Here is a 56474-nt window from a genome sequence, read left to right as displayed (position 1 = left end):
CTGCTGATCCAGGCGCCCTCGCTGCGCGGGATCACCATCCCCTTGCCACCGCCGAGCTTCGCCGACGAGGTCATCGTCAGCATCGACTTCGAGGGCAGCGTGCCCTCGGGCTTCGACGTGCCGGGGACCAAGGCCTACCTCTACGAGAAGTCCACGGGGCGCGGCTACTTCACCCTGACCGAGGGGGCCTCCTTCGTGATCTACGACGTGCTCGTGGATATCGACGACAACTGCCTCGAGACTTGGTTCGTCGATGGCTTCGAGGGGGAGGAGTCGAGCGTCAGCGACTACAAGGTCGCGCTTCAGGAGGGGGAGGAGGCTTGCTCGGCTTCGGGGTGTTCGGAGATGGATGAGGTGGGGGCTTGTGTTTGTTTGGAGAAGTGGAGTTTGGGGTGCTGAGGCTTTTGTGTGGGGAGGGGCTTGGGTGACGGTGGGGAGGGGCTTGGGTGACGGTGGGGAGGGGCTTGGGTGACGGTGGGGAGGGGCTTGGGTGACGGTGGGGAGGGGCTTGGTGTTTTGTGTGGGGGGGGGTGACGGTGGGGAGGGGCTTGATCAGCGTCAATTATTTTTTCCGATTGGCGACGATTATTCCTGCCGGTGCGAGACTTGCGCGTTCCCGTGCACGGCGACCTCGCGCGCGGGGTAGTTGTCGTTCGGGCAGTTGTCGCAGCCCGGTGTAGTTGTCGTCGGGCGTCAGCCCTTCTTGCGCCCCTTGGCCTTCTCGGTCCGGTAGCTGGGCACGTTGAATTCCAGGATCACCGAGTGGTGCACGAGCCGGTCGATCGCGGCCGAGGTCGCCATCTTGTTGTTGAAGATCCGGTCCCACTCGCTGAAGACCAGGTTGCTCGTCAGCGCCGTCGAGCGTCGCTCGTAGCGCTCGGCCAGCAGGGTGAAGAGGACCTCGGCCTCCTCGGCCGACTGCTTGACGTAGCCGATGTCGTCGAGGATCACGAGCTCGAAGTTGTCGAGCCGACGCAGCTTCCGGGGCAGCTCCAGCTCTCGCTTGGCCGCGAGCAGCTCCTGGATCAGCGAGTAGGTCGGCGTCCACAGCACCGAGCGGCCCTGCTCGACGAGGGCGTGGCCGAGGGCCGCGAGGGCGTGGCTCTTGCCGACGCCGGGCAGGCCGAAGGCCAGCACGTTGATCGCCTCGTCGAGGAAGTCGCCGGCTTGCAGCTCGCGGAGCTTGCGGACCACCGGTCGCGGCAGCCGCTTGTCGTCGAGGGTCTCGAAGGTCTTGCCGACGCTGAGCTTCGAGGCCCGGCGCAGGCGAGCGACTCGGCGAGCGTGGCGGGCCTCGGCCTCGAGGTCCAGGACCTCGGCGATCGTCGCCAGCGCTGGCTCGTGGCCGTCGGTGACCAGGCGCGGGACCAGCTCCTCGGCCGCGGTCGTCAGCTTGAAGCTGCGCAGCAGCGTGGTGATCTGCTCGGCGTGGGCGGGGGGTCGAGGGTTCACGCCGCACCTCCGAGCAGCTCGTCGTAGACGCCCAGATCGGGCTCGCCGACCTCGAGCTGCGGGACCTCGGACTCCGTGGGCTGGACCCGCTGCTTGACCGTCGCGTAGTCGAAGGGCGCGCCGGCCTCGAGCAGCTGCGCGAGTTCGGCCTCGACCGTCGACTCCATCGTCATCGCCGCGAGGTGCAAGATCCTCACGTAGTCGACGTGGCCGCGCCCGGGTCGAGCGCGCTCGAGCGCGTCGTAGGCCCGGCGGAAGATCAGCGAGGGGTACAGCTCCTCGCGGAAGCAGTAGTTGGGGAAGGCCCCGGGCTTGCGCACCAAGGAGGCGATCGCGTGGCGGTAGTCGATGCGGTGCGCGCCTTCGCCTCGCAGCCGCGGGAAGGTCTCGACCACCTCACCGCCGTAGCGCAGCTCGACCTCGTTGGCGTGCAGCCGGACCTCGACCTGGTGGCCGATCAGCTGCGAAGGCACCGAGTAGATCCGCCCCCGCACCTTGATCGTGCTCCAGCGCCGGACCTTCGGCGTCTCGGTCGTGTAGGTCGGCACCGGCTTGATCGGCAGCGGCCTCAGCAAGGGGCTCTCGAGCTCGAGCTTCGCCGTGACGTGCTGGTTGTGCTCGCGCTCGAGGGTCTGCTGGACGAAGCGCTCGTAATCCTCGACGCTGGCGAAGTCCCGGCTGCCCCGCAAGATCAGCGCCTGCTTCAGCAGCTTTTTGGTTCGCCGATGCCGGACCTCGACCGCGCCGTTTTCGTGCGACTTGCCCACGTTGATGCGCCGGACCGTCTCGATGCCCAGATGCGTGCACGCGTCCGCGAAGCGCTTGTTGAGGCTCCGGCCCCGCGCCTTCTTCAGCTCGTGCGTCGCCGCCGACATGTTGTCGAGGGTCAGCTTCCGCGGCACCCCGCCCAGGGCCCACAGTGCCCGCTGGAGCCCCTCGACCAGCGCCTCGTAGCTCTCCGACAGCGCCACGCAGGCCCAGGTCCACGCGCTCGCGACCAGGACCAGCTCGAAGAGCAGGTGGCGGAAGGGCTCGCCCGCGATCGTCACCTGCAGCTCGTTGCAGTTGGTGAAGTCCAGCGCCGCTTCCTCGCCGGGCGGGTGCTCTTGCTGGAAGTAGACCTCCTTGTCTGGTCCGTGCAGCGCTCGCCAGTCCCGGACCCGCCGCTGCATCGTCCGCAGCTGGCCCTGGTTGAAGCGCTCGGGCTTCTCCTCGATCAGCTGCTTCAGCAGCGTCTTGGCTTCGAGCTCGCCCTCCTTGTCCCGCTCGAGCAGCGGGACGATCTTCTCCTCCCACACCCCCTCGAAGGGATCCTTGCGCGTCCGCCAGTGCCGCGGCTCCTTGGTCTGCGAGGGCAGTGGCCCGCTCTGCCACTTCCGCGCCGACCTCACGCTCATTCCCGCCGCCGCTGCTGCGGCCTGCTGTGTCTTGCCTTGGTTCATCTTGCTCCGTAGCAGCCGTACTTGCTCGTCCGTGACCACGTGGGGGCTCCTGCTCCCCAGCGTCCCACGCGCGTTCTGGCTGGCTCGGACCGGCAGGTTTAGTTGTCGTCGACCGGCAAAAGTTATTGTCGTCGATCAGGGGCTTGGTGTTTTGGGGGGGGTGTTGGTGACGGTGGGGAGGGGCTTGGTGTTTTGTGAGGGTGTGGGTGACGGTGGGGAGGGGCTTGGGTGACGGTGGGGAGGGGCTTGGTGTTTTGTGAGGGTGTGGGTGACGGTGGGGAGGGGCTTGGTGTTTTGGGGGGGGTGTTGGTGACGGTGGGGAGGGGCTTGGTGTTTTGTGAGGGTGTGGGTGACGGTGGGGAGGGGCTTGGGTGACGGTGGGGAGGGGCTTGGGTGACGGTGGGGAGGGGCTTGGTGTTTTGTGTGGGGGTGGGTGACGGTGGGGAGGGGCTTGGTGTTTTGCGTGGGTGTGGGTGACGGCGGGGAGAGGCTGGGTTTTTTGCGTGGGTGTGGGTGACGGCGGACAGGCGCACGGGTCAGCAGGGGACCCTTCGCACTCGGACAAACTTGCTGACTTCGGCCTGTGGCGAGGTTGCGGTCGGTGGCCTGGTTGGAGAGAGGCGCTTCGACGGGGTGCTTCGTACGCAAAACTCGCGCGAAGGGTCCCCTGCTGCCCCTTTTGTGCGCCTCTTTGGCGGGAGAAGTCTCCGCCTCGGGCGTTGGAGGGTGGTCTCCGCCTCGGGCGTTGGAGGGTGGTCTCCGCCTCGAGCGTTGGAGGGCGTCTCCGCCTCGGGCGTTGGAGGGTGGACTCCGCCTCGAGGGTTGGAGGGCGTCTCCGCCTCGGGCGTTGGAGGGCGTCTCCGCCTCGGGCGTTGGAGGTGGTCTCCGCCTCGGGCGTTGGAGGGTGGACTCCGCCTCGGGCGTTGGAGGTGGTCTCCGCCTCGAGCGTTGGAGGGTGGTCTCCGCCTCGGGCGTTGGAGGTGGTCTCCGCCTCGAGCGTTGGAGGGCGTCTCCGCCTCGGGCGTTGGAGGGTGGACTCCGCCTCGAGGGTTGGAGGTGGTCTCCGCCTCGGGCGTTGGAGGTGGTCTCCGCCTCGGGCGTTGGAGGTTGGGGGGCGAGCGCTGCCTGGCTTCTTTGGTCAGGCCGCACGGTGGGGGAAAGGGCGAAATGCAAAGAGCCCGCGCTGGAGGGCGCGGGCTCTTTGGCTAGGCGGAGAAGAAGGGTTACTTCTTCTTGCGCAGCTTCTGCTCGAGGCGGCTGCGCTTGGCCTTGGGCGGGACGTAGAAGGTCAGGCCCAGGTTGAAGGTGACGTTGTGGCGGGCCACTCGGTCGCCGCTGGCGGTGTTGCTGACCACGGGCGGGACGTCGTCGATGGTGGCGTTGAGGCCGGCGTCGTTGTGACCCACGACGATGTCGTGAATCTCGGGGTTGAGGCTCAGCCAGTCGGTGATGAAGAGGTGGACACCTGCACCGAAGCTGCCGCCGATGCGGAAGCCGTCGTCGGCGTCGACCGGGTGGAGCAGACACTCCGAGTTGGTCGCGCCGCCGTTGTTGGGATCCAGGCAGTAGTCTTCCGCGCTCGCGTCGGTCGAGTTCGGGATGGCGAGCATCTCCGAGGTCGACTGGACGTTCTCGTAGTGGCGCGCCCAGTTGGTGAAGCCGACACCACCGAAGATGTAGATGTCGTACTCGGTGAAGATCGCCGAGAACAGGCCGAGCTTGCCCGAGAAGGGCGTGAACGCGAGGTCGAGGCTCGCGGTGAACTGCAGCTTGGTCAGGCCGGCCTGGAAGTCATGGAGCAGCGGGGCCGGGTTGTCGAGCTGGTCGATGGTCCGGTAGGGGCCAGGGCCGGCGACGGAGGCCGGTTGCTCGGCGCTCGAGTCAGCGGTGCCCAGGGGAAGGCCACCGTTGTTGATGGCCTTGAGCAGGCTGCTGTCGACGTCGAGGACGCCGTACATGAACGAGGCGCGGACGCCGATCCAGTCGGTGAAGTCGAAGCGCAGCTTGAGGCCCGCGAAGCCCTTGTGCACGAAGGGCTGCGAGAGGCTCATGCCGATCTGCGGCGTGATCTGGAAGCGGAGCTTCCGGAGCTCGAGGCGATCGACGACGACGGGCTTGCCCTCGAGGACGCCAGGCTTCTTGGCCTGAGCCTCGCCGGGCGCCATGAACAACCCCGCGCAGACGCCAGCCGCAGCGAGGGAGAGCTTGATCGTGTTCTTTTGCATCACGGTCATCCTTCACTCACCGGCGGTAGGAGTACTCAAAGGTGGGGGGGAGGTGGAACGAGACGCCGAGGAAGAACATCACGTTGAAGGCCAGGCGGTCGCCCAGGGGCGCCTCCTTTGCCTGCGCGTAGGCTGCGCTCGGGTCGTCGCCCAGGCTGATCGCCGGGTCGTCGATGCTCTCGCCGCCGGAACCGGCGTCGGTGCTCACACCACGGTTGAGGGGCTCGTAGGCGTCGAAGTAGCCGAAGGTCCGCACACCCAGGTTGACCGAGAAGAAGTCCAGGTTCTGGATGTAGTAGCGGATGCCGAAGCCCAAGTTGAGCTGGCCCGTGATGTGGTTGAAGGGCGTGGGGTGGACCGACTGAAAGCGGGGGATGTTCTGCGTATGAATCGCCCCACCACCGATCTGTGCGTAGAACTCCCAGTGCAAGAGCAGCTGGTTGAACAGCGCGATCTTGCCGTAGAAGGGCTCGTACAGATAGTCGACGCTCGCCTGCCACAAGGTGCGGTTGGCGGTGAGCAGTAGACCTTCCTGGAATCGGATTCGGTCGTACTGCGGCGTCTTGCGGCCGAAGAAAGCCGTGCCGTTGATGCCGATCGCCATGCGGTTGGTCAGCCAGTAGTTGACCTCCGCACCCACTGCCCAGTGACGGACATAGGGGTCGTTGATCGTCAGACCGACTTGCGGCATCAGCTCGACGCGGCGCTTCTTCTTGTTGGTCGCCGAATCTACGTAGACGTTCAGGAAAGCCTGGGGCTGGATGACGGTGATCTCTTTTTCGTCGATCTTCCGTTGATCATCCTCAGAGAGCGAAGGTGCGCCTTCGCTCGTTTCACCAACCGTGCCACCTACCTCGGCTGAGGCGTCGGCGTCTCCGCCGCCCTCATCGAGGAAGCTCGTGTCGTTTGGTGTCCCGTCGGCAGGCTCGTCTGGGACGGCCTCCATGTCATCTTCGTCGAGGATTAGTTCTTCCTCGTCATCTTCGATGACTTCGTCTTCCGGGGCGGCTAGAGCCGTCAATGGGGAGGCGCATACCGCGAACGCGGTGAGGCCAGTCAGGAATCGTCGCATGCTCACCTCTGGAGAGGACTCGCTTGAGAGGGGGGTGCGGGGGGAGGTAGGGGGAGAGAGCCTGTGCGGAATTCGCAGGGCGGGGATGGCTGACTGGGAGTCGATCGATTGCGGATTGGCGCTTCGAGCCCGCGCCGTAGCGCGGTGCCGCCCGTGGGCGGTAGACCCCGGATTTGATTTTCGGCGCGGACGGTAACATAGGGTAAGCCCTCTCACAACCGTCGTTAGCATCCTCTTGGATAGGCCCTCTCGTGGTGTAATGTCTCGAAATTACAGGCTAAATTTAGATTATTGGGCTGCGCGTGACGCCGTGAGACGTTAGCCACCTCGCGCACGCACATGGAATCAGAGGGAGGTCGATCTCGCCCAAAGGGGGCTCGAGCGGGGGTGACAAACGCGCATTGGCCAATTTGGGTGCGTGAATTGCACGCAATCCGCGGTGGCAGGTGGAGAGGTGTTCAGTCACTCTCCTGCGCGTCCTCCGGCTCACCCTCGCCCGGTTCGAAGAGCACGTCGCAGTAGGCCTCGGGGTCGAAGCGGCGCAGATCGTCGACGCCCTCGCCGATGCCGATGTAGCGGATGGGGATCGAGAGCTCGTCGACGACACCGAGGACCACGCCACCCTTGGCCGTGCCGTCGAGCTTGGTCAGCACGAGGCCCGTGAAGCGCATGGTCTCCTTGAACATCTGGGCCTGGGCGAGGGCGTTTTGGCCGATCGTCGCGTCGAGGACGAGGAAGGTGTCGTGGGGCTCGACCTCGTCTCGCCCCTTGGACAGAGCCTTGGACGCGGCGCGACCCATCTTGCCCAGCTCGTCCATCAGCTCCTTGCGGGTGTGCAGTCGCCCGGCGGTGTCGCAGAGGACGACGTCGTAGCCCTCCTCGCGGCCGCGCGTGATGCCGTCGAAGATGACGGCGCTGGGGTCGGCGTTCTCCTTGCCCAGGTGGATGTCGCAGCCCACTCGGCGGGCCCAGATCTCGAGCTGCTCGCCAGCGGCCGCGCGGAAGGTGTCGCCCGCGACGAGCAGGGTCTTGCGCCCGGCCTCGACGTGGCGGGCCGCGATCTTGCCCAGCGTGGTGGTCTTGCCGACGCCATTGACGCCGATCATCAGCAGCGTGTAGGGGCCCTGGGCCGGGGCGTAATCGGGCGCTGGGGCCTCGAGATCGAGGATCTCGAGGGCCTTTTGGCGGATCACCTCCCACACGGCGTCGGCGTCGGCGATTTCCTTCTTGTCGAGCTCGGCGGTCACCGACTCGAGCAGGGCCTCGGCCGTCTTGGCGCCGATATCCGCCGTGAACAGGACCTCCTCGATGTCGTCCTTGAGGTCGTCGCTGACCTTGGGTTTGCCCTTGAACAGCCGCGCGAGCTTGGAGATGAAGCCCTTGCGGGTCTTCTTGAGGCCGGTGCGGTAGCGATCTCGCTCGCTCCGCTTGGCGTCGAGGGCCGCGGCCTCCCGCTCCTCGCGGGTGGGGACCTTGGGCTTCTCGACCGGCATGGGGACCGGGTCCTTGGGCTCTTCGGGCGCTTCGGCAGCCTCGGGCTCGGGCGCCTCGGTCTTGGGTTCTTCGGGTGTCTCGGTCTTGGGCGCTTCGGCCTCGGCCTCGGCCTTGGGCTCTTCGGGCGCCTCGGTCTCGGTCTCGGGCGCTTCGGCCTCGGTCTCGGGCGCTTCGGCCTCGGCCTCGGCCTTGGGCTCTTCGGGCGCCTCGGTCTCGGTCTTGGGCGCTTCGGCCTCGGTCTCGGGCGCTTCGGCCTCGGTCTCGGGCTCCTCTTGAGCCTCGGGCTCGGCCTTCTTGGGCCCGAAGTTCAGTTTCTGAAGGCTGGGAGACGGCTTGAAAGTCGGGGGAGGGGCGAAGACCGGGAATTTTGGGGCCTTCTCGGCCGCCGCCGGAGATTCGGTCCCCGCGCTGGACTCGGCGGCTTCGCTCGCATCCGCGGCGTCCTCGGGGGCACTTTCGCCCTCGGCGACCACGGGGGCCTTCGCGGCAGACTCGGCCGCGCTCTCGGTGCTCTCGGCTGCATCCGCAGCGCTCTCGTCCGCATCCGCGGCGCCCTCGTCCGCTTCGAGAGCGGCTCCGGAGGACGAAGAGGCGGCCTCCTCTGGAGCCGCGGCCTCCTCTGGAGCCGCGGCCTCCTCTGGAGCCGCGGCCGCTTCGGGCTCATCGGTCTGCTCGGGTTTCTGTTCGGGCGCCTCCTTCGCTGGCGGGATCGCCTCGCGAGGGGCCTCGGTCGGGAGCGCCTTCTTGGAGCGCCGGGACAGGATCAGCACACCTCCGGCAACGACGGCGGCGATGATGACGAGGATGACGATCTCTGCGGGTCCCATCGGGTCTTCCGGCGCGCAGTAGGCCACCCGAGCAGCGGCTCGTCAACGGCGCCACGCAATGAGCGCTCTGGCCGAGGATGACCCGAGAGATCGCGTCTAACGAGATCTCCCCACGCGGGTTCTCTTTGGCCGATCGCTGTGGAAATCTCGGCCGCTGGTCGGCGAGATCGGCCGAGATCGCTTCTTTCTCCGGGCAGATCTCCCTCCACGCGTCCACGGGCCAAAACCTGGCTCGACCCTTTCGCGGGTCGAGGGAGATCTGCTAATCGAGACCGCCCCCAGGGGCTGCTCGTCATGCGAATCAGGAAGATCGAGGTCGTCGGCTTCAAGTCCTTCGCCGACCGCGAGGTGGTGGTCCTCGACGATCGGGTGACCGCTGTGATCGGCCCCAACGGCTGCGGCAAGTCGAACATCGTCGACGCGATCCGCTGGTGCCTGGGCGAGCAGCGTGCCAAGCACCTGCGCGGCAGCGGCATGGCCGACGTGATCTTTGCCGGGTCGAGCACCCGCGGTCCGGCGGGCATGGCCGAGGTCACGATCACCTTCGAGACCGAGGGCGACGGTCCCTCCGTCTACCTCGAGTTCCCCGAGATCGCGGTGACCCGCCGGCTCTATCGCGACGGGACCAGCGAGTACCTGATCAACAAGGTCCCCTGCCGCCTGCGCGACATCAACGACATGTTGATGGGCACCGGCGTCTCGGCCAAGAGCGGCTACTCGATCATCGAGCAGGGTCGCGTCGGCCAGATCGTGACCAGCAAGCCGGAGACCCGCCGCCAGGTCATCGACGAGGCCGCGGGGATCACCAAGTTCAAGCAGCAGAAGGTCCAGGCCACCCGGCGCATCGATCAGACCCGCCAGAACTTGCTGCGTGTCACCGACGTCATCGGCGAACTCGAGGGGCGGCTGGGGACGCTCAAGCGTCAAGCCCAGAAGGCCGAGCGTTACAAGCGCTACCGCACGGAGCTCCGCGATCTCGAGCTGTGGCACGCCAGCCACAAGCTGCTCGAGCAGCGGGCCACGGAGCAGGTGCTCGAGGCTCGCCGCCGCGAGCTCGACGAGCAGGTCGAAGATCTGCGCAACGAGGCCGCGGCTCGCGAGACGCGCTACGAGGCCGAGCGGGTGGCCCTGCGCGAGGCCGAGGGCAAGCTCCAGACCGGGCAGCAGCGGCTCTACGACCTCGAGAACCGGATCCAGCTGATCGAGCAGGACCGCCGCTTCAAGATCCAGGAGCAGGAGGGCCTGCGGCGCTCGAGCGAGCAGAGCCGGGCCGAGCGCGACTCCGTCGATCGTGGCCTGGGCGGGCTCGAGACCGAGCTCGAGGAGGTCGAGCGCCAGCGCGCCGAGCTCGGGGCGCTCAACCAAGAAGGGGAGGGCGAGGGGCTCGAGGTCCGCTGCGAGGCCCTCGAGGCCGAGCTCAACGAGATCGCCCTGCGCCTGCGGCAGGAGCGGGAGACCCTCGAGCGCACCCGCGGCAAGAGCAACCAAAACGCCCAGCGGGCGGCCTCGCTCGAGGCCACGCTGCTGTCTCGGGCCGAGAGCGTGGCCGAGCTGCGCGAGCGCATCGAGGCCATGAACCACGAGGTCGCGGAGCTCGAGCGCAGCGAGGAGTTCGACGAGGGCAGCCTCGACGAGGCCCGCGGCGAGGTCGAGGTTCGCGAGCAGGCCCTCGTGGCGCTGCGCGAGGGTCGGCAGCAGCTGGATCGTGAGCGCAGCGAGCTGCGCGAGCAGCTGCGGGCCGTCGAGGTCGAGGTCGAGGTCGCGCGCAAGGAGCTGCTGCGCGCGCGCTCGCGGCTCCAGTCCCTCGAGGAGATCCAGTCGCGCTACCAGGCCTGCCACGGCGGCGTGCAGGTGGTGATGGAGCAGCGCGAGAAGCTCGCGGAGATCGGCGCGGGCCTGTCGGCCTCCGCCGGCCTGTCCGCGGCCGGCGGCAGCTGGGGTGGCGAGGCCAAGGTCCTGGGGATCATGGCCGACTACATCAGCGCCCCCGCCAAGCTCGAGCCGGCCGTGTCCGCGGTGCTCGGCGATCGCCTCCAGGGCGTGGTCGTCGACGGCCCGCTGACCGGGGCCAGCGGCGTCGAGCTGCTCAAGCAGCTCGACGAGGGCCGGACCACCTTCTTGCCCATGCGCGCGAGGCCGCCGCAGGCCAAGGACCGCGCCGGCAGCTGGTCCGTCCCGACCCCGGCCGTGACCGCGGGCCCGATCGAGGTCGTCGATCTCTCGGGTGAGGGGAGCGGACAGGACGGCTCGCCCGCGCCTACGCCCGCAGCCAATACGGCGCAGCAGCCCTCCAGCGAGGACGGCCTCCAAACCTCGATGTTCGACGCGCTGGTCGCCGACGGCCGCGGCCCCAGCCGCGGCAGCGAGGACGAGGCCAAGGACGCCGCGACCTCCCTGGCGAAGGCCGAGGACTTCGCCCTCGCGGGGGTCGAGGGCGTGGTCGGTCGCCTCGTCGATCTCGTCGACGTCGAGGGTGAGCTGCGCGAGCTCGTCGACGTGCTCCTCGGCGACACGGTGATCGTCGAGGGCCTCGCCCGCGCCCTCGAGATCTGGCACCGGATGCGCGCCGAGCTGCCCGCCGAGCGCCGCGTCCCGCACACCTTCGTCACCCTCGAGGGCGACCGCATCGAGCCCAGCGGCGTCGTCGTCGGCGGGGCCAGCGACGCCATCGACTCGGCGCTGCTCCAGCAAAAGCGCGAGATCGGCGAGCTCCAGACCATCGTCGCCGAGCTCGAGGAGAACCTCGAGAAGATCCAGCGTCGCCGCCAGGGTCTGGCCGAGCGCCTCGACGAGGTCGAGCGCGGTCGCGAGGCCAGCGAGGGCGAGGTCATCGAGGCCGAGAAGGCCCTGCTCGGCGCGCGCAACGAGCTCAACGCGCGCAGCCAGGCCCGCGACCGCGTGGCCCGCTCGCTCGAGCAGCTCGTGCGCAGCCGCGGCGAGCTCCTGGCGACCGCCGATCAGCGCGAGCGCGAGCGCGGCGATCTCGAGGGCGAGCTCGCCGACCTGCGCGAGGAGGCCCCCGATCTCGAGGACGAGGCCGAGGCCCTGCAAGACCGCGTCGAGGCCCTCGGCGAGGAGCGCGAGCAGGTCAGCGCGACCTTGACCGAGCTCAAGGTTCAGCTCGCCAGCTGGCAGGAGCAGCGCAACGCCCTGGCCACCGCCAGCGAGCGCCTGCGCAAGCAGATCCACAGCGAGCGCGAGCGTTCGCGTCGCCTGGGCGAGGCCGCCGAGGACGCCGAGCGCCGGGTCGAGGCGCTCGTCGAGGCCATCACCAACATGGTCGAGGAGCACTCCGCCCTGCTCGAGGAGCACAAGCTCGCCCTGGCGGCCAAGCTCGAGGCCGTCGAGACCCACGAGGGCGTCGCTCGCCGGGTCGAGGAGCTCGAGCTCACGCTCCGCAACCTGCGGACCACCCTCGAAGAGGACCGCGAGCGCCTCCAAGAGGTCGAGCTCGGCCTGCGCGAGCTCGTGCTCGAGCGTCAGCACCTCGAGGCCGACATCCGCGACCGCTTCGACGCCGACCTGCGCACCTTGTTGATCGACTTCCACGATCGCGGCCTGGTCAGCCCCGACCAGATCGCCCGGGTCAAGGAGCTCAAGCGCGTGCTCTCGCGCATGGGCGAGGTCAACCTCACCGCGATCGCCGAGTACGAAGAAGTCTCCGGCCGCTACGAGTACCTCGCCGGCCAGCGCCGCGACCTCGAGGACGCCATCAACCAGCTCCAAGAGGCCATCGATCGCATCAACGAGACCACCAAGGTCCGCTTTGCCGAGACCTTCGAGGCCGTCAACGAGATGTTCCAGCGCCTCTTCCCCCGGCTCTTCGCCGGCGGTCAGGCCAAGCTCGTGCTCACCGACCCCAACGACCTGCTGACCACCGGCGTCGAGATCCTCGCCCAGCCCCCGGGCAAGAAGGTCGCCAGCCTCGAGCTGCTGTCCGGCGGCGAGAAGGCCCTGACCGCGGTCAGCCTCGTGTTCGGCATCTTCCTGATCAAGAGCAGCCCCTTTTGTCTCCTCGACGAGGTCGACGCGCCCCTCGACGAGGCCAACGTCGGTCGCTTCAGCGACATGGTCAGCGAGCTCTCCGAGGGCACGCAGTTCATCATCATCACCCACAACAAGCGCACCATGGAGATCGCCGACCGCCTCTACGGCGTGACCATGCAGCAGCGCGGCGTGTCCAAGCTCGTCTCGGTCAACATGCGCCGCGCCGTCGCCGAGGCGATGGTCAGCTGAGCTCGACGCGCTCCCTCGAAGGCGCCGGCTCGCCACTGCTGCTGCGGTGAGCCGGCGTTTTTCTTTGCCTCGCGCTGCTGGCCCGTGCGCCTGCACCGTCGTCAGCGCAGACCTCCGCAAAAGACCCCGAGCTACCCCTCATCCTCCCGCAAAGCCGCCACCTGCTCCGGAAAGCGCCGCTCCAACACATAAACCGCCAAATAAAACAAAGGCGTATCCAACGCAGCAAACGTCCACTTGAAGATCAGCCCATCCAAGAACAACCGCGGCACCACCTCCCAAGTGATCCCCGCCGCCCCAAAACTAGCCAGCAACGCCAACACCACGAAGGTATCGACGAGCTGCGAAGCGATCGTCGACCCGTTGTTGCGCAGCCACAGGTGCTTGCCATGGGTCAGCTTGCGCCAGAAGTGAAACAGCCGGATATCGATGAACTGCGCCGTCAGATACGCCGCCATCGACGCGAACACGGCGACCTTCGACAGCCCGAACACCTGGTGAAAGGTCTCGTCCCCGATCCCGAAGGGCGCGCTCGGGGCGATGTCCGCGAGCTCGACCAGCACCGTCGTGAACACGCTGGCGACCAGCCCCGCGACCACGACCTGGTTGGCCCGCTTGGCCCCATAGATCTCCGAGAGGATGTCCGTGACCAGGAAGGTCAGCGGGTAGGCGATGATCCCCACGGACTGGCTGAGCGTGCGGCTGCCGCCCCAGGGCAGCGGGATCTCGACCGTGAAGAACTTCTGGAAGATCAGGTTGCAGGCGACCAGCGCGGCGATGAACAGGCCGGCGAGGATCAGGTAGGTCTGCTCGTAGCTGCCGCCTCGCAGCCAGGGCGTGGGTTGTGGTTGTGGATCGGACGCTTCCTCGCTCATGTCTGCGCTCCCTCCGGGGCCTGTGCGTCGCCGCGCGCGACCCCAGCCCGCGGCGCGAACGGCCAGCTCAGCGCGCTGAGCAGCCCAAAGAAGGCGATCACGCCCACGCGCTGGGCGAGGACGAAGAGGCTGATGTCGACGGGGTCGAGGCCGACCCAGCCGAGGCCGCCGGCCCAGCCTGCCTCGAGGATGCCGAGGCCGCCGGGGGTCAGGCCGAGCATGCCGGCGAGCTGGGCGATGGGGGTGGCCGCGCTCATCTCGAGCCAGCCGAGCTCGACCCCGCCGCCGGCGTGGAGCCCCGCGAGGCCGACGGCGCCGGCGATCCCCCAAAACTGGATGACCACGGTGGCGAAGCGAGCGAGGCTGAACAGGGCGATCGCGGCCGAGAGGCGGGCGTCGACCTTGGGCGCGCCCGGGCCGTCGAGCTCGGCCTCGGCTTCGGCCTCGACCTGGCGCCGGCGCAGCTTGTCGAGGCGCAGGCGCAGGGCCAGGTAGACGCGCAGGGCCAGGCGCACGCCGGGGCCGAGCAGGGGGACGGCGAGGGCGAAGAAGAGCGCGCACACGGCCAGCAAGCTGGCGCCGGGGCCGATGCCCAGGTGCGCGGCGATCCAGCCCTCGCGCTCGGCCACGGCCCAGGCCAGCAAGAGCACGGGGAGGACCATGTCGAGCAGGCGCTCGAGCACGACCTGGGTGGCGGCGTGGCCGAGGCTGCGCTCGCTGCCCGCCGAGCGCAGGGCGAGGCCGCGGCCGACGAGGTCCATGGCCAGGGTCGAGGTGAACTGGCCGATGAAGCGGGTGACGACCAGGCCGTAGAAGTAGGCGATGTAGGGCAGGCGCGTGCCGCCCATGGCCTCGGCGAGCAGCCGCCAGCGGGCCGCGGTCACGACGCTGGCGACGGTCGTGCCGGCGAGGCCGACGAAGATCCAGCCCACGCGCAGCTCGACCCGGGTCGCGAGCTCGCCCCAGTCAGGGGCCAGCCACCACAGCACGGCGGCGAAGAGGGCGAGGCCGAGGAGGGCGCGCAGCAGGCCCTTGGCGCGGCGGCGGCCGGGGCTCTGGCTGACCTCGATGGGGTCGCTGTCGCTCATGCGCCGTGATCCTCGGGTTCGGGCTTTGGCTCGGTGGGGGTCGGGGCGCGCAGGCCCATCAGGGCCCGCCAGTCGAGGTCGAGGCTGCGCTGGGCGATCACGCCGAGGAGCACGCCCATGGACAGCTGGGTCACGAACATCCAGAAGATGAACACGCTGCCGCGGGCGTGGATGGTGGCTTGGGAGACGAACATGCTCAGCCCGAGGAGCAGCCCGGTGTGGAAGATGCCCAGCTGCCCCGGGCCGCCAGGCAGGAGCAGGGACATGCCGAGCACCGACATGATCGCCATGGCCTCGGGGAAGCCGAGGTCGAGGCCGCAGCCGCGGGCGAGCAGCCAGGTGCCGAGGGCGTTGAAGCCCCAGTAGGCCGCCGTCCCGGCCAAGAAGCGCAGCAGCGGGCCCAAGGAGGGCAGGGCGGCCAGGCCCTCGGCGACGCCGCGGGCGAAGCCCTCGAGCTTCTCGGCCAGGGAGGGGAGGAGCTTGCCCAAGGTGAGCGCGACCAGGCGCCCGACCACGCGCGGGGCCAGGGCCATGCCGAGGAGCACGAGCAGCGCCGCGAACAGCCCCGAGCTGGCGATCAGCCCGACCGAGCGCAGGCGCTCGACGGCCACGGCCTGCTCGCCGTGGACCTCGGGGAGCAGGGGTAAGGACGCGTAGAACAGCCCGCAGACCACGAGGCCGTCGACGATGCGCTCGATCGCCACGGTGCCCAGGCCCTGGCCGAAGCTGACCTCGCTGCGCTCGGCGAGGAAGAGCGGACGGGCGAACTCTCCCAGGCGCAGGGGCAAAACCATGATCCACATCGTCCCGGCCATGGACACGGCGAGGGTGGTTCGCAGCGGGACGTCGGCCAGCGGCCTGACGAGGGCGTGCCAGCGCCCGGCCCGGAACACGAAGTAGCCGACCAAGGTGAGCAGGTAGGTCGGCAGCACCCAGGCCGGCGGCCAGGGGTCGTCGGGGATGAACTGGATGCGCCGGATCAGCGCGAACACGAAGCCGCCGCCGATGATCACGGACAGAGCGAGGCGGAACAGCCACTGTCGTCGCGCAGCGCTGGTCGACTCGGTCATCGCGTGCATCATAGACGGCCGCGGCCGTCGAGGCCCGGGGTGGGAGCCTTCGACGGCCGCGGTTCCCTCGCTAGGAGCCCGTGGTGAAACCCAACACGAGGAGCCGCGCTGGGTTCCACCACGGGCTCCTAGAGGGGCGTTGAACTCGTGGGGTGAGGGGAGAGACTTCGCTGAGCGAGGCGAGCGAGGCGCCCCGAGCTCACTTCTTGAAGCGGCTGGGGAAGTCGTCGCCGAAGTCTTTGTCGGGGTGGATCACCTTGGCACGGGCGATGAGGGCGGGCTCTTCCTCGCGGCGCTCGGGATCGGGGAGGCAGCACTCGACGGGACACACGGCCTGGCAGGCCTCGTAATCGTGGAAGCCCACGCACTCGGTGCAGAGCTTGGGGTCGATCACGTAGATCTCCTCGCCCTCCGAGATGGCCTCGTTCGGACACTCGGGCTCGCAAGCTCCACAGTTAATGCACTCGTCGGTGATGTGGGTGGCCATCGTCTGGAACTCCTGTTCTTCTGGTGCTCCTCGCGCTCTAGAGCACGAGCACTGGCAGTGTACTCAGTCCAGGCTGGCAATCAACCACAGCGAGCCTCAGCCCGCGAGCTGGCGGGAGCTCGGGCAGTCCAGGGGGCGCCCGTTCACTTTCCCAAAATTGCCCTCGAGCTCAGCGGAGCAGCGCCAGGAGTTGGTCTGCCGTCTCGTCGAAGTTCCGCATGACGCGCGCGAGGTTGACCTGCGTCGTGGTCACCGCTGTGAACAAATACTGCTCCCAGAGCACTTTTGAGAGCAGGATTTGATCTTCACTTTCAATGACGACCTGGGCGCGCCCAAAGCCGAAGATGATGGTGTCGATGGTCAGCCGCGACATGGCTTGACCGATCTGCGCGCCGGCGATGCACAGATCGAGGGCGGAGATGGCCTGCGGTCGGTGGGCGGTATCGATCGTGTCGTCGACGCCGTCGGAGAGTACGGCGCCGAGGATGTGCGGGGTCGCGGCCACGAACTGAGCGAGCAGCTCGCCGAATTCGCTGACGCCCGGATCGATGGGGGCGTCTTGCGTCGCTGGGCTGGTGCTGTGCTCGGCCATCGAGGTCAGGGGGGAGGGCAGAAGGGTAGGGAGACGCGGAGGTGGCGGAGGGGGACTCCGGGGCTCAGGGCCCCTGCTCGAGCTCGGGCGCGAGCCGGATCACTCGGCGCTCGCGGATCTCTTCGAGGGTGAGCTGGAGCTGCTCGGCCCGCCAGGACATCTCGAGCTCCTCGCGGAGGCGTTGCTCGCGGGCCGTCCGCAGCGCGTCGGGGGCCATCGAGCCGTCTTCGAGGGAGGCCGGGAGGACCTCGTTGAGCAGGACCAGGTGAATACCAAACTCGGTCTCGAACGGCCCGATCAGGCCCGGCTCCTCCTGGGCGGTGACGCGCTCGACCCAGCTCTGATCGAAGTTGTCGGACAAGGCGGGCGCGAAGGCGAAGCGCTCGGAGCGGATCCGCATGTCGCCGAGCTCGGTCGAGAACTCGTGATCGCTCGCGCCGATCAGCCGCAGGAACAGCCCGCAGCCACGCTGCTCTTCGATGAGTTCGTCGCCCGCGCGCTGGATCCGCTCGACCATGGGCGCGAAGGTCTGCCCGGCGGTCGCGTACCAGCGCTCGGCGAGGGCGGGATCGATGTCGCCGCCAGCGAGCTCGGTCCCCGGCACGCCGGTGGGCTCGTCGGCCGCTTTGTGGGGGTCGACCGGGACGATCAGGACCTGACAGATCGAGAACAGCTCGGGGTGGAAGAGGCGCTGAAAGATGCGTGGATCTTCCATGTTCGCGTTGACCACCCGCTGGGGGATGTCGGCCTCGCGGTGCGTGGGCTCGAAGCGCTCGTCGAGCCACAGGCGGACCATGGCGGCGCGCTCGAGGTGCTCGCGGCGGAGCGGGTCGAGGTCGTCGGGGTCGTCGGGGCCCCCGCCGCGCTCGGCGATCTCGGCGCGGCGATCGGCGACCAGGATCAAGGTCTCGAGGGCGCGGGCGCGGGCGGTCTCGGCGTCTACGCCGTCGCGCTCGGCGATCCGCTCGACCACCCTGGCGTCGAGCTCGAGCTCGCCCGTGGGCGCGTCGACGATCGCCACGCGCTGGCGCTCGACCCTGTCGTGCCGATCTCCCGGCGTGCAGGCGAGGGGGGCGGCGAGCATCAGGGCCGCGCAGGCCAGCCAGGGCCGCGCCGCCCAGCAGTCAAAACGCCAGCGAGAACGCGAGGTTGCCGATGCGGTTGTCGCCGTAGCGAGTGCTGCGGACGGTGCCGTACCCAAAGTCCTGGTCGAGGCAGACCGCGGACAGATCGGTGCAGCGCACGAAGACGTGGTTGTAGGTGGCTTCGATCCAGGCACCGGCGAGCCATCCTAACCCCTTGAATTTCGAGATTCCATCCAGACCCCAGATCAGCCGCGCACCCACGGTATGCGAGTGAAAATCGTCCATTTTGGGATCGTCGCTCCGCCACGGGTAGTCGGCGGCCCAGACACCGTCGTCTCGCCAAAAGAAGGCCTCTGTCTGGGTGTAGAAGCGGTAGCGCAGGCGTAGGCGCAGGTTCCGGTGGGGTCGAAAATGAACCCTGGCCTCGACGGCGTGGGCCTGGACCTGCCAGTCGTCGGCGTAGTAGCGGTAGCGCGGCTCGACGGCCATCTTGGCCTTGGGCACCGACCAGCGCAGCCAGACGGAGGGTGCCAGGCGCTTGCGGAGCCAGGGGTGGATCTCGACGTCACCGTTGCGAGCGCGGCGATAGGGGTTGTCCTGGGGCCCGGCGGCGTAGATGCCCTCGAGGTTGAGGCCAGCGATCACGTTGCGGTGGAGGATGTGGCCATACCCCAAGGACAGGTAGTGGACCTGCAAGAGGTTGGTGTCGCGGCTCGAGGTCCAACGGGAGAGCGCGCCGATGTTGTTGGTGATCCGAAAGGCGTGGTTGATGCTCGCCGAGTAGTTGACCGAGATCGTGGCGGTGCGCTGGAGGAGCTGGCGGCTGAGGCCGACGCCGAAGTTGTGCGAGGTGTAGTCGGTCTCCGTGGAGTAGCGGTAGAAGCCCGAGGCCGCCCAATCCTCGGCGAACTCGCCGCTGGCGCGGAAGCTGGTCTCGTGGCGCATCTCCGTGAACACCTCGTCGCCGCCGAGCGCGAGGGCGCCGGAGGCGATCGAGGCCGAGGAGATCACGTCGAGCAGGTACTCGGCCTCGAGGGCCACGCCCTGCTTGGGGAGCTCCTTGCGGAAGGTGACCATGGGCTGGAGCACCCGCGTGGAGGTCTCGCGGTAGTAGTTGCCGCGCACGGTCAGGCGGTCCTCGGCCTGGCTGCGCCACGGGGCGAGGGTGGCCGCGAGCACCAAGGTGAGCAGCAAGGCTCGAGACAGCGCGCGCTGCACTGGGTCCTCCCTCTTCTTCTGGCCTCAGCCGCAGCCGCAGCCGCCGCCAGCGGCTCCGTGCCCGCCAAAGCCAGCCTCGCGGGCCGACTCGATGTGGCTGTGGAAGGACTCCTCGAGGGCGTCGCTGCTCGGATCCATCTCGGGCTCCGAGAGCTGCGCGCGCTCGTGGGGCGCGACGGTGACGCAGCCCGTGGCGAGCGTCGAGGTCAGCGCAAAGACCGTCGCCAGCGCGGTAGCGAGCCGGGGTCGCATCCACGCGAGCGTGCCCGAGCGCGGGGGCTTGGGCAAGCGCAAGCAAAGCGCTCGCGGGGCTTTGGCGCGAGGGGATCAGGGCTTATGCTCCCGCCGATGTCCGGCCCGTTGATCGTCATCGACGGCCCCGCCGGGGCAGGCAAGAGCACGGTCGCCACGGCGGTCGCGCAGCGCATCGGCGCGGCGCTCCTCGACACGGGCGCCATCTATCGAGCGCTGGCTTGGCTGGCCCGAGAGCGCGGCGTCAGCTGGGACGAGGAGGTGAGCCTCGCGGGCTTGGCGAGCGAGATCGCCATCGAGTTTCGCCCGGTCAGCGAGGTCGGGGCGCGGCAGCAGGTGCTGCTGGTCGCGCCCGTGGCAGCGGAGCTCACCGACGTGATCCGCACCCCCGCGATCTCCGAGGGGGCCTCGCGGGTCTCTCGCCACCCCGCGGTCCGCGGGGCGCTGCTGGGGATCCAGCGCGCAATCGCCGCTCGCGCGATCGCGGCGTCGGGCTGCGTGGCGGAGGGCCGCGACATGGGCACGGTGGTCTTCCCGGACGCGGCCCACAAGTTCTTCCTCACGGCGTCACGGGCGACCCGCGCCGATCGCCGCTTCCGCGAGCTGGCCGCCAAGGGCCTCCAGGGATCGGTCGCCGAGGTCGAAGCTGACATCGCGCGCCGAGACGAGCGGGATTCCTCACGCGATGTCGCCCCCCTCGCCCGGGCGGAGGACGCGGTGCTCATCGACTCGAGCGGCCTGGATATCGAGCAGGTCGTCGCGCGCATCCTCGACGGGGTGAACCCGCCAGCTTGACCTCGGCTGGGGAGTTCTCCTAGCTTCGCCCCGCTCTCGGCCGTGGGGTCGGCGCGTGCAGTCCAAGGGCTGCGGCGGCGGCTGTGCTCTTCAAAGAAGAGCCCCGACGAGGGACGCCAAGAGAGGAATCACAACAACCACATGACACAACCCATCAGCAATGAGGTCGGTAGCGAGAGCTTCGCGGACCTCCTCGAGCAGTCCTTTCAGGACACGTCCGAGGTCAAAGAAGGCGGCATCGTCAAGGGCATCGTGGTCGACATCATCGGCGACTACGCCGTGGTCGACGTCGGCCTGAAGGCCGAAGGTCAGGTCCCGCTGCGCGAGTTCGCCGACGAAGACGGCAACATCGACGTCAAGATCGGCGACGAAGCGGAGGTCCTGCTCGAGCACGTCGAGGACCAAAACGGGCTCGTGGTCCTGTCCAAGGACAAGGCCCGCAAGCGCAAGGTCTGGGACGAGATCCAGTCGGCCATGGAGGAAGACGGGATCGTCAAGGGCCAGATCCAGGCCCGGGTCAAGGGCGGCTTGTCCGTGACCCTTCAGGGCGGGGTGAAGGCCTTCCTGCCGGGCAGCCAGGTCGACCTGCGTCCGGTCCGCAACCTCGACGCATTCCTCAACGAGGAATTCGACTTCAAGATCATCAAGTTCAACAAGCGCCGGGGCAACATCGTGCTCTCGCGCCGCGTGCTGCTCGAGGCCGAGCGCGCCGAGCTCAAGAGCGACACGCTCAACAAGCTCGCCGAAGGCCAGATCGTCGAAGGCGTGGTCAAGAACCTGACCGACTACGGCGCCTTCATCGATCTCGGCGGCATCGATGGCCTGCTGCACATCACCGACATGAGCTGGGGTCGCATCAACCACCCCTCCGAGCTCTTCCAGGTCGGCGATAAGGTCAAGGTCAAGGTCCTCAAGTTCAACAGCGAGTCCGAGCGCGTCAGCCTCGGCCTCAAGCAGATCACCCCCGACCCCTGGATCAACGCCGAGGAGAAGTACATCCCCGGCACCGTCGTTCAGGGCAAGGTGGTCAGCATCAAGGACTATGGCGCCTTCATCGAGCTCGAGGAGGGCATCGAGGGTCTGGTGCACGTGTCCGAGATGTCCTGGACCCGCCAGGTCAAGAACCCCAAGCAGCTCATCAACCTCGGCGACGAGGTCAAGGCTGTCGTCCTCGACATCGACGTCTCGCAAAACCGCATCTCCCTGGGCATGAAGCAGCTCGAGGAGAACCCCTACGAGAAGGTGCTCGAGAAGTACCCGCCGGGGACCGTGGTCGCGGGCGTCATCCGCAACATCGCCGACTTCGGCGTGTTCGTGGAGCTCGAGCCGGGCATCGACGGCCTGGTCCACATCACGGACCTGAGCTGGACCCAGCGCGTCCGTCACCCCTCCGACCTCTACAAGAAGGGCGACGAGGTTCAGGCGGTGGTGTTGAACATCGACAACACCGGCGACAAGCCCAAGATCAGCCTGGGCATCAAGCAGCTGTCGAGCGACCCGTGGGACCGCGTGCCCTACGAGTTCCCGATCGGCAAGGTCACCGAGGTCAAGATCCTCAAGCTCACCGACTTCGGCGCCTTCGCCGAGATCATCCCGGGCGTCGAGGGTCTGATCCACATCTCGGAGATCAGCGAGGAGCGCGTGGAGGATCCGCGCGCCGTGCTCGAGCCCGGCCAGGTGTGCCGCGCCGAGGTCATCCAGCTCGACGCCAACGAGCGCAAGATCGGCTTGTCGATCAAGAGCGCGCGGCGCCAGGACGACCTCGCCGACGCGCAGGGCTTCGCCAACGTCAGCGAGGCTGGCGCGACTCTGGGCGACCTGCTCTCGAAGAAGCTCAAGAAGTAGCTTCTCGCGCCCTCGGGCGAAAGCGGGCGTCGGCCAGTGGCCGGCGCCCGCTTTTTGTTGCGGCCCTTGCCACCCCAGGCCGCAGGCGCTATTTCGGGCCGTCATGGATCGCCCAGCCTCAGCCGTTCGCGTCCACGAGGGTTCCCTCGATGCCAAGGGCCTGCGCTTCGCCGTGCTCGTGGCTCGCTTCAACGCGATCGTCACCGAGCCGCTGCTCGACGGGGCCGTCGACACCTTGTTGCGCTCCGGGGCCGCGGCCGAGGACGTGGCCGTGTTCCGCACCCCGGGCAGCTACGAGCTGCCGATGCTCGCCGACAAGGTCCTGACCACGGGCCGCTTCGACGCGCTCATCGCCCTCGGCTGCCTGATCCGCGGCGACACGATCCACTTCGATCTGATCGCCTCCGAGGCCGCCAAGGGCCTGTCCGCCGTCGGCCAACGCCACGCGCGGCCGGTGGCCTTTGGCGTGCTGACCACCGACACCCTCGAGCAGGCGATCAACCGCGCCGGGGCCAAGGCCGGCAACAAGGGCGGCGAGGCTGCGCTGGCGGCCATCGAGCAGGCGCGGCTCTACGCCCTCGTCGACGAGCAGTACGGGTCCTGATGTCGGGCAAGGGACAAGCCCGGGGCAAGGGCAAGGTCGCCGGTGTGGCGATGGGGCGCGCGCGCGGGCGAGAGCTCGCGCTGTGGCTGCTGTGTCACCTCGACGACAGCCGCAACGGGCGGCTCGAGCCGGAAGACGAGCTCCGCCGCCGCCTCGAGCTGTTCTGGCGCGAGCAGCCGGCCTTCCCCGCGGACGATGACTTCCTCGTGGGCGTGGCCGAGGAGCTCGCCGAGATCATCCGAGACAGCGAGGCCCAGCGCTGGGCCAAGCGCCTGGTCGAAGCGTTCCTGAGCGCGGCCGCGAGCTTCGACGCGGCCATCGAGGGCGCCTCGGCCCGCTGGCGGCTCGCTCGCATGGATCGCGTCGACCGCAACGTCTTGCGCCTCGCCGCCGTCGAGCTCGCCAAGCTCAGCACGCCGCGGGGCGTCGTCGTGTCCGAGGCCGTTCGCTTGGCCGCCCGCTATGGCAGCGAGCGCTCGCCGGCCTTCGTCAACGGCCTCGTCGAGGCGCTCGCTCGCTCGCTGCGCGATGTCAACGGTGGAGGCGGCGGCGCGGCGGGTGAGGGCGGTGGCTGAGCAGCGCGCTTCGGACCCCGCGCGGGTGCTCGTCGAGCCGCTCGAGCAGGGGGTCCTCGATGGGGTCCGAGAGCTCGAGGGCGAGCCCCATCGCGTGCGCGTCGACCTCGGGATCTTGCCGGTCTTCCTCGACGAGCGCCCGCTCCTCGGCCTCGCCGGGTTGGTCGACTGGCGCGCCTGCGGGCGGCTCTCGCGGATCTTGCGCGAAGGACTGTTCTCGGGGGCCCTGGGCGAGCTGCTGCTGACCCCTGGTGACCGTCGTCTGCCCGTCGATCGCCTCGTGCTCGTGGGCCTCGGCCCTCGGGCCGAGTTCGATGGCGCGCGCTTGCGCCAGGCCGCGCAGGCCGTGGTCTCGACGGCCGTGGGCCTCCGCGCGGATGGCGTGCTGATCGCGCTCCCCTCCGAGGGGATCGAGCGTCGCGTCGCAGAGGATCTCTTCGCGGCGCTGATCAGCGCCGTCGAGGCAGCGCTCACGCCCCCAGACGAGGGCCCACAGGCCGAGCGCTCGCCGAGCGCGGCTCCGCAGGCCGAGCGCTCGCCGGATCCGGCCTCGACGGCCTCCACCTCGGAGCAGGGCGAGGAGGGCTCCGAGGAGGGCGCGAGCGAGGAGCCTGTCGCCCCCGATCAGGACCCCGAGCTCCCCGAGCTCCCCGAGCTCCCCCCCGGGGGGCCACCGCCCGAGGCTCCATCGGGGCCAGCGCCAGCGGACGCCGCCGAAGAACCCGAGGTGCCCCCAGAGGACCCGCCAGAGCCATCTGCGCGAGAAGGCGCAGACCTAGAAGCGGGCTGCGCGGGGTGGGCCCCTGGTCGGTGGTGGGTCGTCGCGGATGAGCAGGTCGTCGCGCGGCTGCGCCGCGTGCTCAGTGGTCCGCCACGTCCGGCCCGCGGGGGACCAGGGCTGCACACATGAGCCGGTGACCTGCCTGGCCTGGCGTGCAGAAAAATGCCCCAGCGCTACTCCTTCGAGCAAACTCCCACGAAGGTCGCCGCTGGCCCTATACTCTATCCCGATGCCGACCCAAGTGCTTTTGGTCGAGGACTCACGAGCGATGCGCGACTACGTGAGCTCGATCCTCGAGGCCGAGGGCGACTACGAGGTTCACGAGGTCTCAAACGGCTTCGACGCCCTCAGAGCGCTACCTCGCGATTTGTTCGGGCTGATCGTCACCGACATCAACATGCCCGACGTCAGCGGCATCGAGCTGACCCGCTTCGTCCGCCAGACACCACGCCACGCCAGGACACCTTTGATCGTGATCAGCAGCGAGGCATCGGACGTCGACAGGGATCGAGCCATGGCCGCCGGCGCGTCCGCCTTCGTCGCCAAGCCCTTCACCCCAGAGGAGTTCTTGGCGGCCATCCGTGGCGCGGGTGAGCACCCGCGGCCCGATCTCGAGGACGGAGGAAACAACCCGTGAGCGAGTCTCCCGAGTTCGTCTCCGAAGCGCAGGAGATCATCGACACCTTCTCGCGGCAGCTCCTCGAGATCGAGGGGCAGATCCGCGACAGCTCCGAGTACGACCCCGATCTCCTCAACGGTGCCTTTCGCTCGGTGCACACCCTCAAGGGGCTCTCGTCGCTCTCGGGGGTCAACGAGATCGTCGATCTCAGCCACAAGCTCGAGAACACCCTCGACGCCCTGCGCCTGGGCAAGCTGCCCCTCAACCAGGGGGCCCTCGACCTGCTCTTCGAGTCGGTCGAGCTGTTCCAGCGCCTGCTCTCGGGGGTGGTCGATCCCGACGCCGCGCCGGTGGTCGAGGTCGGCTCGTTCTTGCGCCGCCTCGCCGAGCTCGCGGAGGCGCGCGACAAGGAAGAGGATGACCCCCTCGGCTGGCTCGACAACTCGATCCTCGGCGTGCTGACCGAGTACGAGGAGCACCGCCTGCGCGAGAACGTTCGCCTGGGTCGCAAGATCTTCCGGGTCCACGCGAGCTTCGACCTGCTGGCCATCGACGTCGGGATCGAGGCGCTCAAGACCAAGCTCAAGAACTACGGCGAGGTCATCACCTACCTGCCGAGCGCCGACGGCTCGAGCGACGACCGCATCGAGCTCGACATCCTCGTCGGCTCCAAGCAGACCACCAGCGAGCTCGCCGATGGGATCGGCGAGGAGGGGGTCGTCGTCGAGGCGCTCGGGACCCGGGAGCGCATCGTGATCTCGGCCAAGCCCGGGGCGCGAGAGCAGCAGGGGTCGGAGCAGGCGCCCGAGCCGCCGACTCCCGCGGCGCCGCCTCCAACCATGAAGGCCGCCGCGCCGGCCTCCACCCCCGCGCCGCCGGTGCCCACGTCGGCGCCGGCGGGGGGCGGAGCGTCGCCGACCAAGGCCAAGCTCACCGTCGAGGCCATCGACGACGACGACTTCCCGGAGGACCCCGAGGAGCCCAGCTCGCCCGGGGGCCTCGGTCTGCCTGGCGCCGACGTGGCAGACAGCGAGCTAGCGAGCGCTGGCTCCGGCGGCGGCGCGCACGATGGCGGGGGAGGGGACTCTGGCGACGGTGGTGGCGACGGCGACGGCGACGGCGATGGCCCCGAGGGGCCGGAGGGCTCCGACGGCCCCGAGGGCTCTCGCTATGGGGAGGAGGGCGTCGGCGACATGGTCTCCAGCGACGACGTCAGCCTCAAGAGCCTCAGCCAGACGGTGCGCGTCGACCTGCGCCGCCTGGATCACCTCATGAACCTCGTCGGCGAGCTCGGCCTGGTCCACGCCAACCTCAACGGCCTCGCCGATCGCATGCGCCGATCGGAGCCGACGGGCGAGCAGATGCGCGAGCTCCAGGACCAGCTGCGGGTCATGAACCGGCGCCTGGGCCTGCTCCAGCAGGGCATCCTCGAGGTCCGCATGGTCCCGCTCGGGCAGGTCTTCGACAAGCTCGCCCGGGTCGTTCGCAAGCTCGGGCGCGAGTCCGACAAGGACATCCGCCTGGCGATCTCCGGGGCCGAGACCGAGCTCGACAAGCTGATCGTCGAGGAGCTCAGCGACCCGCTGATGCACATGATCCGCAACGCCATCGATCACGGGATCGAGAAGCCCGCCGAGCGCGTCGCTCGGGGCAAGCCGCGGGCTGGACGGATCACGCTCTCGGCCTATCAAAAGGGCAACCGCGTGGTCATCGAGCTGACCGACGACGGCCAGGGCATGGACTGGAAGCGGATCCGCGACAAGGCCGTGGACCGCGGCTTCCTCAGCCGCGAGGAAGCCACGGACATCACCCCGCCCCAGGCCATCAACCTGATCTTCACGCCGGGCTTCTCCACGCGCGAGACGGCCACGGAGCTGTCCGGGCGCGGCGTGGGCATGGACGTGGTCAAGACCAACATCTCGCGGCTCTCGGGGATGATCGACGTCGCCTCGCAGCCGGGCAGGGGCTCGCGCTTTCGGATCACCTTGCCGGTGACCCTGGCGATCATCCAGGCGCTGGTCATCGAGACCGCGGGCCAGACCTTCTGCATCCCGCTCAACTCGGTGCTCGAGTCGATCATGGTCCAGACCGAGGAGATCCAGACCATCGAGGGCCACGAGGTCGTCACGGTCCGCGGTCGGACCTTGCCGCTGGTCCACCTCTCGCGGGTCTTCGACCTCGAGCCCAAGGGCCGCGAGGTCGAGCGGCGGATGTTCTACGACCGGCTCTACGTCGTCGTCGTCGGCCTGGCGCAGCACCGCGTCGGCCTCGTCGTCGACGAGCTGCTCGGCCAGCAAGACGTGGTCATCAAGCCGATCGGCAAGGCGCTGCGCCAGGTCCCGGGCATCGCCGGGGCCACGGAGCTCGGCGACAACCGCACGGTGCTCCTGCTCGACGTCGCGACCTTGGTCGGCGAGGCCGTCGGCGGGGTCGAGGCCGCGGTCGCCGGGATCGGCGGCTCCGGCCGCGAGGGCATCGGCGTGTTCTCTTCTCTCGACGTCGGCCGCGAAAAAGAACATGGAGGCTGGGGCGATGGCTTCTGACGAAGACGATCTCTGGCAAGCCCTGCTCGCGGTCACTGGCGACCAGGTCGCGACCGAGTCGGACTACGAGCACGGCTACAAACGCGAGATGCGTAGCGACCTGCTTCGCTACGTGACCTTCATGATCCGGGGCGAGATCTACGGCCTGCCGATCGAGCAGATCGTCGAGATCTCCACGGTCTTCCCGAGCACCCCCGTGCCGCGGACCAGCGACTTCGTCGTCGGGATCGGCAACATGCGCGGCTCGGTGATGCCGGTCATCGACCTCGGCCGGCGGCTCAACCTCGGCTACGTCGAGCGCTCGCGCGAGACCCGGGTGCTGATCGTCCGCCACCACGACGAGCCCCACGGCATCGTGGTCGAGCGCGTGCTCGAGGTCATCTCGCTGCCGCCGGAGGACATGGAGAACACCCCCGGTGGCATCGGGAGCACCCGCGCGGACTTCATCCTCGGCCTCGGTCGACACCGGCGGCGGCTGATCATCATCCTCGACCTCAACACGGTGCTCGCCGAGCGAGACTTCTTGCTGCCGAAGTTTCGGCGAGAGCGGGCGGTGCAATGAGCAACGAAGGCGCCGGGAGCTCCCGGATCACGTCCACGGCTTGGGGGGACGAGCAGGCCCCCAAGCGTCAAGAGCAGCTCAAGCTGGCCGGCTTCTATGTCGGTGGCGGGCTGTACGGCATCGACATCATGCGGATCAAGGAGGTCATCCAGGCCGCCCCCTATCCGCTGCGCCCCGTGCCGCACGCCCCGGACATCATCGAGGGCGTGATCACCTTGCGCGGGGTCGTGATCCCGGTGATCGACCTGCGCAAGCGCTTTGGGGTCGCTCCCGACGAGGAGTCGATCCCCTTCAACAAGCTGATCATCGTCAGCGTCAAGGGCCGGATCGTCGGGCTCAAGGTCGACCGCGTGCTCGGTGAGCTGCGCGTCGACGCCGACGAGGTCCGCCCCGCGCCCTCGATGCTCAGCAAGTCGGCCGGGGCCGGAGAGGACGAGGACTTCTTCTCCGGGGTCTGCAAGATCGGCGACGACATCGTGTTCGTGGTCCACCTCGAGGGCCTGATCATCACGGGCAAGAAGAGTTGATGAGCGAAGCGTCTCAGCCCCGTGCCGACCGGCCGCGCGCCGAGGGAGCCCCTCGTGTGTTGCTTGGCCATGGCGGCCGGATCATCGCCGCGGCCGCGCAGAGGATCCTCGGGGCCCACGGCTTCGAGGTTGGGGTGGCGAGCAACGCTCGCGCCGTGGAGGAGGCGCTCGCCGCTGGCGGGTGGAACGCCCTGGTCATCGACGTCGCGCTCCCCGGCGGCTTCGAACTCGCCGCGCCCGCGCGCCGGGCAGGGGTCGAGTGTGTGATCCTCGTGGCCTCGGTGTTCCGCAGGACCAGCTACAAGCGCCGCCCGAGGCGGCTCTACGGCGCCGACGACTACGTCGAGATCCACCACCTCGGGGATCACCTGCCCAACCGCCTGCGGGCTCACCTGGGCCTCGGCCCGCCAGACCACCCGGCCGAGACGCTGCGCGAGGTCCTCGTCTCGCTGCGCGATCGCGGCGACGCGCGCCTGCTCGAGCAGAGCCCGCGCGGCCTGGCCGCGCTGATTGTCGCGGATCTGCTGCTCTACAACGGTGACCGCGTCACCGACGCGAGCAGCGTGGACGAAGCTTGGGCGGCCGTGAGCGAAGATCTCGAGGACGCGCGCAAGCTATTCGAACTGCTCCGGCCGGAGGCCACGGGGGCGGGCGAGCTGATCGCCGACGCCTTCCGCGAGTTGGTCGCCAGCCTCGACGGTGCGCGAGATTCGCGTGAGCAAGGGGGAATGACGTGAGCTCCGAGCGAGAGAGTCCGGGCCGTGGAACGACGGTCAGTGGGCGGGGAAGCGCCGGGCTGCCACCTCGGCTGCTCGACTGTATCCGCCGCTTTGGTGATGAAGGGTGGCGCGAGCGCAAGCAGGCGGTCGAGGAGGTGCTCATGGTCCTCGCGACCGAGCAGCCCGACGGCCCGACCTTCGCGGCGCTGATCGACACGCTCATCGATGGGGTCATCGATCCGCTGAAGAGCGCGATCTATGAGGGCCGCGAGCAGGAGGCCAAGGTCGTCGCGGGCGGAGGCGTGAGCGCGCGAGCGGCCTGCCACGACGTGCTCGTCCAGCTCGGGCGGGCGAGCCTGCCCAAGATCCTCGAGCGCATCGATCCCGAGGACAAGCACGGATCGGGCACGCGGATGCTGGTCGACCTCGTCGGTCAGATCGGCGGTGAGGCCGAGATCCCGCTGCTCGCTCGGTTCATGCGTGACAGCGAGGCCGACGAGAACCTGCGGGCCTCGGCCGCGGCGGCGCTCGGTGAGATCGGCGGGCCCAGGGCCGTCGGGGCCCTCGAGGAGCTGCTCGCCGATGACTCGGAGATGCTCCAGCTCTACGCCCTCGACGCCCTGCGGGCCGCGGGCGCGGCGGTCTCGGTCGAACGTCTGGCGCCGCTGCTCGCCCAGGCGGTGACCCGCAAGGGCGCCGCGGCGCTGCTCGGGGTCACCGATGATCCGGCCGCCGTCGCGCTGCTGATCCCGGCCCTCGACGACGACATGCGCGGCGTCCGAGCGGCGGCCGTCGAGAGCATGGCGCGGCTGCGCGTCGCGCTGGGCGAGCGCGATCAGGCCGAGGCCGTCGACGAGGCCGTCGCGGCCATCGACGAGCGCAGCAAGGCGCGGATCCGCGATCTCATCGGTCACCGCGACCGCGAGGTCTCGCTCGCGGCCATCGCCCTCGCAGGGCTCGCACGCGACGCCGCGGCGGTCGCTTCCGTGCTCCCGCGCATGGACGACCCCATGGTCTACGAGCGCGCCTTGGCCCTGGTCGAGCGCCTCGGCCCGGCGGCCAACGACTCGCTGGTCGAGGTCCTCGACGACCTCGAGGTCAGCTCGCGCGAGGCCCTCTATCGGCTGATCGGCGCGCTGCCCGGCGAGGTCGATCAGAAGCTGATCAACCTGCTGCTCGAGGGCCTCGAGGACTCGCTCGAGACCGTCGCCGGTGCGGCCTGCGACGCCCTCAAGAAGGTCGGCGGGCGCTCGGCCATGGCGCCGCTCTACCGCGCGTGCGGGCGCGAGGGGATCGTCGGTGAGCACGCCGCCGAGGCCCTCGCCGAGGTCGCCGTGCGCCTCGCCGAGCAGCGCCCTGGCGGCGGACACGACGAGCTGCTCTTGCTCATGGGCGGAGCCTGGCCGCAGTCGGGGGCGCTGGCGCGCAACCTGTGTCGGGTCGTGGGTCGCCTCGGGCTGGTCGAATTCGTGCCGCCGCTGGTGTCGATGCTCGGCTCGAGCGACCTCGGCGTGCGCGTGGCCGCGGCCTTGGCCCTGGGCAACGTGCCCGGGGATCACGAGGGCGTCGGCGCGCTGTGCTTCGCCCTCGCCGACGAGGACCCGCAGGTCCGGGCCGCGGCCTGCCGCAGCCTCGGCCAGCTCGGGGATCCGCAGTCCGTCCACCCGCTGCTCGCGGCGACCTCGGATCCCGTCGCGCTGGTTCGCGCGGCGGCGGTGCAGGCCCTCGTGGCCATCGACAACCCGATCTCGCTCTCGCGCATGCGCGAGATCATCTTGGACGAGAGCTCGACCAACGTGGTGGTCCACGCCATCGCGGGTCTGGGCCACTCCAACCAAAACCAGGATCTCACCTTGCTCATGAGCCTGTGCTCGTCCAAGGACCACGAGGTCGTCAAGGCCGCTGCCCGCGGCCTGCGGCACTTCACGGCCCATCGGGCGACGGCGGCGCTGCTCGGGCTGCTCTCCCACGAGCGCTGGGACGTGCGCTGGGCGGCGGCCGAGGTGCTCTCCGAGCGCGGTGACGCGACCGCCCTCGGTCCGCTCAACCGCGCACGCAAGTTCGAACACGACGCGCTGGTGCGACAGATCCTGGGTCAGGCGATCGAGCGTCTGAACTCCGTCGAGTCCGAGAACGAGGCCTAGTGGGTAGGACCCCCAAGAGCTCCGACCGCCTGTTCGCCTCGCTAGACAGCGAGCGAATTCGCATCAATGACGAGGAGACCCGACTCCTGGTCGAGGCGATCCAGGAGAATTGCGGCATGACCCTGGCCAACGACTCCGGGCTCTTTCTCGAGCGGCGACTGGGCGCCCGCCTCGAGGCCCTGGGTCTGTCCAGCTACCTCGACTACTACCAGTACCTCCGTTACGACGCGGCCGGAACGCGCGAGATGGAGGAGCTGATCGAGCGGATCACGACGCACGAGACCTACTTTTTCCGCGAGCAGTATCAGCTCGACGCCTTCTCCGAGGAGATCCTCCCGGATCTGGCGCGCCGTTGGAACCGCCAGCACCGTATCGCGGTGTGGAGCGCGGGCTGTTCCACGGGCGAGGAGGTCTACACGATCGCCATGCTCTTGCTCGAGAGCGGGCTGTTCAAGGGCTGGAACATGCGCGTGGCAGGCTCCGACATCAGCCGCAAGGTGCTGGCCACGGCGCGCGCTGCGACCTACGGCGAGAGCAGCTTTCGCACGACCACGCCCGAGCTCAAGCGGAAGTACTTCGTCGAGAACGGCGGTCGCTGGACCGTGCGCGAGGATGTGCGCTCGATGTGTTCCTTCGGCCAGCTCAACTTGGTCTCGACCGAGCGATTCCGCGTGCTCGGTCCCTGCGACGTGATCTTCTGTCGGAACGTCTTGATGTATCTTTCTCAAGCGGCGCGGCACCGCGTCGTCGAGGCTTTCTATGATCGCCTGACCCCGGGGGGCTACCTGCTCCTCGGACACTCCGAGAGCTTGCTGAACGTGACGACCCGATTCGACCTCGCCCACCTGGAGAAGGATCTGGTCTACCGCAAGCCCCTCGACGCCGCCAAGCCCTCGTCACGCTGAACGACGCCATGACAGAGCCCAACGAAACTCGACCCTTGCGTGTGCTGGTCGTCGACGACTCGGCCTACAACCGACAGACGATCACGAGCATGCTCGAGTCGCGGGAAGGCGTCGAGGTGATCGCTCGCGCCACCAACGGCAAGGAGGCGCTCAAGCTCGCCTTCGATCTCGAGCCCGACATCATCACCCTCGATCTCGAGATGCCCGAGATGGACGGGTTCTCCTTCCTGCGCTTGCTGATGAGCCGCCGGCCGATCCCCGTGCTGGTGATCTCGGGCTACGCCCAGCGCGACAACGTGTTTCGTGCCCTGGAGCTCGGGGCCCTCGACTTCATCGCCAAGCCGCGCCGGCACATCAGCCCGGACATCCGCAACATCGAGGACGAGCTGTCCAACAAGATTGCGATGGTCAGGCGGCTGCACGCGGTCCGTCTCAAGCAGCGCGCCGAGTCGCTGGCGGCTCAGGGCGCGCGGCCCAAGGGGAGCAGCGGCAGCGAGGGCGAAGACGAGGTCAGCCTGTCGGGCGAGCCCGCGTCGGTGGTCGTCGGCATCGGCTCCTCCACGGGCGGCCCGCCGGCGATCCAGCAGCTGCTCGCGAGCCTGCCGGCAGATCTGCCCGCGGCGATCTTGATCTCACAGCACATGCCGGCGCGCTTCACCAAGGCCTTTGCCGCGCGCCTCGATCGCGTCGTCGATCTCCACGTGGTCGAGGCCGCCGAGGGCCAGCCGGTCTGCCAGGGCGTGGTCTACATCGTGCCGGGATCCTCCAACCTCGAGGTCGAGTCGAGCAAGGGTGGGGGGAGCGTCATCCACATCGTGGAGCCGCAGCCCACGCGGGCTGGCGCGCTGCCGCTCACGCCCTCGGCCGACCACATGCTCAAGTCGCTGTCGTCCACCTACGGCCGGCGCCTGGTCGCGGTGATCCTGACGGGCATGGGTTCCGACGGCACCAACGGGACAATCGCCGCGCGTCGCCAGGGCGCGACGGTGTTGGTCGAGGACCCGTCCACGGCGGTCATGCCGGGGATGCCGCATTCCGCCATGGAAGCGGGGACAGTCGACCGCGCGGTTCCTCTGGAGAAGCTCGGAGAGGCCATCGTCGAGGCCGTCGAGCGCCACAAACGCAACTAGTACTGGGGCTGGGACTGGGCTGGGGCTTGGCTGGCTCGGTTCGTCTGGCTGGTTCGTCTGGGGCCGCCTCGACTCGGCGCCTGAAGCACGCTCTGCGCAGCCTCGGCCTGGCTCCTCGTCAGGAGCGGGCGCTGACCCGGGCCCTCGCTAGCGCGCCTCCGATCGTCGCGCTCGCGGGCCGCAGCCGGGGCGACGAGCGACGCCGGGAGAGCTCGTTTTACGCGCCCCAGGGGTACCTGCGTGTCGCCTGGGTATTTCTCGCGGGGCGCGGGTGGGCGTGGCTGACGGCAAAGGGCGTGGGTGCTCATACCCCCGGCGCGTCGGCGGGCTTCGCCGGGTAGGGGAGCCGGACCGGGGCGTTGTGCCCCAGGACCTTCACTGAGCGAGGGATCAGGGGAGCGGTCATCGACGGCAGCCGCGACGCGGATTCTGTCGATCGAGGTCGATCATGTCGCGTTCGCCTGTCTCGATCGCGGCCCTCAGTGTGTTACTGTCCGGGCGGTGAGCGCCGACAATCCCAGCAGGGCGAGCTTGCAGAGGCAGACCGATGCCTTCCTGCGCGAGTTCTTCGAGAAGGGCGAGATGCTGGTCAAGGAGTTGATCACGGAGAACGATCGGCTCCGCGCTCAGCTCGACGTCAAGGACGAAGAGGAGCCAAAGACCAGCAGCGCAAAGTCATCCGCAAAGGTGACGCGCGACAACATGGTCGAGCTCCTCATGATGCGTATCTCTGCCCTCGAGCACGAGTGCGACGAGATTCGCAAGATCGCCGGAAACGTCGAGGAAGAGTCGGGCGGGTTCCGTTCTCGCCTCGACGCGTTGGAGGGCGAGCACTACCATCTCGCGTCGATGTTCGTGGCCGGCTCGCAGTTTCACTCGGCGACGAACTTCGACGAGGTGCTGCGGACCATCACCGAGATCTTGTTGAACTTCGTCGGCGCCGGCAGCTTCGTCATCTACCTCGTCGACGAGGAGCGGCAGGTGCTCTTCCCCGCGCTGCGCGAGGGTGGGAGCATCGACGAGATCGCCGAGATTGCGTTGACCGGCGACGCGGCCAGTCAGGCGCAGGTCGCGATGGTCGCCCTCGGTCGCCCGTGGAAGAACGGCGACCCCGACTTCAAGGTCGGCGACGAGCTGGTGAACTTGCCCCTGATCAGTGGGACTCGGCTGGTCGGGATGGCGCGGCTCGAGTCTTTCCTCGAGCAAAAGCACGGCTTCGCGGAGAACGACTACCAGCTGCTCAGCTTGATCTCCGAGCACGCTGGTATCGGGCTCGAGACCGCCTGGGTCCGAGCACACGCGAAAGAAGTCCCCCTACGGCGTCAGGCCATCGAGCAACTGGTTGGAGCATGAGCACTTCGGGAGAACGTCGTTTCAACGCCTTGGTGGTCGAGGACAGTCCGCCAATGCGCAAGATGATCGTCTTCGCGCTCTCGCGCGTGCGGGAGCTCGACGTGATCGAGGCCGATGACGGCGTCGATGCGCTGCGTCGCATCGCGGGCACGAAGTTCGACATCATCATCACCGACATCAACATGCCGATCCTCGACGGCCTCAAGCTCGTCAAGCGCTTGCGTGCCGACGAGAATTACAAGGACGTGCCCATCGTGATCATCACGACCGAGGGCGCGGCCGAGGATCGGCAGCGCGCGTTGACCCTCGGGGCCAACGCTTACATCACCAAGCCGATCCAGGCGCAGCAGGTCATCTCGCTCGTCCGCGAGATCCTCTCGCTGAATTAGCTGGCGGGGCTTTGGCCCCCGACAAGCGATGGAGCCTCACTGAAGGCTCCATCGTCGCGTTCGCTCCGGGCGAGGCGGGTCTTTGGGCTGCGCCTCGTGGCGGATTTTTTCGTGGCTCGTGGCGAGGGTGCTAGCGTCTCGAGATGGCGCGCGCGCTCGATCTCGACGAAGCGGTGGAGGACTACCTCCAGCACCTCAAGGTCGAGCGCAACCTCAGCCGCAACACCCTCGACGCCTACGGCAACGATCTGCGCCAGCTCCTCGAGCACCTGGAGGCGGCGGGGATCGAGGCGACGGACGAGGTCAGCTCGCGGGCGCTGCTCGACTTCTTGACGGCGCTGAGTCGCCGCGGCTTGTCGGCGCGCAGCCAGGCGCGGCGCTGGGTCGCGGTCCGTGGCCTGTTTCGATGGCTGCGCGTCGAGGGGTTGATCGACGTCGATCCGACCCAGGGCGTCCGCATGCCCAAGGCCGCCGCCAAGCTGCCCGAGCTCCTCGGCCGCGAGGAGATCGAGCGGCTGATCGCCGCGCCCGGCGTGGACACGGCCTTGGGCCTGCGCGACACGGCGCTGCTCGAGTTCATGTACGCGACGGGCTGCCGGGTCAGCGAGGCCTGCAACCTCGAGCTCGGCTCGCTGCACCTCGACCAGGGGCTGGTCGTGCTCACGGGCAAGGGCAACAAGCAGCGCATGGTCCCGCTCGGCGACTGCGCGCTCGTGGCGATGCTGGCCTGGCTCGAAGAGGGGCGGCCGCAGCTGCTCGCGCGCGCACGCGGAGCCGCCCGCCAGACGCGGCGGGTGTTCCTCAACCACCGCGGCGGGTCGCTGTCGCGGCAGGGGTGGTTTTTGCGCATCCGCCAGCACGCGACGACCGCCGGGATTACTCGCGATATCTCACCGCACAAGTTGCGGCACAGCTTCGCAACGCACCTCATCGAGGGCGGCGCCGACCTGCGCGCAGTGCAGACCCTCTTGGGTCACGCGGACATCTCGACGACCCAGGTCTACACGCACCTGAGCCAGGCCCACGTCCGGCGCGCCTACGACGAGCACCATCCTCGGGCCTGATGCGCGTACCCCTCATCCGGTCTGCGCGAAGCGCAGGAGCGGGGCGCGCCTCGAGGCGGATTGACTGCGGGCGCCCGCGGCTGCTACCAACGGGCTTCGCCCGCGCGACGTGCGCGATTGGCGTGGATCCGCCGTGCCCGCACTCTTGGCCAGCACTAGCGATCTCATGTCCAGCGAGCTCCTCTCGCGGATCGGGATCTATCTGATCTGCCTGATCATCTCGATCGGGGTGCACGAGTATTGCCACGCCCTGGTCGCGGATCGCCTCGGCGATGACACGCCGGGGCGCAACGGGCGGCTGACCCTCAACCCGATCGTCCACGCCGATCCCGTCGGCACCTTGATCATGCCGATCGTCGCCGCGCTCTCGAGCTTCCCGCTCCTGGGGTGGGGGCGGCCGGTGGAGACCCAGCCCAGGAACTACACCCGCAAGCTGAGCATGCGAAAGGGCATGGCGCTGGTCGCCGCGGCGGGGCCCTTTGGCAACTTCGCGCTCGTGCTGCTCGTGCTCGGCATCGCGGCCGTGCTCGCGCGCACCGTGGGGATCTCGGAGCCCGCGGCGATGCTGCTCCAGACCATGGTGACCCTCAACGTCGTGCTGATGGTCTTCAACTTGCTGCCGCTGCACCCCCTCGACGGCGGCAAGATCCTCGCTGCTTTCCTGCCGGCCCGCTTCGAGGCCGTCGACGAGTTCCTGCTGCGTTACGGGCCGTGGATCCTGCTCGGGCTGGTGGTCTTCGGGGGTCGCTACCTCGGCTACGTGTTCACGCCGATCTACGCCCTCGCCATGCACATGCTCGGCGTCGCAATCTCCGCATGAGCAACCAGGCGTCTCCCCAGCCCTCCGAGCCCACCTCGGAGACCACGGGTGCCGAGGTCGCGCCCGCGGCGTCCACACCCGAGCACGAGGGTGCGGGTCCGCAGGGATCCGACTCGGCCGACTCGGGCACGCCGAGCACGGCGGTGATCGCCGACGGCGTGCGCAGCCGCGAGAGCTACGCGGTGTCCCTCGAGGTCTTCGAGGGCCCCCTCGATCTGCTCTTGCACCTCGTGCGTCGCCACGAGCTCGACATCCTCGACATCCCGATCTCCTTCATCGCGACCAAGTACATCGAGTACATCAGCTTCGCGCGCTCCCTCGACATCGAGATCGCCGGCGAGTACCTGGTCATGGCCGCGACCCTGGCCTTCCTCAAGAGCCGCGAGCTGCTCCCGCCGAGCCCCGAGGAGGAAGAGGAGGGCGAGGAAGACGAGGACGAGGGCATCGACCCGCGCGAGGAGCTGATCCGCCGGCTGATCGAGTACGAGCGCTTCCGCGAGGCGGGCGCGGAGCTCGACGGGCGGCCGCTCTTTGGCCGCGACGTGTTCCCGCGGGGCGCGGCCATCGACGTCGAGACCCTCGAGCCAGGGCTGGCGCCGGTCACCTTGTTCAAGCTCGCCGAGGCCTACAGCCGGATCCTCGACCGCGCCAAGGTCAACCAAGAGCACGAGGTCGTGATCGAGCGGGTCACGATCCGCCAGCGCATGGTCCAGCTCGGCGACATGCTGGCCGTGACGCCGCGGGTGAGCTTCGAGGGGCTGTTCTTGAGCCGGACATGGTCGAACGAGCGCGAGCTACGGCAGATGCTCGTGGTCACGCTGATGTCCGTGCTCGAGATGGTCAAGCTCGGGGTGCTCGGCGTGCACCAGGCCGGCGGCAGCGACGCGCTGGAGCTCGAGCGTGTGGGCGAGGTCGATCACCTGCGCGAGGTCGTCTCGATGTTCCGGGAAGAGGGCGAGGAGGAGCCGCCCCTACCAGAGGGCGCGGCCGCCGAGGGCGCGGCCGCCAGCGCTGGGCTCGAGGTCGTCGAAGGCTCGGCCGCCGAGTCGGCGGAGCTCGTCCCTGCGGGGGCCGACGCTGGCGAGACTGCCGATGCCTCTGCTGACGCGAGCGAGGCCCCCGCGTTGGCGGAGGTCGCTGAGCCTGGGCTGGCCGAGGCAGACGCGGGCGAGGTCTCCGCGCAGGTCGACGGCGCCGGCGCTGCGTTGGACGATGCCGCGGAGGGCAGCGAGAGCTCCGCGCAGGTCGACCGCGATGACGCCGTGTCGGCCACGGAGGGCCGCGAGGCCGAGGCGCCTGCGTTGGTGAGCGTCGATGGCGAGGGGGTCGCGTTGGGTGAGGCCGGGGATGGCAGCGCGAGCGAGACCGAGGTCTCCGCGCAGGTCGAGGGCGAAGACGCAGCGTTGGACGAGGCCGTGGAGGGCGGCGCGAACGAGACCGAGGCCTCCGCGCAGGTCGACGGCGAAGACGCCGAGTCGGTCGTGGAGGGCAGCGAGGCCGATACGCCTGGGTTGGAGGACGCCGAGGCGTCTGGGTCGGGCGAGGCCGATGCGTCTGGGTTGGAGGACGCCTCGGCGTCTGGGTCGGGTGAGGTCGAGAATTCCGCGCTGGCGGATGTCGGCGAGTCTGGGTCGGACGCGGTCGAGGAGTCCGCGCTGCCCGACACCGAGGAGTCGGGCACGCCCGAGGTCGGCGAGGCTGTAACTGTAGACGCGGCCTCGAGCGCGCTGGAGGCCCCCGCCACGGGGGTGTCTTCGGCCGACGAGGGCAGCGACGAGATAGTGAGCGAGGCCCCGGAGGACGCGCAGGAGCGCCTCAGGGTGGCCGATGGCTCGAAGCGCGAGGTCGATACCCCGGCCGACCCGACGCAGGGCGAGGACACGCCCGAGGCGTCACTCGCCGGGGAAGAGATTCAGGCGGGAGATCAGCCCGCCCACGACTCGGAGCCGGCGGACCCGGTGACCGAGGGAGTCGAGAGCAGCGATGGCGAAGAAGGCAGCTCGTAAGCAAGCGCCGCCGAGGATCGGCGAGCAGGCTCCGCGCAAGCGCAACAGGCGCTCCTCGAAGAAGGACAAAGAGGGGGAGGCGGAGGCCAGCATCGAGGACCTCGTCGCCGGGCTCGGGGGCGCCGCCGAGGCCGAGGCCGAGGCCGAGGCGGAGACCGAAGCCGAGGACGCTCAGGGAGGCGAGGCCGCTCGGGAGAGCGAGGCGACGCCGCCGGAGGGCGAGTCGCCCGAGGGGGCCCAGTCCGAGGAGGCCCCGTCCGAGGAGGCCCCGTCCGACGAGGATGGTGAGCAGCCGAAGGACGCCAGCGAGGCGCCGGAGGGTGACGCTGGTGAGGGTGATGGCGAAGCCAAAGAAGGCGAAGCCAAAGAAGGCGAGGGCGAAGAAGACGCGAAGGTCATCCGCCTCGTCGCCGACCTGCCCATCGACGCCGAGGACGACCTCAGCGAAGTCGAGGGCGAGGCGTCTTTGCGCCTGGTCTCGATCGTCGAGAGCCTGCTCTTCGCCTCGCCCAAGCCGATGCGGGTCAAGCAGATCCGCCGGCTGCTCGAGGAGCCCTCGGTGCGGCAGATCCAGCTCGCGCTCAAGCACCTGATCCGCAAGAACGACGAGCGCGGCGTGATCGTGGCGCAGGTCGCAGGCGGCTTCGTGCTTCAGACCAACCCACAAAACGCCCGCTGGGTGCAGAAGCTGCTCCAGGCCAAGCCCGTGCGCTTGAGCCGGCCGCAGCTCGAGAGCCTGGCGGTGATCGCTTATCGCCAGCCGGTGACGCGCCCGGAGATCGATCATATCCGCGGGGTGGACAGCGGGGCGGTCCTCAAGGTCTTGCTCGAGCGCGAGCTCGTGCAGATCGTCGGTAAGAAGGAAGAACCCGGGCGGCCGATGCTCTACGGCACCACCGTCAACTTCCTCGAATTCTTCAACCTGATGAGCCTGCGAGACCTCCCGGATCTACGTGAATTCCGTGAGCTCTCCGATGACACGAAGGCGACGCTGAGGCGCAAGATGGAAATGGCCGACGAAGAGCTGGAAGCCCTCGGGCAAGAGGTCCTCGACTTTGCTCGTGAGCAGGGGACTGCGGGCGAGGAGGGCGAGGGGGACGCGTCCTCGGATGACGAGGCGTCCTCGGATGACCTGGAGGCAGAGTCCGAGGGCGAGGCGTCCTCGGATGGCGAGGCTGAGTCTGAGGGCGAGGCCGAGGTGACGTCTGAGGACGAGGCTGAGTCTGAGGACGAGGCTGAGTCTGAGGACGAGGCTGAGTCTGAGGACGAGGCTGAGTCTGAGGACGAGGCTGAGTCTGAGGACGAGGCTGAGTCTGAGGACGAGGCTGAGTCTGAGGACGGTCCCTCCTCGGATGACGGTCCGGGCGAAGAGGAGGAGGACGAAGAGGAGGAGGACGAAGAGGAGGAGGACGAAGAGGAGGAGGACGAAGAGGAGGAGGAGGAAGAGGAGGAGGACGAAGAGGAGGAGGACGAAGAGGAGGAGGAAGAGGAAGAGGAAGAGGAGGAGGAAGAGGAAGAGGAAGAGGAAGAGGAAGAGGAAGAGGAAGAGGAAGAGGAAGAGGAAGAGGAAGAGGAAGAGGAAGAGGAAGAGGAAGAGGAAGAGGAAGAGGAAGAGGAAGAGGAAGAGGAAGAGGAAGAGGAAGAGGAAGAGGAAGAGGAAGAGGAAGAGGAAGAGGACGAGGAAGAGGAAGAGGACGAGGAAGAGGAAGAGGAAGAGGAAGAGGAAGAGGAAGAGGAAGAGGAAGAGGAAGAGGAAGAGGAAGAGGAAGAGGAAGAGGACGAGGAAGAGGAGGACGAATGATGGCGGGACCTCGAAAACCTTCATCGGGAGGCGGACGCAGCGGAGGCGGACGCGGCAAGAGCGCTCACAGCGGCGCGTCGGGCCGTCGCAAGGCTGGCCAGCAGCGCCAAGCTCCCTCGGACGACGCCCCCCGTGGCGCAGGCCGACCCAAGTCGAAGCGCGGACCCAAGCGCGATCGCGGGACGATGCCCTTCGCCCCCAACGAGCGCGAAGAGCGCGAGGGCGTCCGTCTACAAAAATTCATGGCCGGCGCCGGCGTGGCCTCGCGGCGCAAGGCCGAGGAGCTGATCGTCGAGGGCGCGGTCTCGGTGAACGGGCGGACCGTCACGGAGCTCGGCACGCGGATCTTCCCTGGGCGCGACCGCGTGACGGTGCACGGCCGGCCGATCACCCCGGAGGACAAGGTCTACTACCTGCTCAACAAGCCCGACGCGGTGGTCTGCGCCGCGGCTGGGAGCGTGGACGAGCGCGGCCGGCCCACGGTGCTCTCGCTGATGCACGGCGTGAGCGAGCGCCTCTACCCCGTGGGGCGCCTCGACTATCGCTCGCGCGGGCTGGTGCTGCTGACCAACGACGGCGAGCTCGCCCAGGCCCTGACCCACCCGCGTCACGGGGTCGTGAAGACCTACCACGTGAAGTTTCAGGGCAAGCTCGACAAGGACCAGGAGGAGGCCCTGCGCCAGGGCGTGGTCCTCGACGACGGCGCGCGCACGGCCCCGGTCACCGAGCTCTTCGCCTTCCGCGAGACCGACGTGAACGTCTGGTATCAGATCGGCATCCGCGAGGGCCTCAATCGGCAGATCCGCCGCATGGGGGAGGCGATCGATCGCCCCGTCCTCAAGCTGATCCGGGTGGCGATCGGGGATCTGACCCTCGACGGCATCGAGGAGGGGGAGTTCAGGGCGCTGACCGCGACAGAGGTCGGACAGCTGCTCGCGGCCTCGAAGCTGGGCCCAGAGGGCCGCAGCGGCAAAAGCGGGGGCTCTCGGGGCGGCCCCCACAACTCCAATCAGTGAGCCAGCTCCGGTCGGGTCGCCCCTGGGCCTGGCCTTGCATGCAGGGTCCTCGCAGGGTAGCTTGCCCGCCCTGCTGGCGACGCCGCCGGCCCACAGGAACACGACATGGCCAAGCTTTCCCAAGTTCTGCGCGACAAGAAGCGCGAAAAGATGATCGTCAAGTACGCGGATCGGCGCGCCGACCTGCGGGCGAAGATGAAAGACCCCGATCTCGATCCCGACGAAAAGGTCGAGGTCATGAACCAGCTCAACGCGCTGCCGCGTAACTCCTGCCCGACGCGTCTGACCCGTCGCTGCTTCCTCACCGGTCGCAGCAAGGCCGTCTACCGCAAGTTTGGCCTGAGCCGCATCGCCCTGCGCGACCTCGCCCTGCGTGGCGATCTGCCCGGCGTCACCAAGTCGAGCTGGTGAGGAGCACGATCATGCGCGCGAGCATCCACCCCGACTACCACAAGGTCCTGTTCCACGACGTCTCCACCGGAGACGAGTGGGTCGGCTTCTCGACCATGGGATCCGACGAGCAGAAGCTTGTCGACGGCGCCGAGCTGCCCGTCGTCCGCCTCGACATCTCGGCCAAGTCCCACCCCTTCTGGACTGGCAAGGCGCGCACCCTCGACGCCGAGGGTCGCATCGACCGCTTCAAGCGTCGCTACGGTCGCAAGAAGTAGCGCTCCCTCCGGGCCCGGCGTCCCAGGAAGGCGTTCGACCAGCTGGTCGAACGCCTTTTTCGTGTTTGGCCTCCCGGCGGACTCGCGCGTACGATCGACTAGATGGCAGCACGCGCGAAGCCGACATCCGCCCCGACGCTGCGGCGTCCAGAGGCGCCCTTCATGACCGGCCCCCAGGCCATCTCCCGCCAGCAGGCTGGGACGATCCTCGACGCGGCGCTGTCTCGGGGCGGGGACTTTGCCGACCTCTACTTCGAGTATCGGCGCTCGGCGGCGATCTCCATGGAGGACGGCCGCGTGCGCAGCGTGGGCGGCTCCGTCGACATGGGCGTGGGCATCCGCGTGGTCCAGGGCCAGGCCGTGGGCTTCGCCTACGCGGAGAGCCTCGAGCCCCAGGCGATGCTCGAGGCGGCGCAGACGGCCGCGCGCGTGGCCTCGGCCGCGGGCACGCCGGCCAAGGCCATCCGCAAGCGCAAGCCGGGCGACGCCTACCCGCTCGAGAGCGCGGAGGTCGTCGACGTCGAGGGCAAGCAGCGCGTCGAGCTGCTGCGCCGGGCAGACCGCGCGGCCCGAGCCGCGAGCCCCAAGATCATCCGCGTCGACGCCAGCTTGGTCGCCGTCCACAAGGAGATCCTCGTGGTCTCGAGCCGCGGGGACATGGTCTACGACTTCCAGCCGATGTGTCGGATGTCGGTGATGGCCGTGGCCCGCGACGACCAGCGCGTCGAGCAGGGCAGCAGCTCGGGCGGCGGGCGCATGGGCCTGGAGTACTTCGAGCGCGTGAGCCCCGAGGACCACGGGCAGGAGGCTGCGCGCGTGGCTCTGCTCAACCTCGACAGCCGCGAGGCGCCGGCGGGGACGCTGCCGGTGGTCCTCGCCCCCGGGGACTCGGGGATCTTGCTGCACGAGGCCGTGGGCCACGGTCTGGAGGCGGACTTCAACCGCAAGCGGACCTCGAACTACACCGATCGCATCGGCGCGCCGGTGGCCTCCGAGCTGGTCACCGTCGTCGACGATCCCAGCCTGCTGGCCTCACGGGGCAGCATCAACGTCGATGACGAGGGCGTGCTCCCCCGCGAGCATCGCCTGATCGAAGACGGCATCTTGCGGGCCTACCTCCACGACCGGATCAGCGCCGACTGGTTTCGGACCAAGCCCACGGGCAGCGGCCGCCGCCAGTCCTTCCGCCACGAGCCGATGCCGCGGATGACCAACACCTTCATGGCCGCGGGCGAGGAAGACCCCGAGGACATCATCAAGTCGGTCAAGCGGGGCGTCTACGCCAAGAAGTTCTCCGGCGGGCAGGTCAACATCTCCAACGGTGACTTCGTGTTCTCGCTGACCGAGGGCTACCTGATCGAGGACGGCAAGCTCACCGCCCCGCTCAAGGGGGCCAACCTGATCGGCAACGGGCCGGAGGCGCTGGCCACCGTGAGCATGGTCGGCCACGACTTCGCGCTCTCTGACGGCATGTGGACGTGTGGCAAGGACGGGCAGAGCGTCCCGGTGGGCGTCGGCATGCCGACGGTCAAGCTGGATGCGCTGACCGTGGGTGGATCGAGCGTGGGCTGACGAAGGCGCCAGAGGAGTCGAACGTGAATTCGGGCAAGCGAAACAACCGCAAGATCACCAACAAGCGCCCCTCTCGGGCGAAGGCCAGCAAGCGCAGGCCGACCCGCAAGCGTACCGCTACGCGCACGGTGAAGAGGAAGAAGGCTGGGGTGAAGAAGAAGTCGGCGAAGAAGAAGAGCGTGGTGAAGAAGGCGACGGCTGCGAAGAAGAAGACGGCCGTGAAGAAGAAGACGGCCGTGAAGAAGAAGACGGCCGCGAAGAAGAAGACGGCCGCGAAGAAGAAGACGGCTGCGAAGAAGAAGACCGCCGTGAAGAAGGCGACGGCGGCGAAGAAGAAGACGGCGGCGAAGAAGAAGACGGCCGCGAAGAAGAAGACGGCCGCGAAGAAGAAGACGGCCGTTAAGAAGAAGACGGCCGTGAAGAAGAAGACGGCCGTGAAGAAGAAGACGGCCGTGAAGAAGAAGACGGCCGTGAAGAAGAAGACGGCCGTGAAGAAGAAGACGGCCGCGAAGAAGAAGACGGCCGCGAAGAAGAAGACGGCCGCGAAGAAGAAGACGGCCGTGAAGAAGAAGTCCGCGCCGGCGGTGCTCTCCAAGGGCCTCCCGCGCAGCAGTGAGCGCCTGCTCGACGAGCTCGAGTCCGTCGCGGGCTTCGCCCTCGATCGCCTGCGGGCCCTCGGGGCCGATCATGCCGAGGTCTCCGTCGGCCAGGGCGAGCAGCTCGAGGTCGGGGTCCGCGGTGGTGAGGTCGAGCTCATCAAGGAGGCGAAGTCGAGCGGCCTGAGCGTGCGAGTCATCCACGGGGATCGCGTGGCGACCTCGTCGACGACGGATCTCTCGCGCGAGGGCCTCGAGCGCTTCTTGCCGCGGGTGATCGAGATGGCCGAGCTCTCGGAGCCCGATCCCCTGGCGGCGCCGCCCGATCCGGAGGAGCTGACCTCGCGCTTCCCGGCGCTGGATCTCTGGGACGCCAAGACGGCGCGAATCTCGGCCGACCGCGCCCTGCGTCTGGCGAAGGCGGCCGAGCGGGCGGCCTTCGCCGAGGACCCTCGGATCACCTCCTCGGAGGGCGCGAGCATGTCCCGGGGCGCCGGACACAGCGTGCTCGCGACCTCGGGCGGCTTCGTCGGCCGCAGCGCGGGGACCCACGCGAGCCTGGTCGCGCAGGTGGTCGCCGACGACGAGGGCGGCAAGAAGCGCAACGGCTACCACTGGACCTCGGCGCGGCACTTCGAGGATCTGCTGAGCCCGGCCGAGGTCGGCGCGGAGGCGGCGAGGCGAGCGGTGCGTACGCTGGGTTCGATCAAGGCGGAGACCGGCGTCTACCCGGTGGTCTTCGACCGCGACGCCGCCCGGGCGATCGTCTCGCTGATCGCCTCGTGCATCCTCGGCGACGCGGTCTACCGCGAGCAGAGCTACCTGGCGCGGCGCCTGGGCACGGTCGTGGCCAGCGAGGAGGTCACGATCGTCGATGACCCCTTGCTGCCGCGGGGCATGGGCTCGCGGGCCCACGACGAGGAGGGCAGGGCGGTGCGGGTCAACTCGGTGATCTCCCGGGGCAAGCTCGATCGCTTCTTGCTCGACGGCTACAGCGCTCGCAAGCTCAAGCTCGATCCCACGGGCTCGGCGGGCGGCGGCGGCGGGATCCCCTACTCGACGACCAGCAACTTCTACATGAAGAAGGGCCGCCGCAAGCCGGCCGCGCTGCTCGCGGGCATCGATCGAGGGATCTACGTGACCTCGATGATGGGCTTTGGCTTCGACCCCGTGACCGGCAACTTCAGCCGCGGGGCCCAGGGCTTTTTGATCGAGCAGGGCGAGCTGACCGTCCCGATCAGCGAGATCACGATCTCGCGCAACCTCGACGAGCTGCTCCAGGGGATCGACGCCGTGGCCAACGACCTCGAGTTCCGCAGCGCGATCGCGGCGCCGAGCTTCCGGGTCGACCAGATGACGGTCTCGGGGCGCTAGCCGTACCACTCGCGGGTCAGCGGACGCAGGGCAGCGACCACGGCGTCGTGGTCGACGCCCGGCGCCGTCGCGAGCAGGCCCTGGGTGTGGGCGATGTCCGGACCGGCGTAGGAGATCGGCGCGCCGGTCATGGTCGTCAGCCGACCACCTGCGGCGCGCAGGATCACGTGGGGGGCGCAGCTATCCCAGAGCTTGGTGCCGAGCGTCGGGTGGGCGTAGGCGCGGGCGTCGGCGCGGGCGATCATCGCCAGCTTGACCCCGCAGCTGCCCGTGCGCTGGACCTGATCGTCGCGCAGCCCGAGCGCCGCGATGATCGGATCGATCCGCGGGCTGCGGTGGCTGCGGCTGGCGACGAGGCCCCAGCGAGGTTGGCGACGCTCGCGGATGCCATGGAGCGCCAGGGGCGGCCCGCCGTCGACGCGTGTCCAGGCGAGCTGGGTGTCCTCGTGGTCGATGGCCCAGCTGGTCCGCTCGGCCCTGGGTTCGTGGACGACGCCGAGGGCGGGGACACCCCGGACGCACAGGCCGATGTGGATGGCCCAGCAGGCCGCACCCTGGGCGAAGTCGCGGGTGCCGTCGATGGGGTCGATCATCCACACGCGCTCGGCCGTGGGCCAGGCGCTGTCGACGGCGCTCTCCTCGGCGAGGATGGCGTCGTCTGGGAAGCGCTCGCGCAGCCCTGCGATGATGCGGGCCTCGACCGCCAGGTCGGCTGCGGTCACGGGGCCCTGGTCGTCGGCCTTGTCGCGGGTCTGGAGGCGCTCGGGCCCGCCGGCCTGGAGCGCGAGGGCGATGGCGCCGCACTCGGTGGCGAGATCGATGGCGGTGTGCAGCTCCTGATCGAAGGTCTGCATGGCCAGAGTATGCAGTCCGACTGGCTATTCTCGAAGCCCAACCCCGGTCAGCTGGCGCAGGCGGGCGTCGAGGGCGAGCAGGGCGTCGACGCGCTCGGCCGCCGCGAGCTGGGCAGCGAGCGCCCGCGACTTGTCGACGTAGGCGCGCCACAGATCCGCCGACCAGGGGTGTCCGCGGGGGTGGTCGAGGCCGGCGAAGTCTTCGGCCCTCACCTGGAGGCGATCGAGGGCGGCGAGGTGACGCTGGGTGACCGCGTCGAGGCTCCAGTCCTCGGCGACGAAGCGCGGGTGACTGGCGGGCAGGGGGATGCGCCACAGCAGGCCCTCGGGGACCCGGGGGAAGCTCTCCGCCGGCCGGGAGAACACGTTGGCGAGGTAGATCGGCAGCTGATCGAGGGTCGGGTCGGACCAGATCTCGGCGATCAGGCGCAGCGGCTTGTCGACGTCGGGGAGGGTGGGGACGCGCTCGCGTAGGCGCGCGCGATACCAGGGATGCGCGAGCAGCTGGGCGTCGATGTAGAGCGTGTGCTCGCCGGCGCCGAGGACCTCGCGGGCGTAGAGGGCTGGGAAGCTGCGGTGGTCGTCGGTGCCGATCACGATCGCGCGGATCGGCTGGCCGGCCGAGGGGATCGCGGGGCCGAGGGGATCGGGGCACTCGAGGAGATCGACCGCGGCGCGCTCGACCGCGCGCTCCGTGGCCGGGCGCCCGCGCTCGGTGATCGCCGCGAGCTGAGCGAGGCCGAGGACGAGGGCGAGGAGCCCGAGGCCGCCGCGGATCAGCAGCTGGCTGCGCGCGCTCAGGGCCTCGAGCTCGGCGAGCCCCCGCGAGAGCGCGGCCAGACCCAGGCACAGCCCCGGGACCAGCAGCAGCGTGGGCAGGAGATCGAAGCGCTCGAGGATCCACGCGCCGAAGGGGCCGTTGGGGTCGATGTTCTGGGCGGCGGGGAAGACCAGGCTGGCCGCGAGCACGCTCGCCATCCAGCCGATGCCGATGCCGATGCCGATGCCGAGGCTAGCGCCGGCGCGGTCTTTGGGGGCGCTGCGTCGCCAGGCGATCGTCGCGCCGGCGAGGGCGAGGGCGAGGACGAGGGCGCCAAACCACGGTGAGGCGATCAGCCCCGCGCTGAACACCTCGGCGAGGCTGGCGAGGCAGCGCGCGATCGTGTCGACGGCGGACACGCTGTCTTCGTGCAGGCTCAGGCTGAAGGTGCCGTAGTCGCGGCGCAGGACGTGGTGGAGGAAGCCCTCGACGCTGCGGACATCTCCCCAGCGCCAGCCGCCAGCTGATCCGATTGGCAAGCTGAGCAGGGGTGCGAGGCCGATCGCACTGCCGAGCAGGCCGAGGCCGCCGTTGGCCAGCAGCCGGGCGAAGCGGCGCTCGCCGGGGCGCGGCCACGCGCCTGCGATCGCCATGGGGATCAGCAAGATCGCGGTCAGGTGGTGACTGACCGCGAGACCCAGCCATATACCCAAGCGCAGCGGCGTCGCGTCTTCGCGGATCAGCGCGCGCATGAACAGCGCGGAAAACAGCAGGTGTGGTCCCCAGACCTCGCTGTCGTTGACGTGGATGACCACGAGGGGCGCGCTGGCGACCAGGCCGACGAGGGCGGCGCTCATCCAGCTCGCCCGTGCAGACCCGAGCGCAGCTGCACACAGCCGGCCTGCGATTCGCTGCAAGATCGTCCACGCAGCCACGCCTGCGAGGCTCGGGGGCAAGGCGGCGGCCAGGGCAGGGGGCAGGCCGAGGGCCCACAGCGCCCGCGAGATCAGGCCGAGGGCACGCATCCACGGATAGCCCGATGGATGCGGCACGCCGCCGGTGAGCATGACGGTCGCAAACTCTCCGGCGTCGCCTGCTTGGACCTCGCGGGGCATGGCCCACAGTGCGAGCGCAAGCAGTGCCGTGGCCAACAGCAGCGTCGGCCACCAAAGCAGCTCGCTTCGATCTTCGGCGAGGGTGTTCGCGTCGGCCTGCGCTTTGTGGTCACCCATGGCTTAAATGATGTTATCCTAGGCTCGTGTCGCGTCGTTGCAATGCAGGTTTGAGGGAAGCGATCATTCAAACCAGCCTGGAGCTCGGAAGCCAGCTCGGGGAGGAAGGGTTGACAATGCGCGGGATAGCCTCGCGCCTGGGGGTCAGCGCGACCGCGCTGTATCAGCACTTCGAGAGCAAGGCCTCGATCCTGCGAGAGATCCGTGTCTACGGGATCGAGCTGCTCTACAAGGCCGTCGAGCCGGCCCTGGAGGAGCAAGATCCCGTCGAGCGCCTGCGCGGGGTCGTTCGCCGCTACCTCGATTTCGCACGGGCCAACCCCTGGCTCTACTCGGTGCTGATGGAGCACGACATGCTCGAGTGGGAGCAGCTCGCGGACGAGGACATTCAGCGCTTGTTGCGGCCGCTGTCCGTGGTCCGCGAGACGATCCGCGCTGGCAAGGAGAGCGGCGTGTGGCGGGACAATCTCAAGGTCGAGATGAGCTCGTTCCAGATCTGGGCCACCGTCCACGGCATGTGCTCGCTGCTCAACAACGGCCGCTTCAGCGAGGAGCACCCCGCCTACCCGATCCCCAGCGAGACCTCGCTGATCGATGAGTTCATCGAGGGGATCGTGCGCTCGCTAGCGAAGTAGCAGCTGGTCGAGGGCGATCATCCGCTCCTCGGCGGGGGTGATCACGATCGCCTCGCCGTCGAGGCGCGCGCTGATCTCCGCGCGCAGGGCCGAGTTCGCGGCCTCGCTGACCGCGGCCTCGGGCGCGGCGCTCTGGAGGGCCTCGCGGGCGTTGGGCTCGCTGCTCGGGACGAGCAGCGAGAGGGCCAGAGGATCGAGCTGCTCACGCCACTTCGCCTGGGCCTCGAGCCTGCGGCAGCCCTCGGGCCAGGCGGCCAGCTGGAAGGTCCGGCCGTCGCGGTCGAGGATGTTTTGTAGCCAGGGGTTCCGCGCGGCGCACAGGGCCTCGAGGGCCTCGTCGGACCAGCTCGCGCTGGCCTGCACGGTGATCGCTCGGCCGAGGCGACGGTCCAGCGCGGGCCGTGGGCGGGCGCTGTCCTCGACGCGCTGGCCGGCGACGAGCTGGGCGAGGTCGCTGACGGGGGCCTGCTCGAGGTGGGCGAGGGCCTCGCGGGCGCTGGGCCGCGCGCTGGGGTCGGGGTCGAGCCAGCGCACGAGCTCCTCGCGCTCCTTGTCGGGGAGCTCGGCGAGGCCGACGATCGGATCGCCGAAGCGGCCGACGAGCAGCGCGACCCACAGCGCCCCGAGCATGTAGAGGTCGCTGGCCTGGGTCGGCGGCTCACCGGCGCGCTGCTCGGGCGGGGTCAGGGCGATCAGCTCTTCGAGGCCGCCGGTGCGCGTGGCGATCAGCCCCGAGAGCCGGTGCGCGCCGAAGGGGCCGAGCAGCGGGCGGCCGAGGGCGTCGCAGACGATCTGGCTGGGCAGCAGCGAGCCGTGGGTCAAGCCGGCGGCGTGGGCCGTGGCCAGGGCGTCGAGCATGAAGGCGATCAGCGAGCGCGCGCGGACGGGGGCGGCGCTGGCCATGCCGGGGGCGCGGACCAGGTTGCGCAGCAGCGGGCCCTCGCGGCGCGGCATGACCAGCAGGCCGACGTGGGGATCGAGGCGGAGGATCGGCCGAATGGCTGGGTGGGCGAGGGCCTGGGCGGCCTCGGCGATCCGGGCGAAGCGATCGAGGGCCGCACGCACGCCTCGCCCGGGCTGCTCGTGCTCACCGTACTCGGCGAGCAGCAGGTGGAGCTCGACCTCCTGCAGGCTCACTCGATCGACGCCGACGTAGGCGGCGCCAGCGAAGGGGGCGGGCAGCACCCCGGTGACGCGGTAGCGGCCGTGGGCGACGAGCTCCTCGCTCGTGCCCTGGAAGGGATCGTCGGGGGCCTCGGCGAGGACCAGCTGACCGGCGAGGTCGTGGCCGAGGCTCGACAGCGCCCGCGCGAGCAGCCGGCGGAGCTTGGTCTGCTGGTCGCTGGGCTGGTCGCCGGGGTGGTCGAGGGCAGCGGGGCCGCGGCGGGCGGCCTGGGCGTGGCGGGCCGTCCCCTCGGCGTCGCCGAGGTCCCAGCACAGCTCGGCCGCCAGCGCGTGCTCGGCCGCCAAGGTCGCGGTCGCGCTGTCGCTCAGGGCCGGCGGGCCGAGGCGCTCGAGGGCTTGGCGGGTCTGGCCGGCCGCGGCGAGGGTCCTGGCCGCGGCCAGGCGGTCGCCGGCGGCCGTCAGCGCGGCGGCCTGGGCCTCGGGGCTGGCCTCGCCCCAGCGCAGGACCCGGGCGGCGTCCTCGTGTCGACGCCGGCGCTCGAGCAAGCTCGCGGCCTCGCGGCACAGCTCGGGATCGCGGCGGGCCTCGAGCGCCTCGAAGACCTGGGCCAGGGCATCGGGCCCACCGTCTTCGAGCCCGGCCCGCAGCGCGTCGAGGACTCGCCCGGCGAGCAGATAGTGGCCCGCGGCGCCGGCGAAGTCCCAGATCTGCTCGAGCACCCAGCCGGCCTCGGCGAAGCGATCGTCCGCGGCGAGCTCGGTGGCGACGGCCTCGTGCTCGCCACGATCGAGTCGGGCCCGGGTCGCGGCGTCGAGCTGGCGGCCGAGGTCTTCGCGTCGCTCCAGACCAGGTGATCGGGGCACGAAGCGCTCCTACTCGCTGGCCTGCGCGTCCGCGCCGAAGGTCTCGACCTTCACGTCGATGGCGGGCTCCGGCGCGGGCATGGGATCGTCGGGGAGCACGAAGGCGTCGGGGTGCATGCCCGGGGGCGTGGACAGGGTCTTCATCAGGCCCAGGGGCGCCCAAAAGAAGCGGTCGAAGCCGACCATGCGCGCGGGCTCGTCTCCGATCAGCGAGAGGCCAAAGCCGGTCAGGGCCGCGTCCGGATCGGCGCTGACGCGGGCGTCGATGGCCGCGGGGTCGCCGAGCATGGCGCAGGCCGGCCCGAGGGTGAGGTCCGCGGGCGCGCCTCGTTCGGCGTGGATCCACAAGGCCGCGGTCGACAGGCACAGCGCCTCCCGGCCCTCGATGACCGCCTGGGCTCGGGCCTGGGGGTGCTCGATGCGCGAGAGCAGCATGATCCGCCGCAGGTGGCGGTGGACGTCTTCGGACCAGCGCCCGCGGATCAGCGCGAGCTCCGGGAGCTCCTCGCCGCGCAGCTTCCGGCGCTGCGGCTCGATGACCGCGCGATCGAGGATCTCGAGGGCGAGCGCGCCCTCGGGGATCGCTTCGGGCGTATGGAGCTGGACGAAGCGGGCGCAGTCGAGCTCGGGCGCGGCGACCTCCTCGACCGCCGCGAGGTCCTCGCGGATGCGCTCGACGAGCGCCTCGCAGCGGGCGACGCTCGGGGGCGCGGCCGGATCCTCGGCGAGCACCGCCTCGGCGGAGGTCTCGGCGCCGATGAGCTGGGTCTCGATGGCCTCCCAGCGCCCGATGAAGCGCTCGCCATCGGCGACGGCGCGCTCGAGATCGAGGTCGACGCGCTCGCCCACGGACAGCCGCCGCCGCAGGGCGCGGGCGCCGAGGTGGGCGGGCATGCGGACGAGCTCCTCGACGCCGCCGGGGCGCAGGGGCGGGGCCTCGTCGGTCCACGCCGCGCTCGCGCTCGCCTTGGGGACGGCCGCCTCGGCGGTGGCGAGCCAGGCCGCGTGCTCGTCGAGGGCCGCGGCGAGGGCCGCGAGGTCGCGGGCGAGGGCCTCGCCCTGGGCGTCGTCGAGGTCTTCGCCGCGGACGCCGGCCGAGCGCTGGGCGAGGCCGCGGGCGCGGGCGGCCAGCTGGGTCGCCGTGGCCTTGGCGCCGCTGAGCGCTGGCAGCGAGGCGCCCTCGAGCTGATCGCGGAGCGTGGGCAGGTCGGCGGCGAGGCCCGCGGGGAGCTCGAGGCAGGCCGCGTCACAGTCCGCTCCGAGCAGGCGATACTCGAGCTCGTCGAGGGTCTCGGCGACGGCGCGCAGCCCCGCCTGGGGATCGAGGCGCAGCTGCGGGTGACGCTCGAGCTCGTCGTAGAGCCGGGTCAGGCCAAAGCGCAGCGTCCGGAGGATCACGACCTCCGGGGGATCGAGGTAGCGCTCGTCGATCTCGCCGGCGTCGCGCTTGGCGATCTCCAGGCGCTCGCGCAGGGCCTGACGATCGGCGAGCGAGAGGGGAGGGGGCGCGGCCGGGGCTCGCCCGGCCGCGTAGGCGCCGAGGGGATCGGCGGCGATGAACACCGAGCGCCCCGATCGCAAGGCGGCCGCGAGCGCCTCTTTGTGGGCCTCGCGCTTGAGCGCCTCGTGCTGCTCGCGGGCCTGCGCGTCCGCGGGCGGATCGACCTTGGTGTCGTCGGCCTCGGGCGTGCGCTCGCAGCCGCTCGAGGTCGCGAGCGCGGCGAACAAGGTCAGGACGAAGGTGCGAGGGGCGGCGGTCAAGGGCGCGACGCTCCCCTCAGATGATGCACTCGCCCCAGGCTTCGATGGAGCAGCCGATGATCTCGTTGCAGGACTCGGCGATGCACTCGTCGAGGATGTCGAGGGCCTCCTCGATGTCCGAGTCGGTGTCGCAGCGATCGGCCTGATCGATGCATTCGTCGATGCAGTCCTCGATGTCGGTGGTGTCGGTGCAGTCGTAGAGACGCTCGCAGTAGTCTTCGCAGACGTTCTCGATGCGGTATTCGCTGTGTGGCCCGCAGGCGCCGATGGCGACGCCGAAGCCGGCGGCGAGCAGGATCGCGACGGGACGGACGATGGTCTTATGCATGTTCATGGGACTGGCGGGAGCATAGCTGATTGCCCCGTGCTGCCTGGAATCAATGTTCGTCACGTCGCGGCAGGCACGTGGTGTACCGCTATAGTCCCGGCGCCGGGAAGTCGGACAGGAACTCGGCGACCCGCCCGCGCAGCTGGGTGGCGAAGGCCTCGGAGACCTCGCCCTCGTTGGCCGCGGCCTCGGTCACGCCGGCGTCGATGAGCTCGGCGACCGTGGCCATGTGCGCCGGCGCGAGGCCGCGAGAGCTCAGCGCCGCCGCACCGATGCGCACGCCCGAGGGATCGAAGGGCTTGCGCTCGTCGAAGGGGATCGAGTTGCCGTTGAGCTCGATGCCGCAGCCGTTGAGGGCCTTGGCGGCGACCCGCCCCGAGATCCCGCGGTTGCTGAGGTCGACGAGCATGAGGTGGTTGTCGGTGCCGCCGGTGACGAGCTCGTAGCCGCGGCCCATCAGCGCCTCGGCGAGGGCCTTGGCGTTGGCGACCACGCGCTGGGCGTACTCGCGGAAGCTGGGCTGCGCGGCCTCGTGGAAGGCCACGGCCTTGGCCGCGGTGGCGTGGTTGTGGGGGCCGCCTTGGAGTCCGGGGAAGACCGCCTTGTCGATGGCCTTGGCGTGGGCCTTGCGACACAAGATCAGCCCGCCCCGAGGCCCGCGCAGGGTCTTGTGCGTGGTCGTGGTGACCGCCGCGCAGTGGGGGATCGGGCTGGGGTGCGCGCCGCCGACCACCAGGCCAGCGATGTGCGCGATGTCGGCGACGAGGTGCGCGTCGACCTCCGAGGCGATCTCGGCGAAGGCCGCGAAGTCGAGGGTCCGCGGATAGGCCGAGTGCCCCACCCAGATCAATTTGGGACGGTGCTCGCGGGCGAGCTCGCGGACCTGATCGAGGTCGATGCGGTGGTCGCTCTGGCGAACACCATACTGGACGGATTTGTAATAGATCCCCGACGCGCTGACCTTCCAGCCGTGGGTCAGGTGGCCGCCGGCGGGCAGCGACAAGCCCATGGTCACGTCGCCCGGCGAGCACAGGCCGAGGAGCACGGCGAGGTTCGCCGGGGAGCCGCTGTAAGGCTGGACGTTGGCGTGCTCGGCCCCGAACAGCGCCTTGGCGCGATCGATGGCGATACGCTCGAGGGGATCGATGTTGTCCATGCCCTCGTAGTAGCGACGGCCCGGGTAGCCCTCGGCGTACTTGTTGGTCAGGCTGGCCGCGCCGGCCTCGAGCACGGCGCGCGAGGCGTAGTTCTCGCTGGCGATCAGCCGGAGGCTTTCGCGTTGGCGCTGATCTTCTGCACGGATCAGCCCGTGAATCTCGGGATCGGCCTGGGCGAGGCTGGGATCGTGGCTCATGACGGCCTTTTGGATGCTACTTGGCCCAAAGTCAAAGCGAATCGGGCTTCGCAAATAGCGCAGTCACGTTCACGGGCCTCGCGCGCAGTTGGCACCGAACGCTCCGAGACCGGCGAGAAGGGCGGGGTGGGCCCGCGTCACCGTGGGGGCCCATGTCTTCGTGGGCGAGGGCCGCCACAACCTGTTACTCTGGGGCGGCATGACGTCGGTGCCCCCCAGCCAGTCCGGGACCGTCGTTCGCGAGCCGACAGTGGTCACCACGCTGCGGTCGCTCGACGAGTTGGTCCGACGGCCCGCCTGTCTGGTCGTCATCCACGGCGAGAACATCGGGCACAAGTACGACCTCGACGTCAAAGCGTTGACGATCGGTCGTGGCCGCGACAACGACATCTGCGTCAACCACCGATCGGTGTCGCGCAACCATGTCGAGATCGCCGTCGATGATCGCGGCGTCCAACTTCGCGACCTTCGCTCGACGAACGGCACCTACGTCAATGACCAGCCCGTGGGTAACGTCTACCTGCGCGACGGCGACCGCATCAAGGTCGGGCGCACGGTCTTCAAGTTCATCAGCGGGTCGAACGTCGAGGCTGCCTACCACGATCAGCTGTTCACGATGACCCGCTACGACGCGCTGACCGGCGTGTTCAACCGGCGCAGCTTCGACGAGAAGGTCCAAGACGAGTTCGCCCGCGCCGAGCGCTACGGCCGGCCGCTCGCGCTGATCCTCTTCGACATCGATCACTTCAAGCGCTGCAATGACACCTGGGGGCACCGGGCTGGAGACCACGTGCTCCGCGAGGTCGCCCAGCTCGTCCAGCGTCGCGCTCGCAAGCACGACTTCGTGGCGCGCTATGGCGGTGAGGAGTTCGCGGTCATCCTCCACGAGTTCGAGCAGCCCGGCCCGCAGACCTTCGCCGAGGAGATCCGCGCGCTCGTCCAGGACCACGAGTTCGAGTTCGAGGGCAACCGCATCCCGGTGACGGTCTCCCTGGGCCTCGTCATCTGGGAGTCGGGCTACGAGACCGTCGGCCAGCTGATCGAGGCCGCCGACCAGTGCCTGTACCTGGCCAAGCAGGGCGGCCGCAACCGCGTGGTCTCGGCCCAGGAGGGCTGACAGCCAGGGCGCTGGCCGAGCTGGCCAGTGGGACGCGACCGGAGTGAGCCAGCTGGCTCGTCGGCGCTGCGCGATCTGCTTGACGCGGGCGCTTGGGGCACATTAGTTCGGTTTCGTGGTTCGAACATCGCTCTGGGTCCCCCGCTTGGCCGCGCTGGCCGTCGTCTTCACAGCTTGCGCCGACTCGAGCGGCGACGACGAGATCGGCGATCCCGACGTCGGCAGCGAAGAGTCGGGCTCGTCGGAGGACTCGGGCGAGAGCTCGAGCGAGAGCGGCGAGGGCGAGGCGGACTCGGGGACGAGCGAGGCGGACTCGGGCGAGGACACGCCGGACACGGGCGAGGACACGCAGGACACGGGCGAGACCGGGGACCCTGGCGACCCCTATCCCGCGCCCGACGCCTGGGGCGGGACCACGGGGCCCGGCGGACCCGCGACCAGCTTTGGCGAGGACCAGCTCTATCAAAATTGCGCGACCTTGGACGGCGGCTCCGGGGACACGGCCGATCACCACAACCTCGTGGTGATGTTCGACGGCCTGCTGATGATGCCCTGGGCCCCCGAGTGGGGAGCGGGGGGGATCACCTTCTTCGACGTCTCCGATCCCTGCGCGCCGCAGGC

50 protein-coding genes (2 of these 50 only partly in view) are annotated in these 56474 nt (G+C 69.3%); 31 read left to right on the top strand and 19 right to left on the bottom strand.

All coding sequences use genetic code 11. The annotated features are described in order from the left end of the window. Positions 1–399 carry the 3' portion of a hypothetical protein gene (locus G6O69_RS30550; protein WP_172306996.1) on the top strand. It extends 132 nt beyond the left edge of the window, so 399 of the gene's 531 nt are visible here — the last part of the coding sequence; its start codon lies off the left edge, out of view; its stop codon occupies positions 397–399. A gap of 294 nt (positions 400–693) precedes the next feature. Here G6O69_RS30550 and istB read toward each other — a convergent pair whose 3' ends face one another. From istB to ftsY, 5 genes are all read right to left on the bottom strand, one after another. Continuing rightward, complete coding sequence (istB, locus tag G6O69_RS30545) at positions 694–1452, bottom strand: IS21-like element helper ATPase IstB (protein WP_172306995.1); 759 nt, start codon at positions 1450–1452, stop codon at positions 694–696. Further along, positions 1449–2894 (bottom strand): IS21 family transposase, encoded by a 1446-nt coding sequence (gene istA / locus G6O69_RS30540; RefSeq protein ID WP_172306994.1) that lies wholly within the window; start codon positions 2892–2894, stop codon positions 1449–1451. The genes istB and istA overlap by 4 nt, the downstream gene beginning before the upstream one ends. A 1223-nt stretch (positions 2895–4117) precedes the next feature. Beyond that, the gene (locus tag G6O69_RS30535) at positions 4118–5128 is read right to left on the bottom strand and encodes an outer membrane beta-barrel domain-containing protein (RefSeq protein WP_176397182.1); all 1011 of its coding nucleotides are present in this window, start codon (positions 5126–5128) and stop codon (positions 4118–4120) included. A 7-nt stretch (positions 5129–5135) separates the two neighbouring features. After that, a complete protein-coding gene (locus tag G6O69_RS30530) occupies positions 5136–5810 on the bottom strand; it encodes an outer membrane beta-barrel domain-containing protein (protein ID WP_176397181.1) in 675 nt (224 codons plus the stop codon). Positions 5811–6649: 839 nt separating this feature from the next. After that, positions 6650–8512, bottom strand: a complete 1863-nt coding sequence (gene ftsY / locus G6O69_RS30520) for a signal recognition particle-docking protein FtsY (protein WP_172306991.1) — start codon at positions 8510–8512, stop codon at positions 6650–6652. 294 nt (positions 8513–8806) lie between these two features. Here ftsY and G6O69_RS30515 point away from each other — a divergent pair, with 294 nt between their 5' ends. Further along, positions 8807–12748 (top strand): chromosome segregation protein SMC, encoded by a 3942-nt coding sequence (locus tag G6O69_RS30515; RefSeq protein ID WP_172306990.1) that lies wholly within the window; start codon positions 8807–8809, stop codon positions 12746–12748. Between the two features lie 131 nt (positions 12749–12879). Here G6O69_RS30515 and G6O69_RS30510 read toward each other — a convergent pair whose 3' ends face one another. The 8 genes from G6O69_RS30510 to G6O69_RS30475 all read right to left on the bottom strand — a co-directional run bounded on the left by G6O69_RS30510 (position 12880) and on the right by G6O69_RS30475 (position 19415). Next, positions 12880–13623 (bottom strand): queuosine precursor transporter, encoded by a 744-nt coding sequence (locus G6O69_RS30510; protein WP_172306989.1) that lies wholly within the window; start codon positions 13621–13623, stop codon positions 12880–12882. After that, the gene (locus G6O69_RS30505) at positions 13620–14711 is read right to left on the bottom strand and encodes a lysylphosphatidylglycerol synthase domain-containing protein (RefSeq protein WP_172306988.1); all 1092 of its coding nucleotides are present in this window, start codon (positions 14709–14711) and stop codon (positions 13620–13622) included. The genes G6O69_RS30510 and G6O69_RS30505 overlap by 4 nt, the downstream gene beginning before the upstream one ends. Continuing rightward, the gene (locus G6O69_RS30500; protein ID WP_172306987.1) at positions 14708–15781 is read right to left on the bottom strand and encodes a lysylphosphatidylglycerol synthase transmembrane domain-containing protein; all 1074 of its coding nucleotides are present in this window, start codon (positions 15779–15781) and stop codon (positions 14708–14710) included. The genes G6O69_RS30505 and G6O69_RS30500 overlap by 4 nt, the downstream gene beginning before the upstream one ends. 199 nt (positions 15782–15980) lie before the next feature. Next, positions 15981–16268 carry a YfhL family 4Fe-4S dicluster ferredoxin gene (locus G6O69_RS30495; protein WP_172306986.1) on the bottom strand — a complete coding sequence of 96 codons (288 nt, stop codon included), beginning with the start codon at positions 16266–16268 and terminating at the stop codon, positions 15981–15983. A 169-nt stretch (positions 16269–16437) separates the two neighbouring features. Further along, positions 16438–16860 carry a hypothetical protein gene (locus G6O69_RS30490; RefSeq protein ID WP_172306985.1) on the bottom strand — a complete coding sequence of 141 codons (423 nt, stop codon included), beginning with the start codon at positions 16858–16860 and terminating at the stop codon, positions 16438–16440. Between the two features lie 64 nt (positions 16861–16924). Continuing rightward, the gene (locus G6O69_RS30485) at positions 16925–17944 is read right to left on the bottom strand and encodes a hypothetical protein (RefSeq protein WP_172306984.1); all 1020 of its coding nucleotides are present in this window, start codon (positions 17942–17944) and stop codon (positions 16925–16927) included. A 40-nt stretch (positions 17945–17984) separates the two neighbouring features. After that, a complete protein-coding gene (locus G6O69_RS30480; protein WP_172306983.1) occupies positions 17985–19163 on the bottom strand; it encodes a DUF3570 domain-containing protein in 1179 nt (392 codons plus the stop codon). Between the two features lie 24 nt (positions 19164–19187). Further along, positions 19188–19415: a DUF4266 domain-containing protein gene (locus G6O69_RS30475; protein ID WP_172306982.1), complete on the bottom strand. Its 228-nt coding sequence runs from the start codon at positions 19413–19415 to the stop codon at positions 19188–19190. 96 nt (positions 19416–19511) lie between these two features. Here G6O69_RS30475 and cmk point away from each other — a divergent pair, with 96 nt between their 5' ends. The 26 genes from cmk to G6O69_RS30345 all read left to right on the top strand — a co-directional run bounded on the left by cmk (position 19512) and on the right by G6O69_RS30345 (position 45823). Continuing rightward, a complete protein-coding gene (cmk, locus tag G6O69_RS30470; protein WP_172306981.1) occupies positions 19512–20210 on the top strand; it encodes a (d)CMP kinase in 699 nt (232 codons plus the stop codon). An 81-nt stretch (positions 20211–20291) separates the two neighbouring features. Continuing rightward, positions 20292–22055, top strand: coding sequence for a 30S ribosomal protein S1 (locus G6O69_RS30465; RefSeq protein WP_255216674.1), 1764 nt, complete (start codon positions 20292–20294; stop codon positions 22053–22055). Positions 22056–22158: 103 nt separating this feature from the next. Next, on the top strand, positions 22159–22659 hold the full coding sequence (ribH, locus tag G6O69_RS30460) for a 6,7-dimethyl-8-ribityllumazine synthase (RefSeq protein WP_172306979.1): 501 nt from the start codon (positions 22159–22161) through the stop codon (positions 22657–22659). Further along, positions 22659–23234 (top strand): transcription antitermination protein NusB, encoded by a 576-nt coding sequence (locus G6O69_RS30455; protein WP_172306978.1) that lies wholly within the window; start codon positions 22659–22661, stop codon positions 23232–23234. Before ribH ends, G6O69_RS30455 begins: the two co-directional genes overlap by 1 nt. Further along, positions 23227–24144: a M17 family peptidase N-terminal domain-containing protein gene (locus G6O69_RS30450; protein ID WP_176397179.1), complete on the top strand. Its 918-nt coding sequence runs from the start codon at positions 23227–23229 to the stop codon at positions 24142–24144. Before G6O69_RS30455 ends, G6O69_RS30450 begins: the two co-directional genes overlap by 8 nt. 100 nt (positions 24145–24244) lie before the next feature. Continuing rightward, a complete protein-coding gene (locus G6O69_RS30445; protein ID WP_255215914.1) occupies positions 24245–24652 on the top strand; it encodes a response regulator in 408 nt (135 codons plus the stop codon). Continuing rightward, on the top strand, positions 24649–27177 hold the full coding sequence (locus tag G6O69_RS42445; protein WP_172306977.1) for a chemotaxis protein CheA: 2529 nt from the start codon (positions 24649–24651) through the stop codon (positions 27175–27177). Before G6O69_RS30445 ends, G6O69_RS42445 begins: the two co-directional genes overlap by 4 nt. Beyond that, a complete protein-coding gene (locus G6O69_RS30435) occupies positions 27167–27739 on the top strand; it encodes a chemotaxis protein CheW (RefSeq protein ID WP_172306976.1) in 573 nt (190 codons plus the stop codon). The genes G6O69_RS42445 and G6O69_RS30435 overlap by 11 nt, the downstream gene beginning before the upstream one ends. Then, positions 27736–28266 (top strand): chemotaxis protein CheW, encoded by a 531-nt coding sequence (locus tag G6O69_RS30430; protein ID WP_172306975.1) that lies wholly within the window; start codon positions 27736–27738, stop codon positions 28264–28266. Before G6O69_RS30435 ends, G6O69_RS30430 begins: the two co-directional genes overlap by 4 nt. Continuing rightward, positions 28266–29003: a response regulator gene (locus G6O69_RS30425; RefSeq protein ID WP_176397178.1), complete on the top strand. Its 738-nt coding sequence runs from the start codon at positions 28266–28268 to the stop codon at positions 29001–29003. Before G6O69_RS30430 ends, G6O69_RS30425 begins: the two co-directional genes overlap by 1 nt. Next, positions 29000–31129 carry a HEAT repeat domain-containing protein gene (locus tag G6O69_RS30420; RefSeq protein ID WP_176397177.1) on the top strand — a complete coding sequence of 710 codons (2130 nt, stop codon included), beginning with the start codon at positions 29000–29002 and terminating at the stop codon, positions 31127–31129. Before G6O69_RS30425 ends, G6O69_RS30420 begins: the two co-directional genes overlap by 4 nt. Beyond that, positions 31129–32034, top strand: a complete 906-nt coding sequence (locus G6O69_RS30415; RefSeq protein ID WP_346017105.1) for a protein-glutamate O-methyltransferase CheR — start codon at positions 31129–31131, stop codon at positions 32032–32034. The genes G6O69_RS30420 and G6O69_RS30415 overlap by 1 nt, the downstream gene beginning before the upstream one ends. 8 nt (positions 32035–32042) lie before the next feature. Beyond that, positions 32043–33164: a chemotaxis-specific protein-glutamate methyltransferase CheB gene (cheB, locus tag G6O69_RS30410; RefSeq protein ID WP_172306972.1), complete on the top strand. Its 1122-nt coding sequence runs from the start codon at positions 32043–32045 to the stop codon at positions 33162–33164. A 26-nt stretch (positions 33165–33190) separates the two neighbouring features. Further along, on the top strand, positions 33191–33505 hold the full coding sequence (locus tag G6O69_RS30405) for a hypothetical protein (RefSeq protein WP_176397176.1): 315 nt from the start codon (positions 33191–33193) through the stop codon (positions 33503–33505). Positions 33506–33665: 160 nt separating this feature from the next. Then, entirely contained in the window at positions 33666–34517 is an 852-nt protein-coding gene (locus G6O69_RS42440; RefSeq protein ID WP_172306971.1) for a GAF domain-containing protein, read from the top strand. Then, positions 34514–34906, top strand: a complete 393-nt coding sequence (locus G6O69_RS30395; protein ID WP_172306970.1) for a response regulator — start codon at positions 34514–34516, stop codon at positions 34904–34906. The genes G6O69_RS42440 and G6O69_RS30395 overlap by 4 nt, the downstream gene beginning before the upstream one ends. A gap of 143 nt (positions 34907–35049) precedes the next feature. After that, positions 35050–35970, top strand: coding sequence for a site-specific tyrosine recombinase XerD (gene xerD, locus G6O69_RS30390; RefSeq protein WP_172306969.1), 921 nt, complete (start codon positions 35050–35052; stop codon positions 35968–35970). Between the two features lie 166 nt (positions 35971–36136). Next, a complete protein-coding gene (locus G6O69_RS30385; protein ID WP_172306968.1) occupies positions 36137–36790 on the top strand; it encodes a site-2 protease family protein in 654 nt (217 codons plus the stop codon). Continuing rightward, entirely contained in the window at positions 36787–38796 is a 2010-nt protein-coding gene (locus tag G6O69_RS30380; RefSeq protein ID WP_172306967.1) for a segregation/condensation protein A, read from the top strand. Before G6O69_RS30385 ends, G6O69_RS30380 begins: the two co-directional genes overlap by 4 nt. Next, on the top strand, positions 38774–40597 hold the full coding sequence (gene scpB / locus G6O69_RS30375) for an SMC-Scp complex subunit ScpB (RefSeq protein WP_172306966.1): 1824 nt from the start codon (positions 38774–38776) through the stop codon (positions 40595–40597). The genes G6O69_RS30380 and scpB overlap by 23 nt, the downstream gene beginning before the upstream one ends. Further along, positions 40597–41613, top strand: a complete 1017-nt coding sequence (locus tag G6O69_RS30370) for a pseudouridine synthase (protein ID WP_176397175.1) — start codon at positions 40597–40599, stop codon at positions 41611–41613. Before scpB ends, G6O69_RS30370 begins: the two co-directional genes overlap by 1 nt. 105 nt (positions 41614–41718) lie before the next feature. Next, complete coding sequence (gene rpsN, locus G6O69_RS30365; RefSeq protein ID WP_172306964.1) at positions 41719–42024, top strand: 30S ribosomal protein S14; 306 nt, start codon at positions 41719–41721, stop codon at positions 42022–42024. Positions 42025–42035: 11 nt separating this feature from the next. Beyond that, positions 42036–42281 carry a type B 50S ribosomal protein L31 gene (locus G6O69_RS30360; RefSeq protein WP_172306963.1) on the top strand — a complete coding sequence of 82 codons (246 nt, stop codon included), beginning with the start codon at positions 42036–42038 and terminating at the stop codon, positions 42279–42281. Between the two features lie 102 nt (positions 42282–42383). Beyond that, positions 42384–43853, top strand: a complete 1470-nt coding sequence (locus G6O69_RS30355; protein ID WP_255215913.1) for a metallopeptidase TldD-related protein — start codon at positions 42384–42386, stop codon at positions 43851–43853. Further along, on the top strand, positions 43834–44256 hold the full coding sequence (locus tag G6O69_RS30350) for a hypothetical protein (protein ID WP_172306962.1): 423 nt from the start codon (positions 43834–43836) through the stop codon (positions 44254–44256). The genes G6O69_RS30355 and G6O69_RS30350 overlap by 20 nt, the downstream gene beginning before the upstream one ends. Continuing rightward, positions 44162–45823: a TldD/PmbA family protein gene (locus G6O69_RS30345; protein WP_346017159.1), complete on the top strand. Its 1662-nt coding sequence runs from the start codon at positions 44162–44164 to the stop codon at positions 45821–45823. Before G6O69_RS30350 ends, G6O69_RS30345 begins: the two co-directional genes overlap by 95 nt. On the opposite strand, the gene G6O69_RS30340 is transcribed toward G6O69_RS30345, so the two are convergent. Further along, positions 45820–46677 carry a 3'(2'),5'-bisphosphate nucleotidase CysQ gene (locus tag G6O69_RS30340; protein ID WP_172306961.1) on the bottom strand — a complete coding sequence of 286 codons (858 nt, stop codon included), beginning with the start codon at positions 46675–46677 and terminating at the stop codon, positions 45820–45822. The two genes, G6O69_RS30345 and G6O69_RS30340, sit on opposite strands and share 4 nt — an antisense overlap. A 24-nt stretch (positions 46678–46701) precedes the next feature. Then, positions 46702–48669 carry a DUF2723 domain-containing protein gene (locus G6O69_RS30335; RefSeq protein ID WP_172306960.1) on the bottom strand — a complete coding sequence of 656 codons (1968 nt, stop codon included), beginning with the start codon at positions 48667–48669 and terminating at the stop codon, positions 46702–46704. A gap of 26 nt (positions 48670–48695) precedes the next feature. On the opposite strand from G6O69_RS30335, the gene G6O69_RS30330 reads away from it, so the two are divergent. Continuing rightward, positions 48696–49304 (top strand): TetR/AcrR family transcriptional regulator, encoded by a 609-nt coding sequence (locus tag G6O69_RS30330; protein WP_346017104.1) that lies wholly within the window; start codon positions 48696–48698, stop codon positions 49302–49304. Here the strand turns inward: G6O69_RS30330 and G6O69_RS30325 are convergent. The 4 genes from G6O69_RS30325 to glyA form a co-directional block, all read right to left on the bottom strand. Beyond that, a complete protein-coding gene (locus G6O69_RS30325; RefSeq protein ID WP_172306958.1) occupies positions 49293–51293 on the bottom strand; it encodes a hypothetical protein in 2001 nt (666 codons plus the stop codon). The genes G6O69_RS30330 and G6O69_RS30325 overlap by 12 nt on opposite strands. A gap of 9 nt (positions 51294–51302) precedes the next feature. Further along, positions 51303–53054 carry a hypothetical protein gene (locus tag G6O69_RS30320; protein ID WP_172306957.1) on the bottom strand — a complete coding sequence of 584 codons (1752 nt, stop codon included), beginning with the start codon at positions 53052–53054 and terminating at the stop codon, positions 51303–51305. Between the two features lie 16 nt (positions 53055–53070). Continuing rightward, complete coding sequence (locus tag G6O69_RS30315; protein WP_172306956.1) at positions 53071–53388, bottom strand: hypothetical protein; 318 nt, start codon at positions 53386–53388, stop codon at positions 53071–53073. An 82-nt stretch (positions 53389–53470) separates the two neighbouring features. After that, entirely contained in the window at positions 53471–54736 is a 1266-nt protein-coding gene (gene glyA / locus G6O69_RS30310) for a serine hydroxymethyltransferase (protein ID WP_172306955.1), read from the bottom strand. 199 nt (positions 54737–54935) lie between these two features. Here glyA and G6O69_RS30305 point away from each other — a divergent pair, with 199 nt between their 5' ends. Continuing rightward, complete coding sequence (locus G6O69_RS30305; RefSeq protein WP_172306954.1) at positions 54936–55853, top strand: GGDEF domain-containing protein; 918 nt, start codon at positions 54936–54938, stop codon at positions 55851–55853. Positions 55854–55968: 115 nt separating this feature from the next. Beyond that, positions 55969–56474: the 5' end (the start) of an Ig-like domain-containing protein gene (locus G6O69_RS42435; RefSeq protein ID WP_176397174.1), read on the top strand. Its footprint extends 1198 nt past the window's final position; only the first 506 of its 1704 coding nucleotides appear in the window; it begins with the start codon at positions 55969–55971; its stop codon lies beyond the right edge, outside the window.

This window comes from Pseudenhygromyxa sp. WMMC2535, from assembly GCF_011083025.2.
The sequence above is the reverse complement of the archived record's forward strand: the minus strand, read 5'-3'. Positions and strand labels throughout refer to the sequence as shown.

What these genes read in the sequence shown, in the direction of transcription:
- G6O69_RS30495 (WP_172306986.1), bottom strand. Translation starts at nt 16,268, where the DNA reads ATGGCCACCCACATCACCGACGAGTGCATTAACTGTGGAGCTTGCGAG.
- G6O69_RS30305 (WP_172306954.1), top strand. Translation starts at nt 54,936, where the DNA reads ATGACGTCGGTGCCCCCCAGCCAGTCCGGGACCGTCGTTCGCGAGCCG.
- rpsN (WP_172306964.1), top strand. Translation starts at nt 41,719, where the DNA reads ATGGCCAAGCTTTCCCAAGTTCTGCGCGACAAGAAGCGCGAAAAGATG.
- G6O69_RS30455 (WP_172306978.1), top strand. Translation starts at nt 22,659, where the DNA reads ATGTCGGGCAAGGGACAAGCCCGGGGCAAGGGCAAGGTCGCCGGTGTG.
- G6O69_RS30380 (WP_172306967.1), top strand. Translation starts at nt 36,787, where the DNA reads ATGAGCAACCAGGCGTCTCCCCAGCCCTCCGAGCCCACCTCGGAGACC.
- G6O69_RS30355 (WP_255215913.1), top strand. Translation starts at nt 42,384, where the DNA reads ATGGCAGCACGCGCGAAGCCGACATCCGCCCCGACGCTGCGGCGTCCA.
- G6O69_RS30425 (WP_176397178.1), top strand. Translation starts at nt 28,266, where the DNA reads ATGAGCGAAGCGTCTCAGCCCCGTGCCGACCGGCCGCGCGCCGAGGGA.
- G6O69_RS30510 (WP_172306989.1), bottom strand. Translation starts at nt 13,623, where the DNA reads ATGAGCGAGGAAGCGTCCGATCCACAACCACAACCCACGCCCTGGCTG.
- G6O69_RS30505 (WP_172306988.1), bottom strand. Translation starts at nt 14,711, where the DNA reads ATGAGCGACAGCGACCCCATCGAGGTCAGCCAGAGCCCCGGCCGCCGC.
- scpB (WP_172306966.1), top strand. Translation starts at nt 38,774, where the DNA reads ATGGCGAAGAAGGCAGCTCGTAAGCAAGCGCCGCCGAGGATCGGCGAG.
- G6O69_RS30445 (WP_255215914.1), top strand. Translation starts at nt 24,245, where the DNA reads ATGCCGACCCAAGTGCTTTTGGTCGAGGACTCACGAGCGATGCGCGAC.
- G6O69_RS30430 (WP_172306975.1), top strand. Translation starts at nt 27,736, where the DNA reads ATGAGCAACGAAGGCGCCGGGAGCTCCCGGATCACGTCCACGGCTTGG.
- G6O69_RS30515 (WP_172306990.1), top strand. Translation starts at nt 8,807, where the DNA reads ATGCGAATCAGGAAGATCGAGGTCGTCGGCTTCAAGTCCTTCGCCGAC.
- G6O69_RS30335 (WP_172306960.1), bottom strand. Translation starts at nt 48,669, where the DNA reads ATGGGTGACCACAAAGCGCAGGCCGACGCGAACACCCTCGCCGAAGAT.
- G6O69_RS30535 (WP_176397182.1), bottom strand. Translation starts at nt 5,128, where the DNA reads ATGACCGTGATGCAAAAGAACACGATCAAGCTCTCCCTCGCTGCGGCT.
- G6O69_RS30490 (WP_172306985.1), bottom strand. Translation starts at nt 16,860, where the DNA reads ATGGCCGAGCACAGCACCAGCCCAGCGACGCAAGACGCCCCCATCGAT.
- G6O69_RS30315 (WP_172306956.1), bottom strand. Translation starts at nt 53,388, where the DNA reads ATGAACATGCATAAGACCATCGTCCGTCCCGTCGCGATCCTGCTCGCC.
- ftsY (WP_172306991.1), bottom strand. Translation starts at nt 8,512, where the DNA reads ATGGGACCCGCAGAGATCGTCATCCTCGTCATCATCGCCGCCGTCGTT.
- G6O69_RS30485 (WP_172306984.1), bottom strand. Translation starts at nt 17,944, where the DNA reads ATGCTCGCCGCCCCCCTCGCCTGCACGCCGGGAGATCGGCACGACAGG.
- xerD (WP_172306969.1), top strand. Translation starts at nt 35,050, where the DNA reads ATGGCGCGCGCGCTCGATCTCGACGAAGCGGTGGAGGACTACCTCCAG.
- G6O69_RS30475 (WP_172306982.1), bottom strand. Translation starts at nt 19,415, where the DNA reads ATGCGACCCCGGCTCGCTACCGCGCTGGCGACGGTCTTTGCGCTGACC.
- glyA (WP_172306955.1), bottom strand. Translation starts at nt 54,736, where the DNA reads ATGAGCCACGATCCCAGCCTCGCCCAGGCCGATCCCGAGATTCACGGG.
- cheB (WP_172306972.1), top strand. Translation starts at nt 32,043, where the DNA reads ATGACAGAGCCCAACGAAACTCGACCCTTGCGTGTGCTGGTCGTCGAC.
- istA (WP_172306994.1), bottom strand. Translation starts at nt 2,894, where the DNA reads ATGAACCAAGGCAAGACACAGCAGGCCGCAGCAGCGGCGGCGGGAATG.
- G6O69_RS30500 (WP_172306987.1), bottom strand. Translation starts at nt 15,781, where the DNA reads ATGACCGAGTCGACCAGCGCTGCGCGACGACAGTGGCTGTTCCGCCTC.
- G6O69_RS30370 (WP_176397175.1), top strand. Translation starts at nt 40,597, where the DNA reads ATGGCGGGACCTCGAAAACCTTCATCGGGAGGCGGACGCAGCGGAGGC.
- ribH (WP_172306979.1), top strand. Translation starts at nt 22,159, where the DNA reads ATGGATCGCCCAGCCTCAGCCGTTCGCGTCCACGAGGGTTCCCTCGAT.
- G6O69_RS30530 (WP_176397181.1), bottom strand. Translation starts at nt 5,810, where the DNA reads ATGCCGCAAGTCGGTCTGACGATCAACGACCCCTATGTCCGTCACTGG.
- G6O69_RS30360 (WP_172306963.1), top strand. Translation starts at nt 42,036, where the DNA reads ATGCGCGCGAGCATCCACCCCGACTACCACAAGGTCCTGTTCCACGAC.
- G6O69_RS30395 (WP_172306970.1), top strand. Translation starts at nt 34,514, where the DNA reads ATGAGCACTTCGGGAGAACGTCGTTTCAACGCCTTGGTGGTCGAGGAC.
- cmk (WP_172306981.1), top strand. Translation starts at nt 19,512, where the DNA reads ATGTCCGGCCCGTTGATCGTCATCGACGGCCCCGCCGGGGCAGGCAAG.
- G6O69_RS30385 (WP_172306968.1), top strand. Translation starts at nt 36,137, where the DNA reads ATGTCCAGCGAGCTCCTCTCGCGGATCGGGATCTATCTGATCTGCCTG.
- G6O69_RS30435 (WP_172306976.1), top strand. Translation starts at nt 27,167, where the DNA reads ATGGCTTCTGACGAAGACGATCTCTGGCAAGCCCTGCTCGCGGTCACT.
- G6O69_RS30340 (WP_172306961.1), bottom strand. Translation starts at nt 46,677, where the DNA reads ATGCAGACCTTCGATCAGGAGCTGCACACCGCCATCGATCTCGCCACC.